Annotated in this window: 45 protein-coding genes (2 of these 45 only partly in view); 15 read left to right on the plus strand and 30 right to left on the minus strand. The window is 43.6% G+C overall.

Annotated elements, in window-relative coordinates; genetic code table 11:
* From INP83_RS01115 to INP83_RS01130, 4 genes are all read right to left on the minus strand, one after another.
* Nucleotides 1-431, minus strand: the beginning of a protein-coding gene (locus tag INP83_RS01115) for a tetratricopeptide repeat protein (RefSeq protein WP_219125982.1). Its footprint begins 1,285 nt before the window's first position; the window shows 431 of its 1,716 coding nt (coding positions 1-431); its start codon is at nucleotides 429-431; its stop codon lies off the left edge, out of view.
* 16 nt (nucleotides 432-447) lie between these two features.
* Nucleotides 448-1,932 (minus strand): lipopolysaccharide biosynthesis protein, encoded by a 1,485-nt coding sequence (locus INP83_RS01120; protein WP_219125983.1) that lies wholly within the window; start codon nucleotides 1,930-1,932, stop codon nucleotides 448-450.
* 23 nt (nucleotides 1,933-1,955) lie between these two features.
* Nucleotides 1,956-2,228 (minus strand): acylphosphatase, encoded by a 273-nt coding sequence (locus tag INP83_RS01125; RefSeq protein ID WP_219125984.1) that lies wholly within the window; start codon nucleotides 2,226-2,228, stop codon nucleotides 1,956-1,958.
* A gap of 152 nt (nucleotides 2,229-2,380) precedes the next feature.
* Nucleotides 2,381-3,550: an amidohydrolase family protein gene (locus tag INP83_RS01130; protein ID WP_146272258.1), complete on the minus strand. Its 1,170-nt coding sequence runs from the start codon at nucleotides 3,548-3,550 to the stop codon at nucleotides 2,381-2,383.
* A 141-nt stretch (nucleotides 3,551-3,691) separates the two neighbouring features.
* On the opposite strand from INP83_RS01130, the gene rlmN reads away from it, so the two are divergent.
* Together rlmN and INP83_RS01140 are read left to right on the plus strand one after the other, a co-directional pair.
* The gene (gene rlmN, locus INP83_RS01135) at nucleotides 3,692-4,768 is read left to right on the plus strand and encodes a 23S rRNA (adenine(2503)-C(2))-methyltransferase RlmN (RefSeq protein WP_219125985.1); all 1,077 of its coding nucleotides are present in this window, start codon (nucleotides 3,692-3,694) and stop codon (nucleotides 4,766-4,768) included.
* 159 nt (nucleotides 4,769-4,927) lie between these two features.
* Nucleotides 4,928-5,626 (plus strand): ComF family protein, encoded by a 699-nt coding sequence (locus tag INP83_RS01140; protein ID WP_219125986.1) that lies wholly within the window; start codon nucleotides 4,928-4,930, stop codon nucleotides 5,624-5,626.
* Between the two features lie 231 nt (nucleotides 5,627-5,857).
* On the opposite strand, the gene INP83_RS01145 is transcribed toward INP83_RS01140, so the two are convergent.
* The 3 genes from INP83_RS01145 to INP83_RS01155 all read right to left on the minus strand — a co-directional run bounded on the left by INP83_RS01145 (nucleotide 5,858) and on the right by INP83_RS01155 (nucleotide 11,262).
* Nucleotides 5,858-8,989 (minus strand): PAS domain S-box protein, encoded by a 3,132-nt coding sequence (locus INP83_RS01145; protein WP_219125987.1) that lies wholly within the window; start codon nucleotides 8,987-8,989, stop codon nucleotides 5,858-5,860.
* Nucleotides 8,990-8,997: 8 nt separating this feature from the next.
* Complete coding sequence (glyA, locus tag INP83_RS01150; RefSeq protein ID WP_219125988.1) at nucleotides 8,998-10,275, minus strand: serine hydroxymethyltransferase; 1,278 nt, start codon at nucleotides 10,273-10,275, stop codon at nucleotides 8,998-9,000.
* A gap of 231 nt (nucleotides 10,276-10,506) precedes the next feature.
* A complete protein-coding gene (locus INP83_RS01155; RefSeq protein ID WP_219125989.1) occupies nucleotides 10,507-11,262 on the minus strand; it encodes a ScpA family protein in 756 nt (251 codons plus the stop codon).
* 128 nt (nucleotides 11,263-11,390) lie between these two features.
* Between INP83_RS01155 and dxs the strand changes: the two genes are divergently transcribed.
* Nucleotides 11,391-13,322, plus strand: a complete 1,932-nt coding sequence (gene dxs / locus INP83_RS01160) for a 1-deoxy-D-xylulose-5-phosphate synthase (RefSeq protein ID WP_146273459.1) — start codon at nucleotides 11,391-11,393, stop codon at nucleotides 13,320-13,322.
* Nucleotides 13,323-13,732: 410 nt separating this feature from the next.
* Here dxs and INP83_RS01165 read toward each other — a convergent pair whose 3' ends face one another.
* Together INP83_RS01165 and INP83_RS01170 are read right to left on the minus strand one after the other, a co-directional pair.
* Nucleotides 13,733-15,298 carry a M20/M25/M40 family metallo-hydrolase gene (locus tag INP83_RS01165; RefSeq protein ID WP_219125990.1) on the minus strand — a complete coding sequence of 522 codons (1,566 nt, stop codon included), beginning with the start codon at nucleotides 15,296-15,298 and terminating at the stop codon, nucleotides 13,733-13,735.
* Nucleotides 15,299-15,456: 158 nt separating this feature from the next.
* Nucleotides 15,457-16,035 (minus strand): outer membrane beta-barrel protein, encoded by a 579-nt coding sequence (locus INP83_RS01170; RefSeq protein ID WP_146273457.1) that lies wholly within the window; start codon nucleotides 16,033-16,035, stop codon nucleotides 15,457-15,459.
* Nucleotides 16,036-16,289: 254 nt separating this feature from the next.
* On the opposite strand from INP83_RS01170, the gene INP83_RS01175 reads away from it, so the two are divergent.
* Nucleotides 16,290-16,652 carry a VOC family protein gene (locus tag INP83_RS01175; RefSeq protein WP_219125991.1) on the plus strand — a complete coding sequence of 121 codons (363 nt, stop codon included), beginning with the start codon at nucleotides 16,290-16,292 and terminating at the stop codon, nucleotides 16,650-16,652.
* Here the strand turns inward: INP83_RS01175 and INP83_RS01180 are convergent.
* On the minus strand, nucleotides 16,649-17,344 hold the full coding sequence (locus INP83_RS01180) for a response regulator transcription factor (RefSeq protein WP_219125992.1): 696 nt from the start codon (nucleotides 17,342-17,344) through the stop codon (nucleotides 16,649-16,651). The two genes, INP83_RS01175 and INP83_RS01180, sit on opposite strands and share 4 nt — an antisense overlap.
* 98 nt (nucleotides 17,345-17,442) lie before the next feature.
* Entirely contained in the window at nucleotides 17,443-19,248 is a 1,806-nt protein-coding gene (locus tag INP83_RS01185; RefSeq protein WP_146273454.1) for a sensor histidine kinase KdpD, read from the minus strand.
* A 132-nt stretch (nucleotides 19,249-19,380) separates the two neighbouring features.
* On the opposite strand from INP83_RS01185, the gene INP83_RS01190 reads away from it, so the two are divergent.
* Complete coding sequence (locus INP83_RS01190) at nucleotides 19,381-20,241, plus strand: T9SS type A sorting domain-containing protein (RefSeq protein ID WP_219125993.1); 861 nt, start codon at nucleotides 19,381-19,383, stop codon at nucleotides 20,239-20,241.
* Nucleotides 20,242-20,373: 132 nt separating this feature from the next.
* On the opposite strand, the gene INP83_RS01195 is transcribed toward INP83_RS01190, so the two are convergent.
* Nucleotides 20,374-20,736: a DUF3127 domain-containing protein gene (locus INP83_RS01195; RefSeq protein WP_146273452.1), complete on the minus strand. Its 363-nt coding sequence runs from the start codon at nucleotides 20,734-20,736 to the stop codon at nucleotides 20,374-20,376.
* Nucleotides 20,737-20,820: 84 nt separating this feature from the next.
* Between INP83_RS01195 and INP83_RS01200 the strand changes: the two genes are divergently transcribed.
* From INP83_RS01200 to INP83_RS01210, 3 genes are all read left to right on the plus strand, one after another.
* Complete coding sequence (locus INP83_RS01200) at nucleotides 20,821-21,993, plus strand: class I SAM-dependent RNA methyltransferase (RefSeq protein WP_219125994.1); 1,173 nt, start codon at nucleotides 20,821-20,823, stop codon at nucleotides 21,991-21,993.
* On the plus strand, nucleotides 21,994-22,485 hold the full coding sequence (locus tag INP83_RS01205; protein WP_219125995.1) for a hypothetical protein: 492 nt from the start codon (nucleotides 21,994-21,996) through the stop codon (nucleotides 22,483-22,485).
* A gap of 208 nt (nucleotides 22,486-22,693) precedes the next feature.
* On the plus strand, nucleotides 22,694-23,473 hold the full coding sequence (locus INP83_RS01210) for a zinc-dependent peptidase (RefSeq protein ID WP_219125996.1): 780 nt from the start codon (nucleotides 22,694-22,696) through the stop codon (nucleotides 23,471-23,473).
* Here INP83_RS01210 and INP83_RS01215 read toward each other — a convergent pair.
* A complete protein-coding gene (locus tag INP83_RS01215; RefSeq protein WP_219125997.1) occupies nucleotides 23,467-24,132 on the minus strand; it encodes a hypothetical protein in 666 nt (221 codons plus the stop codon). The two genes, INP83_RS01210 and INP83_RS01215, sit on opposite strands and share 7 nt — an antisense overlap.
* A 231-nt stretch (nucleotides 24,133-24,363) precedes the next feature.
* Complete coding sequence (locus INP83_RS01220) at nucleotides 24,364-26,304, minus strand: VWA domain-containing protein (protein WP_219125998.1); 1,941 nt, start codon at nucleotides 26,302-26,304, stop codon at nucleotides 24,364-24,366.
* An 87-nt stretch (nucleotides 26,305-26,391) separates the two neighbouring features.
* Here INP83_RS01220 and INP83_RS01225 point away from each other — a divergent pair, with 87 nt between their 5' ends.
* Both INP83_RS01225 and INP83_RS01230 read left to right on the plus strand, forming a co-directional pair.
* Nucleotides 26,392-26,964 (plus strand): RNA polymerase sigma factor, encoded by a 573-nt coding sequence (locus INP83_RS01225; RefSeq protein WP_219125999.1) that lies wholly within the window; start codon nucleotides 26,392-26,394, stop codon nucleotides 26,962-26,964.
* On the plus strand, nucleotides 26,954-28,270 hold the full coding sequence (locus INP83_RS01230) for a carboxypeptidase-like regulatory domain-containing protein (RefSeq protein ID WP_219126000.1): 1,317 nt from the start codon (nucleotides 26,954-26,956) through the stop codon (nucleotides 28,268-28,270). Before INP83_RS01225 ends, INP83_RS01230 begins: the two co-directional genes overlap by 11 nt.
* A gap of 165 nt (nucleotides 28,271-28,435) precedes the next feature.
* On the opposite strand, the gene INP83_RS01235 is transcribed toward INP83_RS01230, so the two are convergent.
* From INP83_RS01235 to INP83_RS01250, 4 genes are all read right to left on the minus strand, one after another.
* Nucleotides 28,436-30,190 carry an ABC transporter ATP-binding protein gene (locus INP83_RS01235; protein ID WP_219126001.1) on the minus strand — a complete coding sequence of 585 codons (1,755 nt, stop codon included), beginning with the start codon at nucleotides 30,188-30,190 and terminating at the stop codon, nucleotides 28,436-28,438.
* A 155-nt stretch (nucleotides 30,191-30,345) separates the two neighbouring features.
* Nucleotides 30,346-30,909 carry a ribosome recycling factor gene (gene frr / locus INP83_RS01240; protein ID WP_219126002.1) on the minus strand — a complete coding sequence of 188 codons (564 nt, stop codon included), beginning with the start codon at nucleotides 30,907-30,909 and terminating at the stop codon, nucleotides 30,346-30,348.
* 185 nt (nucleotides 30,910-31,094) lie between these two features.
* Nucleotides 31,095-31,514 (minus strand): RNA-binding protein, encoded by a 420-nt coding sequence (locus tag INP83_RS01245; RefSeq protein WP_219126003.1) that lies wholly within the window; start codon nucleotides 31,512-31,514, stop codon nucleotides 31,095-31,097.
* Nucleotides 31,515-31,661: 147 nt separating this feature from the next.
* Nucleotides 31,662-32,114: a 3-oxoacyl-ACP synthase gene (locus INP83_RS01250; RefSeq protein WP_219126004.1), complete on the minus strand. Its 453-nt coding sequence runs from the start codon at nucleotides 32,112-32,114 to the stop codon at nucleotides 31,662-31,664.
* A 292-nt stretch (nucleotides 32,115-32,406) separates the two neighbouring features.
* Here INP83_RS01250 and INP83_RS01255 point away from each other — a divergent pair, with 292 nt between their 5' ends.
* Nucleotides 32,407-32,592 carry a hypothetical protein gene (locus tag INP83_RS01255; protein WP_146273245.1) on the plus strand — a complete coding sequence of 62 codons (186 nt, stop codon included), beginning with the start codon at nucleotides 32,407-32,409 and terminating at the stop codon, nucleotides 32,590-32,592.
* A gap of 4 nt (nucleotides 32,593-32,596) precedes the next feature.
* On the opposite strand, the gene INP83_RS01260 is transcribed toward INP83_RS01255, so the two are convergent.
* Together INP83_RS01260 and INP83_RS01265 are read right to left on the minus strand one after the other, a co-directional pair.
* Nucleotides 32,597-33,721 carry a CapA family protein gene (locus INP83_RS01260; protein WP_219126005.1) on the minus strand — a complete coding sequence of 375 codons (1,125 nt, stop codon included), beginning with the start codon at nucleotides 33,719-33,721 and terminating at the stop codon, nucleotides 32,597-32,599.
* Nucleotides 33,722-33,787: 66 nt separating this feature from the next.
* Nucleotides 33,788-34,378 carry a C40 family peptidase gene (locus INP83_RS01265; RefSeq protein WP_146273247.1) on the minus strand — a complete coding sequence of 197 codons (591 nt, stop codon included), beginning with the start codon at nucleotides 34,376-34,378 and terminating at the stop codon, nucleotides 33,788-33,790.
* Between the two features lie 452 nt (nucleotides 34,379-34,830).
* Between INP83_RS01265 and pdhA the strand changes: the two genes are divergently transcribed.
* Both pdhA and INP83_RS01275 read left to right on the plus strand, forming a co-directional pair.
* Nucleotides 34,831-35,826, plus strand: coding sequence for a pyruvate dehydrogenase (acetyl-transferring) E1 component subunit alpha (gene pdhA, locus INP83_RS01270; protein WP_146273248.1), 996 nt, complete (start codon nucleotides 34,831-34,833; stop codon nucleotides 35,824-35,826).
* A 40-nt stretch (nucleotides 35,827-35,866) separates the two neighbouring features.
* Complete coding sequence (locus tag INP83_RS01275) at nucleotides 35,867-37,555, plus strand: pyruvate dehydrogenase complex dihydrolipoamide acetyltransferase (RefSeq protein ID WP_219126006.1); 1,689 nt, start codon at nucleotides 35,867-35,869, stop codon at nucleotides 37,553-37,555.
* A gap of 154 nt (nucleotides 37,556-37,709) precedes the next feature.
* Here the strand turns inward: INP83_RS01275 and INP83_RS01280 are convergent, their stop codons facing one another.
* Both INP83_RS01280 and INP83_RS01285 read right to left on the minus strand, forming a co-directional pair.
* Complete coding sequence (locus INP83_RS01280; protein ID WP_219126007.1) at nucleotides 37,710-39,356, minus strand: S8 family serine peptidase; 1,647 nt, start codon at nucleotides 39,354-39,356, stop codon at nucleotides 37,710-37,712.
* A 27-nt stretch (nucleotides 39,357-39,383) separates the two neighbouring features.
* On the minus strand, nucleotides 39,384-40,925 hold the full coding sequence (locus INP83_RS01285; protein ID WP_219126008.1) for an aldehyde dehydrogenase family protein: 1,542 nt from the start codon (nucleotides 40,923-40,925) through the stop codon (nucleotides 39,384-39,386).
* A gap of 239 nt (nucleotides 40,926-41,164) precedes the next feature.
* On the opposite strand from INP83_RS01285, the gene INP83_RS01290 reads away from it, so the two are divergent.
* Together INP83_RS01290 and INP83_RS01295 are read left to right on the plus strand one after the other, a co-directional pair.
* Nucleotides 41,165-42,568 (plus strand): lipopolysaccharide assembly protein LapB, encoded by a 1,404-nt coding sequence (locus INP83_RS01290; protein WP_146273252.1) that lies wholly within the window; start codon nucleotides 41,165-41,167, stop codon nucleotides 42,566-42,568.
* A 238-nt stretch (nucleotides 42,569-42,806) separates the two neighbouring features.
* Complete coding sequence (locus INP83_RS01295; RefSeq protein ID WP_219126009.1) at nucleotides 42,807-43,079, plus strand: hypothetical protein; 273 nt, start codon at nucleotides 42,807-42,809, stop codon at nucleotides 43,077-43,079.
* A 51-nt stretch (nucleotides 43,080-43,130) separates the two neighbouring features.
* Here INP83_RS01295 and INP83_RS01300 read toward each other — a convergent pair whose 3' ends face one another.
* From INP83_RS01300 to INP83_RS01335, 8 genes are all read right to left on the minus strand, one after another.
* A complete protein-coding gene (locus INP83_RS01300; RefSeq protein WP_255563223.1) occupies nucleotides 43,131-43,940 on the minus strand; it encodes a prolyl oligopeptidase family serine peptidase in 810 nt (269 codons plus the stop codon).
* 112 nt (nucleotides 43,941-44,052) lie between these two features.
* Nucleotides 44,053-45,402: a glucoamylase family protein gene (locus INP83_RS01305; RefSeq protein WP_219126010.1), complete on the minus strand. Its 1,350-nt coding sequence runs from the start codon at nucleotides 45,400-45,402 to the stop codon at nucleotides 44,053-44,055.
* 12 nt (nucleotides 45,403-45,414) lie between these two features.
* Nucleotides 45,415-46,764: a glucoamylase family protein gene (locus INP83_RS01310; protein WP_219126011.1), complete on the minus strand. Its 1,350-nt coding sequence runs from the start codon at nucleotides 46,762-46,764 to the stop codon at nucleotides 45,415-45,417.
* Between the two features lie 104 nt (nucleotides 46,765-46,868).
* The gene (locus INP83_RS01315) at nucleotides 46,869-48,329 is read right to left on the minus strand and encodes a RagB/SusD family nutrient uptake outer membrane protein (RefSeq protein WP_255563224.1); all 1,461 of its coding nucleotides are present in this window, start codon (nucleotides 48,327-48,329) and stop codon (nucleotides 46,869-46,871) included.
* A 29-nt stretch (nucleotides 48,330-48,358) separates the two neighbouring features.
* A complete protein-coding gene (locus tag INP83_RS01320; protein ID WP_146273258.1) occupies nucleotides 48,359-51,382 on the minus strand; it encodes a TonB-dependent receptor in 3,024 nt (1,007 codons plus the stop codon).
* 258 nt (nucleotides 51,383-51,640) lie between these two features.
* Entirely contained in the window at nucleotides 51,641-54,490 is a 2,850-nt protein-coding gene (locus INP83_RS01325) for a triple tyrosine motif-containing protein (protein WP_255563225.1), read from the minus strand.
* A 126-nt stretch (nucleotides 54,491-54,616) separates the two neighbouring features.
* Nucleotides 54,617-55,576, minus strand: a complete 960-nt coding sequence (locus INP83_RS01330) for a rhodanese-related sulfurtransferase (RefSeq protein WP_219126014.1) — start codon at nucleotides 55,574-55,576, stop codon at nucleotides 54,617-54,619.
* Nucleotides 55,577-55,746: 170 nt separating this feature from the next.
* A protein-coding gene (locus INP83_RS01335; RefSeq protein ID WP_219126015.1) for a DUF5686 family protein crosses the window boundary here: on the minus strand, nucleotides 55,747-57,671 show its 3' portion. Its footprint extends 553 nt past the window's final position; only the last 1,925 of its 2,478 coding nucleotides appear in the window; its start codon lies beyond the right edge, outside the window — the gene reads right to left on this strand; it ends in the stop codon at nucleotides 55,747-55,749.

Below are 57,671 nucleotides of genomic sequence, written 5' to 3' on the forward strand. Positions count from 1 at the left end.
TAGTAATATTCAGACCTGTCCGGATTGAGCCTTATGAGCTCAGTAAGCGCATTCTCTAACTTGGCCAGCTCATTATTTTTCTCATAAAGGCCTGCCAGTGCCAGCCAATACCATTCGTTATCTTTGTTTACTGTAACGGCGCGTTCTAATAAACTTTCTGCAGCGGCGTTGTTGTTTTGTAATTGCTCCAGGTTGGCCAGCTCAAACATGCTGGCATCGTTAGCCGGGTCTATCTGTAAAACGCGGTTAAAAAGGTCGTAAGCTTGTTTCTTATTGTCGATGGTTTTCTCGCGCAGCGCTGTGAAAAAAAGTTGTTTCACCATACCACTATCCGCCTGGCTCATAGGCCGGGACACCGCAGCCTTGTTATTTTGAGCAAGGCAGCTGCCGGCAAACGCCGTGGCCAATGTTAGTAATGCTGCAAACTTCATTTGTTACGTACGATTGTTACCGTTTCAATATAGCTTTTAATTGGTTGCGCTCGGCATATAAAGTGCCCAAGCCAAACAATAATAATAACCCGTTACCTATAAATATATTGCGGTGAAATACGCTGAACGAAAGATAAACCAGCACTATTGAAATAACGATATAAGCGACGTTCTTCTTTAAATTATATGGTATAGGATAATTCTTTTGCCCCCATATGTATGACATTATCATCATACTTGCGTAAGCAGCCAGCGAGATCCACGCTGATGCCATGTAACTATATATGGGTATAAAAATAACGTTCAGAACGATGGTTAACACTGCGCCGATACCGGAAATATAAAGCCCATAACGTGTTTGGTCTGACAGTTTGTACCATATAGAAAGGTTGGTATAAATGCCCAGGCTAACATAACCCAACAAAAGCGGCGGCACAACCCCTAAACCTACCCAATAGGCCGGGTTATTTACATAATGTTTGAGGATCTGAATATTTGCAACCACTCCAAGGAACATCACGCACATGGTTATCACAAAATAGTCCATTATTTTGGCGTAGGTGTAGCCTGCATTTTTATTCTTAGCATGGCTAAAAAAGAATGGCTCGGCCCCCATCCGAAAGGCCTGGTTGAACAAACTAAGGAAAACCGAGATGCGCGCGCAGGCCGAGTAAATACCAACTTCCTGTTCGCTGATGTTGGCAGGTAATAATTTGCCTAAAAGTATCTTGTCAAAATTTTCGTTCACGATGTAAGATAACCCAGCTATCATTACAGGCCAGCTGTAGGCAAACATGTTTTTAAACATCACCTTATCAAAGCTCAATTGCAATTTGAGCAGCTCTGGCAGCAGTAATAACAGCGTAACAATACTTGCTACCAGGTTTGATATAAAAACATATCCAACCCACCCTTTCACAAACCATGTTTTTATCCACTCGGCACCGGCAATATTGTGATTAACAATATATGGCAGCACCCAAATAAATATGAGATTAAGCCCCACCATTACAAAAATGTTAACAAGCTTGGCAACACCATATTTAAGTGGCCTGCCGTCGGCGCGGAGTTTTGCAAACGGAATAGCGCACCAGGCGTCTACTACCAGGATGCATAAGAAGTATTTGATATATCGTTCAAACTCGGCTTGCGAAGTTCTTTCACCAATTTTTATGAACCCTGCGATGGTATGTATAAACGGAACAGCAAATAGCAGAAAGAATATTGTAACTAAAAAAACAACCCAGAAGCTATTATTGTAAACCTGCCTTTTTTGATCGGGGTGCTTGTTAAGGTAACGGAAAAAAGTTGTTTCCATGCCAAAAGCCAGCAAGGCTTGCAGTACTGCCGCATAGCTGTAAAGGGTACTAAATACGCTATAAACCTTAGGGTCATAAGCGCGGGTATACAGTGGTGTAAGCAAAGAGCTTAGTAAACGCTGTACCACTGTGGTAGTACCGTATATAGCCGTTTGGCCGGCAAATTTTTTAGCGGTTGACAAATTCTGATTGCTGTGGTTTGAGATTACTTTTTAACTACCTCAAAATTACGATAGTTTTTTACTTCGCCCTCATTGGTTGTTACGGATGTCACTTTGGCATCCTCGGGGCCGTCGTTACACCAATCCATAAACATATCAAGGATTGCATCATCAGCTTCAGCAGCTATAAAAACATCGCCGTTGGCCTCGTTACGTACAAAGCCACGCACACCTAACTGGTCGGCAACTGCTTTGGTTGATTTTCGGAAAAACACGCCCTGCACTTTGCCCGTAACGGTAATATCCAAGTGTTTCATGTATTCGATTGGAGGATTTAAAATTTGAAGATTTGAAAATTACCCTGACCATAGAAATCCACAGTCATGATCTAAATCGATAATCGTCAAATTAATCAGTAATTATTTGAAAACAGAAATCCATTTTCAAATCGACGGATCTTCAAATTGAATTAAACCAACCGCTTCACTTTGGTATCGTCGGTTATCTTAAAACCGTCAAGACCTGTAAGCAGGTTAAGCCCGGGTGTTTTGCCGGCCTCAATAGTGCCCTTGGTATTATCGATCCCTAAAAACGCTGCACCATTGATAGTGGCCCATTGTAAAAGCAACTCCAGGCTCAGAGAAGGAAAATTTTGCTGTAGCGTGCGCATTTCGCTCAGGATGCAAAGCTTAGTATTTGATGCAAGGCTATCAGTACCCAAAGTAATGTTAAGGTCTTGATTGACAAATAGCTCCACCTTCGGCAGGCGTTTTTCTATATACAGGTTGGCGTTAGGACAAAAGCACCAGTTTATCCTGCGATCGAAACGTTTTATAAAGTAAATATCTTTAAGATTGGTACAGGTATTATGCACCATCAGAATATTCTGCTTATTGGTAAGCAGGGGTATTACGCTTTGCAACGAGTTGCGTGCCTGGGGCTTAAAGAAATCTATATTAATGTTCAGGTGCTTGTAAAGATCTATAAAGCCCCCTAATTTGTAGCGATAAAATTTATTCTCGTCCTCGCACTCCTGGTTATGAATACTTAAAAGATTCTCGTTCGCATCACTATACCTTTTAATCAGCTTAAACAGCTCTTTTGATACCGTATATGGCGCATGTGCTGTAACCGATGACGGGTGTGGTTTAAACTTTTCTGCCGTTTCAAGCGCGCTATTAAAAACCTGTTCGGCCCTTTCCGGTATAAAGCCCAGTATCTCAACAAAAGTATGGTAATACATTTTGCTGGCGGCCTTCATCTCTACCGTATCTGCAGTGTTTGAAATATCTCCAACTGCAACTATGCCATTATCATACATTTCCTGGTCGGCAGCTTTGGCGCCGTCAGCAATGGCTTGTGGGTCGGCAGCTCTGGTTGCTAATATTTCCTTTATAAAGGAGATAAGCCCATTGCCGGGAGCAATTTTATCTTTGAGGTGCGAAAGTTCAGTGTGGCAGTGTGTGTTAATGAAACCAGGTACGATAACCCCGCTAAGTGTTTCAAAAGGAACATTGGGGTCTGCAGTTTCTTCGTTGTTAACTGAGATGACTTTCCCATAATCATCCACAGTAACAACCCCATTCTTTATCGGATCGGCACTTACGGGGAAAACGTAATCGGCTTTAAAAGTTTTCATTAATATAACTTGGCATCAGCAATGTCTCTATAAAACCATTTTTTTAAGAATTACAATTAACTTTAAGTTATTGTTTTTAATCCTGAAAAAGAATGACTTTAAATTAAGAACAGATTTTTTAAAAATAAGTACTTTTGTAACGTGAGTGATAAAAAAGATAAAATAGACATCCGCAGCTTAACGCTTGAGGCTCTGCAACAACACTTTATAAACATGGATGAGAAGCCCTTTAGGGCCAAACAAGTTTATGAATGGTTGTGGAAGAAGTCGTGCTTATCGTTTGATCACATGAGCAACATTTCAAAAGAACTTCGCGCTAAACTGGATGAAAAATTTGTAATAAACAAGGTTGGAATAAACTCTTCGCAGATTAGTGCTGATAAAACTATAAAAAATTCCTTTATATTACATGATGCTCACTTAATTGAAGGTGTTTTAATTCCGACACCTGAACGGATGACAGCCTGCGTATCGTCACAAGTGGGCTGCAGCCTTACCTGCAAATTTTGTGCAACCGGCTATATGGAGCGCAAACGCAATCTTAACCCCGACGAAATTTACGACCAGGTTGTGCTTATCGATAAGCAGGCCCGCGAAAATTATGGCATCCCCCTTTCAAACATAGTATACATGGGTATGGGTGAGCCTTTGCTTAACTATGCTAATGTTTTAAAATCAATTGAGCGCATCACTGCTGAAGATGGTTTAAATATGGCAGCTAAGCGCATCACTGTTTCTACCGCAGGCATTGCCAAAATGATACGCAAGCTGGGTGATGACAAAGTAAAATTTAACCTGGCCCTCTCACTGCATGCCGCTAACGACGAAAAACGTAATACCATAATGCCTATTAATGAGCAAAACTCGTTAAAGGCACTGGCCGATGCACTTAAATATTATTTCGCCAAAACTAAAAACGCGGTAACCTACGAATACATTGTTTTTGATGGCTTTAATGATACCCTTAAAGACGCCGAAGAACTGGCGCGTTTTTGCAAGCACCTGCCGTGCAAGGTTAACATCATCGAATATAATCCTATCTCATTCGCCAACTTTATTAATGCAGGAGAAGACCGCATTGAAGCATTTGCAGAATATTTACGCAAACAAGGTATAACAACCAACATTCGCCGAAGTCGCGGCAAAGACATTGATGCAGCTTGCGGACAGTTGGCAATAAACGAGAAGGAAAAAGATAAGGAAGCGGTAACCCCCTAACCCCTGAAGGGAGAATAGAATATACTCGTGTGTCATTGCAAGCGAAAGCGTTGCAACCTCTTCGCATTTATTTGCCGGCGAGGAGATTGCCACATCACTATCGTTCCTTGCAGTTGACATGTTTTGTTAAAAAGCAATTTAATTTCCCTAACTTAAGACATGCAATTGCTTAATACCTACTTGTCCGATTTTGTTTCGCTGATATTCCCGCAGCTTTGTGCTGCTTGCAACGCAAGTTTGGTAAACGGCGAGGATGTGATTTGTACCGATTGCCGCTACAACCTGCCGTTAACTAATTTTCACCAACAGCCTGATAACATTGTAGCCCAACAATTTTGGGGCAAGCTAAACATAGAAGCGGCATACGCACTGTATTATTTTAACAAAGGCGGTAAGGTGCAGAACCTTGTTCATCAATTAAAGTATGAGGGGATGCACAGAATAGGTAACGTGTTAGGCGACATTGCCGGCAGGCAGCTTAAGCAAAATCCAATATTTGCTGATGTAGATTACGTAGTACCCGTGCCATTGCATAAAAAACGCTTAAAAGAACGGGGCTACAATCAAAGTGAGCACTTTGCAGAAGGCATCAGTACTGCTTTAGGCTGTAAATGCGAAACAGATAATCTTGTTAGGACGGTGCAAACCAAAACGCAAACCCATAAATCGCGCTTTGCCAGGTTCGAGAACATGAAGGATGTTTTTAGTATAGTTTCTTCTGACCGGCTTGTGGGCAAGCACATCTTACTGGTTGATGATATTGTAACTACCGGCTCTACCCTTGAGGCATGCGGTATCGAACTACTTAAAGTGCCCGGGCTTAAATTAAGTATAGCAACTATCGCTTACGCGGAGTAAGGGGTTAATTAGTTGGCGATTGGTTGATTGGAGATCAGTTAATAAACTCCATGTCATTGCGATCCGCCGGTTGGCGGAGAAGCAATCTTAGAGGACAAGCAAACTGAATGAGCCTACGAGATTGCCACGTCGCTGTCGCTCCTCGCAATGACATAGCTTTTTTCACTCCGCGCAATGAGGGCAAGCGCAGAGTAGCCTAATCTCTAACCACAAATCTCTTATCCTAAAAACTTACTGTTTCTGATACCTGCTTAGTTTCTCGTGCAGGCTTGCAGGGTCAAATGGCTTAAGGATGTAATCGTTCATGCCGGCGCTTTCTATCTCACCCATTTGGTTGCTAAGCATTGAAGCTGTAAGGGCAATTATCGGCAGATTTTGAAAATAAGGTTCGTCTTTTTTACGGATCAATCCGGTAGCTTCAAGGCCACCCATCACAGGCATGTGAATATCCATTAATACAACATCAAAATTTCTGCGTTGCTCCAGCTTATCAATTGCTTCCTGGCCATTCTCGGCGAAATCGGCAGTGGCGCCCCACTTTTTAAGCACCTTATTGATAAGCAAACGGTTGATCTGGTTATCATCAACCACTAAAACATTCACATTTAAATTTGTATTCACCTTATCTATCTTGTTATTCTTATGGTCAACAACCTTATCAAAGGTAATTGTAAACCAGAAGGTTGAACCCTCATCCACCGCGCTGTCAACATTAATGCGCGAATCGTGAAGCTCTATTAAACGCTTGCTTATTGCTAATCCCAGGCCTGTGCCACCATACTTGCGGGTGGTATCCATTTCGGCCTGCTTAAACGACTCAAATATAGTACTTTGCTTATCTTTTGCGATACCTATGCCGGTGTCAGCAACAGCAAACCTGATGCGTACGGTATTGCTGTTTTGTTCTATTACTTTCAGATCAATACTTACACCGCCACGGCTGGTAAATTTAACAGAATTACCTACCAAATTCAATAATATTTGAACAAGGCGGGCCCGGTCGCCAATGATCATGTCGGGTACGGTATTTTCAATATTGCTGGTTAGCGTTATGCCTTTTTCCTGGGCCTTGTAGCGCATAGACGCAATAATGCTTTGCAGCATCTCGCGCAAGTCTACACTTGCCCTTTCCAACTCTATATTGCCGGTTTCAATTTTGGTGAAATCAAGCACATCGTTAATTAAGGTCATCAGATTCTCTGCAGAAAATCTGAGCACTTCTAAATTTTCCTTCTGCGATTCGGAGGATTTGTCTTCTACCAACAAGTGCGACATGCCTATCACTGCATTTAGCGGGGTGCGAATTTCATGGCTCATTACACCCATAAAAATGTCCTTAGCCCGGCTCAGTTGCAATGCCTCTTCCTTAGCAGCGATCAGTTCTAACTCGGCTTTCTTTTTGGCGGTAATATCAATTATCGATTCGATGTAGCGTTCAACTTTCCCCTCCTCATCGGTCACAACGGAATTAATAACAGTTATCCAAAGTGGTTCGCCATCCTTACGGTAGATTAGCAGGTCAACATCAAAAGATTGCTTTTGGGCAGACAGCTCGCGCGCTTTTTCGATGATCGATACATCAGTCAATTCGCCCTTTAAAGAATCGCCCAGGTGTTTTCCTTGTACGTCGGCAAGGGTGTAGCCTGTTATTTTTTCAAATGCACTGTTTACCCATTCTACCTGGCCATCGGCATCGTTAATAACAACACCGCTATTAGTTTTGCTGGCCACCAGCGATAGCATTTTTAGCTGCTCATCTTTCTTTTTGCGTTCGGTGATATCCACCATTACACCTATCTGCCGCTCTACATTCCCCTCATCATTAAACAGCATGCTATTAGAGATATATACCCATGCGGTGGCGCCATCTTTGCGGTATATCTTTATTTCGATCTCGTACGAACGTTTGGCCTTAACTGCTTCAACTGCGCTTTGGAAAACTTCGAGGTTGGTCTCTTCACCTATCAACAGCGTGCCTACGGTATGGTCTTTAAGATCGGCAAGGCTGTAACCGATAATCCCTTCCATAGCCTCGTTCATCCAGATGATACGCCCCTCGGCATCGCGTATAAATATACCACTTGGCGATTTGCGGGCCGCAAAGGATAAAATCTGCACATTCTGCTCAGCCTGCTTGCGCTTGGTTATATCGGTTATAACCCGGATGTATTTTTCTACAGAGCCATCTTCTGCATAAACCGGCGAGTTGTTTACCAGTATCCATAGCGGACCGCCAAGCTTACTTTGCATGGATAACTCAACCTCGTAAGGTTGGCTTGTCGCCCGAGCTTCCAATAGCTGGCGTTCGCTTTCGGCATCAACAGGTTTACCCTGTACTACTTCGCCTAAAAACTTCCCTTTTAAATCATCAAAATTGTAACCGGTGATATTTTCAAAGGCTTCGTTTATCCAAACCACTTTGTCATCAGCATTGCTGATGACCACCCCATTTTTGATCTTACTGGCAACTAACGATTGCTGGCGGGTTTCTTCTACCAGTTTCTGCTGATAGGTGATATCCCTGCCACTACCATACCATTTACCGGCTTTGTAAACGGCTGTCCAGCTTATTTGCCGTATCTCGCCGCTTTGCGTGTTTGTTCGTGTTTCAAGCTCAAAAGATTTTTGTGAGCTGATGGCTTCCTCTATCAGATACCTATATTTTTCACGGTCTTCTCCTACCACAAAATCCCATAGCGACCTGCCCGTGGTTTGCTGCGGCGTGTAACCTAAAATCTCAGTAACGGCATCATTTATATATTCTATTGCAGAGGTGCTGCCAGCGATCAAATGGATGTCTGCCGAGCTATTGAACAGCGTTGAGTATTGCCGGTGCATATCAAGGCTTTGCTCAAGCTCTCTTTTTTGCTTTCGTAAGATCAGATGCGACATAACCTCACTTGCCAGCGTTAACATAGCATCGCGCTGTTCAGCGGTAAGGTGTTTGGGCTTTTGGTCAAAAACGCAGAGCGTACCAATGCGGTAACCATCCGGATCTATCAATGGGGCACTGGCATAAAAGCGAATGGCGAAAGCGCCTTTTACCTGTTCGGTTTCACAAAATAATTCGTTTTGGGTAGCATCCGGCACTTCAACCAGATCATCACTAAGGATAGTATGCCTGCAAAAGGCATCCTGCAGTGGAACGGAATCTATATCGTAGCCAACCTTTGATTTAAACCATTGCCTTTTATCATCTATGAAAGTGATAAAGGCCAATGGCGCCTGGCATATAAAGGATGCCAGGCGGGTAATGGCATCAAATTCTTTTTCGGGCAGCGTATCTAAAACATCGTAAGAATTTAGGGCGGCTAAACGCCGGTCTTCAATTTCTGTAGGATGCTGTAAATCCGTTTTGCTCATTATTTAGGTTAGTCCTCCCGGTACAACGGGAAATCTTCCATCAATTTATGAACCTTTTTACGGATTTTCTTTATAGATGTTTCATTTTCAGGGTCAACAATTACAGCATCTATCAGCTCAACAATTGTTTCCATGTGTTTTTCTTTTAATCCACGGGTTGTAATGGCAGCTGTACCCAAACGGATACCTGATGTTACAAACGGCGATTTATCATCAAATGGCACCATGTTTTTGTTAGCCGTGATATCTGCACTCACCAAAGCCTTTTCTGCAGCTTTACCTGTAATGTTTTTGTTGCGCAGGTCTATCAGCATCAGGTGGTTATCGGTACCGCCTGATATGATCTCGTAACCACGGGCAACTAAAGCCTTTGCCATTGCTGCACCGTTAAGTTTAACCTGCGTAATGTATTTCATGTAGCTATCAGACAAAGCCTCGCCAAAGGCAACTGCCTTAGCAGCGATAATGTGCTCTAACGGGCCACCCTGCGTACCAGGGAATACAGCCATATCCAGCAAAGACGACATCATTTTTACTTCGCCTTTTGGTGTTTTTAGGCCCCATGGGTTTTCAAAATCCTTACCCATCATTATTAAGCCACCACGAGGGCCGCGTAAGGTTTTGTGGGTTGTTGTAGTTACAATATGGCAATGCGGTAGCGGATCTGTAAGCAAACCGCGGGCAATTAAACCTGCCGGGTGCGAAATATCTGCCAGTACCAAAGCGCCAACTTTATCTGCAACGCTGCGGATAAAAGCATAATCCCAATCGCGTGAGTATGCTGATGCACCACAGATGATCAGTTTTGGTTTTTGCTCTAAAGCAACACGCTCTAATTGTTCGTAATCAATTAAGCCTGTTTCTTTTACCACACCATAAAAATGCGGTTCGTATAATTTACCTGAAAAGTTTACCGATGAACCGTGGGTTAGGTGACCACCGTGTGAAAGATCAAAACCTAATATTTTATCGCCGGCATTAAGCACCGCAAGCATTACCGCAGCGTTAGCCTGTGCACCAGAGTGTGGCTGCACGTTAACCCACTCTGCATTAAAAAGTTGCTTAGCACGCTCAATGGCAATCGTCTCTATCTCATCAACTACCTCGCAACCACCGTAATAGCGTTTGCCCGGCAAACCTTCGGCGTATTTGTTGGTAGCCACAGAACCTGCCGCTTCCATTACCTGGCGACTAACAAAGTTCTCTGATGCGATAAGCTCAATGCCTTCTTCCTGGCGCTGCTGCTCTTCTTCTAATAGCTTGAATATTAATTTGTCTCTTTTCATTATTGTGTTTTAAAAACGCGGCTAAGTTAGAGATTTGATGTGAGATTTGAGATATGAGATTTGAGATTGACTACTTGATTTGTAGAGTTTGCCGATAGTTTAAAAAACCTGTCATTCTGAGAGACAGCGAAGAATCTTTCAGAATAAAGAGAACGCTGAAAGATGCTTCGTACCTCAGCATGACAAATTTAATTCATGACAATCGTGCTGATGACTTTTGACTTTCTACTTTTAACCTTCTACTTCGCCCTTCGGTTCAATCCAAAAATTATTAAAGCCCAGGCCAATGGTAATCTCTATGGCTTCCTGCTGCAACATTTCAAGCACGGCTAAAAAATTGTAGATAAAATGCACCTTATTTTCGCTGTTACCCGCAATGTGTTTAAAGTCCATTTTTTTGTTGATGCTGAGCAGGTGTTTGATGGCTTCCTTTTGCTTTTCTATGGTGTAAGGATATTGCACAACGGTATGGTGCACTTCCTGGCTGCGGGAGTTATAGTTACGCATCAGGCGGTTATAAACCACCATCAGTTTATACAGGTTCAGTTCTGATAGTTCTTCGCCTGGCACGGTAACCTTTTCAACCTGCTCCAGATCGGCTTTGATGTTGCCGCGTTTCTCCTGTTTAAAACGCTCGTCTTCAAAAGGCCGCAGCTCATCGCATAAAACCTTAAACTTTTTGTATTCGATGAGTTTTCGGATCAACCCCTCTTTGGTGTCCATCTCGTTTTCTTCTTCACCGGTGTTGTGGCGAGGCAAAAGCATTTTGGCTTTTATGCGCATCAGGGTAGCGGCAACAAAGATAAACTCGCTCGCCAGCTCCATGTTCAATACCGTCATCTGGTGGATGTAATTCAGAAAATCGTCGGTAATGCGGGCAATGGGGATGTCATGAATGTCCAGTTCATCGCGTTCAATAAAAAACAGCAGCAGGTCAAAAGGGCCTTCAAACTGCGGCAATTTTATAGCAAACGCATCATCGGTCATTTGTCAAAAATACAGCTATTTAGCTATAAAAAAATATAAATCGCATTAAGCAAAACAATATTTACCTTTAATATATTCCAATTAAATTACCTTACTTTGTAAGTTATATTACAGTCACTAAAAATTAAATGCAGGTACCCGCCGGTGAACTTTTAAGTCAAATAAACTTTCCTACTGATCTTAAGCAACTAAAAGAAGACCAGCTTGAACAAGTTTGTAACGAACTGCGCCAATATATTATTGACGTTGTATCCGTTAATGGTGGCCACTTTGCTGCCAGCTTAGGAACTGTGGAACTCACAGTAGCACTACAATACGTTTTAAATACTCCGTACGATCAATTAGTTTGGGATGTAGGCCACCAGGCTTATGGCCATAAGATATTAACTGGCCGCAGAGATAACTTTCATACCAACCGCATTTACGGCGGCATAAGCGGTTTCCCTAAACGCAGCGAAAGCGCATTTGATACTTTTGGCGTAGGCCACTCTTCAACATCTATCTCTGCTGCTTTGGGTATGGCTGTTGCTTCACAATATAAAGGCGAAACAGACAGGCAGCACGTTGCCGTAATTGGCGATGGTGCCATGACTGCAGGTATGGCCTTTGAGGCACTAAACCATGCCGGCATCGAAAACTCGAACATCCTGGTGATCCTTAACGACAACAACATGTCGATAGACCCTAATGTGGGTGCATTAAAGGAATACCTTACTGATATTACCACATCAAAGCCTTACAACCGTTTCCGCGATGATATCGCTACGGTATTGGCTAAGATCTCATCAATGGGGCCTGATGCCTTCAAGATCGCAAAGAAGATCGAGAAGAGCATTAAAGGCACTTTACTTAAACGCAGCAACTTTTTTGAGGCGCTTAAATTCCGCTATTTTGGCCCGGTTGACGGCCATGATGTAACCCATCTGGTAAAATTACTGCGTGATCTGCGCGATATACCCGGCCCTAAGCTACTGCATTGCATTACCACAAAAGGTAAAGGCTATGCGCTGGCCGAAAAAGACCAGACCAAATGGCATGCTCCCGGCTTGTTTGACAAGATTACCGGCGAGATAAAAAAGACCAAATACGATAAGCCGCAACCGCCTAAATACCAGGATGTGTTTGGGCATACCATTATAGAACTGGCCGAGGCTAACCCTAAAATTATGGGTATTACGCCGGCCATGCCATCAGGCTGTTCATTAAACCTGATGATGAAAGCCATGCCTAACCGTGCGTTTGACGTAGGCATTGCCGAGCAGCACGCCGTTACTTTTAGTGCGGGTTTGGCTACACAGGGTTTAATTCCGTTCTGTAACATATACTCCAGCTTTATGCAAAGGGCTTACGACCAGGTGATACACGATGTGGCCATTCAAAAGCTTAACGTGGTAATGTGCCTTGACCGTGCCGGTTTTGCCGGTGCAGATGGTGCTACCCACCATGGTGCTTATGACCTGGCTTATATGCGTTGTATCCCTAACCTAACCATATCGGCACCGATGAACGAGGAGGAACTGCGTAACCTGATGTTCACTGCCCAGCAAGATGATGTGGGCCCTTTTGTGATACGCTACCCACGTGGTAATGGCGTTATGGTAGATTGGCAGCGCCCAATGAAAGCCATACCAGTAGGCAAAGGCCGCAAAATTTGCGATGGCGAAGAAGTAGCAATACTAAGCATCGGCGCCATCGGTAACGAAGCGGTAAAAGCCACTGAGCAGTTACACATGGACGGGTACTTCCCGGCGCACTATGACTTGCGATTTGTGAAACCGCTTGATGAGGCTTTACTGCACGAGGTATTCCAGAAATATCCTTACGTGATAACTGTTGAAGACGGCTGCCTTGAAGGTGGTATGGGATCTGCAGTGTTAGAATTTATGGCCGATAATAATTACAAATCGCAAATAGTACGTTTAGGTATACCTGATGAATTTATAGAACATGGTGAACAACCGGAGCTATGGGCCGAGTGCGGATACGACGCGGTAGCAATAGCCGCCCGCGTTAAAAAGCACGGTATCAAACGAGAAACACACCAGACAATAGCTTCATAAGACAAGAAGAGCGATGAATATTCATCGCTCTTCTTGTTTACTGCCTTTTATCTTCATTGTCATTTCGAACGAGTGACAGCGAGGAGAAATCTTCTGCGCTGTAAGTATCGACCGTAGAGGATTTCTTTAACTGGTCTAAGTTTTCAACTTAGACCCAGAATACGTTAAGCTTTCAGCTTAACACTCAAGGAGGATCCTTGAGTCATTTTAGGTCGAAGTTAAAAACTTCGACCAGTGAGGGGATAAACGTAAACAAGAAGAGCGATGATTCTCATCGCTCTTCTTGTTTACTGCCTTTTATCTTCATTGTCATTTCGAACGGGCGACAGCGAGGAGAAATCTTCTGCGCTGTAAGTATTGCCCGTAGAAGATTTCTCTCTATCGTCCGAAATGACAAAGGTAATATATCATTAATTCCTTGCCGGCTGCGCTGTTGGCAGCTCTTTGCGCGGGATCATATCTTTACGTTCTGATGTGTTGTAAACAAACGATGCTACGATGGTAGCGGCTTGCTTCAGGTCATCTTCGCTAAGGCGATCGTAGGTATCCTGGTTGCTGTGGTGGGTACGGGTACCATAATCCATGGCATCCTGGATGAACTGGAAGCCCGGCAAACCAACAGCATCAAACGAAAGGTGATCGGTACCGCCAGTGTTCCCGATGGTAACTGTACCGGCGCCAAGGTCTTTAAACGGATTTAACCAGGTTTGGAAGATAGGGCCGGCAGCGCTATCTCCCTGCAGGTAAATACCACGGATCTTACCGGTACCATTATCTAAATTGTAATAGGCATCAAGTTTAGCTTGCTCCGGTTTTAATTCCATCGTTTTAGGGTCACCAAAATGAGAGGCTACATAACCGCGTGAACCAAACAAGCCCTGCTCTTCTGAACTCCATAAGGCGATGCGCAATGTGCGTTTCGGTTTAAAGCCAATTGCCTTTAAGATGCGCATAGCTTCCATCATCACCGCGCTGCCCGCAGCATTATCGGTAGCACCGGTAGCACCATGCCATGAATCCAGGTGACCACCTATCATTACCACCTGGTCTTTCAGTTTTTTATCGGTACCGGGTATTTCGGCAATTACGTTGTAACCTTGCAGGTCATCAGTAATAAATTGAGTTTTGATATCCGCTTCCATCTCCACCTTTTGCCCGGCTTTCACCAAACGCAAAATGCGCAGAAAATCCTCACCACTGGTCTCCAGTTCTGGAGCAACTGCTTTAGCAGTATCAGCATACGATGCACCGTTGGTTGTAAAGGTAGTACCATCCGTACCACGGCCTTGCGCCAGTATCAAACCAACTTTTTCATCAACCATAAACTTGCTCATAGCCGCACGCATAGCGATCATTTTTCTGCGGGCTGCCATTTGCGGACTATTAGGATCAAATGCACGGCGCTCACCGCGGGCTTGTGGTTTCGCGGCAGCCATCTCAGCCAGCTGGGCATCAGTGTAGCGCTCCAAATCAGGTTTATCAGAGCGTTTTAAGGTATTCTTGGTATCAAATATCACGATCTTGCCGGCCAGCTTGCCTTTGTATTTATCAAGGTCGGCAACAGAGTCAGCCTTTACCAGAACAACTTCGCTCTTGATAGGGCCGTTTGTGCCGGGTGTCCATGCTTTAGGGATAGCAATGATAGCATGGTAGTAGGGAACTGTTATAGCTGCGTAGTTTTTTTGCACTGCCCAGCCTTTACCAAATTTACCCCACGGCTCTAACTTGGCATTACTTAATCCCCATGATTTTAATTGGTTAACGGCCCATGCCTGCGCGCGTTTTAAACCCGGTGAATTTGCCAAACGAGGGCCGGATACATCCGTAAGGTAAAAAGCGGTCTCCATTACCTTGGAGTGGTTAAGCCCCTCCTCGCGGATCTTGGTAACGGCGGCCTGGTCAACCGTTTCCTGTGCTAATGCCGTACCCGTTAGGCCGGTTAATGCCAAAGCAGTGTAAAGTAGTTTTAATTTCATAATGAGTCAGTTAAAGTTTAAGTAACAAACTTATCTATTTGGCTTCGTAAAATGTGCAAGCCAGGTTTAACAAAGTTGTTACAACTGTAGCCCTTAAACCGACGAGGGGGATAACCGCTAAAGCAGTTATCCCCTTCCATAATTGTTAATACAACTAATTATTTAATGTCGCTTTCAACTTTTCTTACGGTGCTTCTGCCTGGCAGATAGATCTGGAAACCGAATGATAAGTTAAGGTTGCTTTGGTAAGTTTGGTTACCGAAACCTACTAAGCCGTTATACTTAAGCAAAGTTTCTAAACCAATGCTTGGGGTGATGAAATATGCGAAACCAGGACCAACGCCTAAGTTTAAGCCATTTGTTTTACCACCGCCATCGCTAACGTTAGTACCACCTAAACCTACAGTGCCTTCTGCAAAGAAACGACCATGGCGCAATACCTCAGTATCTTTACCTGCGTAGTAACGGCCTAAAGCACCAACGCCGTAAGTAGTTGTGGTTGGGGTATTTTTAGCAGTTTGGATACCCAAATTTACGTAACCACCCAACGCAACGTTATCCTGAATGAACCAAGCTGCCTTTGGGGTAATTTCAAAACTGAAAACTTTTGGGTCATCTAAACCTAAATTGATGTTTGACAGGTTACCACCCATCAAAACGTTTCCTTTTTGAATCTGTGCTGAAGCAGACATGCCGAACGCAACAGCTAAAACTAATAGTAGAGTAATCTTTTTCATATGATTGTTGTTTAGGTGGTGCAGGCAATAGGCATGCCACAGGTTTGTTACAACTGTTAAAATCACAATAAAAGCTTTCTCTCTAAGAGATTATCTTGCGAGATAATTTTGTAACTTACAGTATAACAGTTACATATATATAACTGAAAGGAGTATAAATATTTTGAGAATATTTTAGATGACTCTACTGTTAAATCAATAAATTTAAGAAATTACGATGTTTAATACATTAATCTTTGCGATATAAACTTGATATGCTACTAAAAGCCGTACCCATATTAGCATCGCTTGATGAAGCAGAGAGCATAAAATTTTACACAGAAAAACTTGGCTTTACATTTCATTCCGCTTGGGACGGTTACCTGATATTCAGCAGGGACGGTATATCTATTCACCTATGGCCTTGTGACGATCCCAAGATACCGAAAGCAACAGGCTGCTACGTTAACGTCACAGAGGTTGATAAGCTATATCAGGAGTTAAAACCGAAGAACATCATCCATCCAAACGGCGACCTGCAAGATATGCCCTGGGGCATGCGTCAATTCAGCATTCTTGATAACAGCGGAAATATCATTCACTTTGGCGAAGATATACAGGGAGACGACGAAGATTAATTGATAAGCAGCTTATACCCACGGCCATGTACGTTGATGATCTCTACCGATGGATCATCTTTTAAATACTTGCGGATCTTACTTAAAAAAACATCCATACTGCGCCCATTGAAGTAATTATCATCATGCCATATATTTAGCAACGCTTCCTCGCGGGTAAGCACTTCGTTACGTTTAAGACACAGCAGGCGCAACAATTCCGCTTCTTTGGTTGAAAGCTTTTGGATAGCATCACCACGGGTTATCAATTGCGACGTATAATCAAAATTGTAGCTACCGAGTTTAAACTGGCTTGGCATATCATCCGCACCTTTCTTCTCAGCATTTTCCGCACGTTTAAGCAATGCATTTATGCGTAGCAGCAATTCTTCTATCCGGAAAGGTTTGGTGATGTAATCGTCTCCGCCAAGGTTAAATGCCTGTGTTTTATCCTCTATCATGGCTTTGGCGGTAGCAAATATTACAGGCACATGGGCGTTTACCTTGCGAATGTCTTTACCAAGGGTAAATCCATCCTTCTTGGGCATCATCACGTCAAGAATAACCAGGTCAAAAGGTTGTTTGGTAAAAGCCTTCAGGCCTTCTTCGCCATCTTTACACAGGATAACATCAAACTTACCTTTTAGCTGCAGGTAGTCTTGTAATAACAGACCAAGATTCGGATCGTCCTCAACAAGTAATATTTTCTTCATGGTTATTTTTAGTCGGTAAGACAGTAAGACTGAAAGTCCGTAAGATGGATATTGCTAATCACTTCCCAGACTTATCGGACTTGCGGACTCCGCGCTTGTTACACTGCAGCAAATTTTAATTCAAACTCTGAGCCTTTTTCTTTCTCAGATCGTACACTGATCGCCCCTTCTAATCTCTTAACGATGGTGTTAACGTAGCTTAAGCCAAGGCCAAAGCCCTTAACATCGTGCAGGTTGCCGGTTGGTATGCGGTAAAACTGTTCAAATATTTTTGATTGCTGGTCGCGGCTCATGCCTATGCCTTTATCAGCCACTTTAATTACCAGTTCGTTGTTCTTGTTATAAGTGCTTATGGTTATCTCCGGCACATCTTTACTGTACTTAACGGCATTATCTATCAAATTATAAAGCACGTTGCTCAGGTGCAATTCATCAGCCATAATAACCGGGTTCTCCGCATCAAGGTTAAGTTTGGTAATGGCCTCATGCTTTTGCAGTTTGAGGGCCATGCTATCCAATACCACCGAGATCATATCGTTAACATCAACCGGCTTCTTATCCAGTTTAAAGTCGTTCTTCTCTATCCGGGCAATATTTAATACCCTCTCGATATGGCTGCCAAGGCGCAAATTTTCTTCGTAAATAACATTAGCCAGCCTCGATACCCGCGACTTATCCTGCGCAATTTCATCATCCTTAAGCGCCTCGCTGGCAATCATAATGGTTGATACAGGCGTCTTAAACTCGTGCGTCATGTTGTTGATGAAATCTATCTTCATCTCCGACACCTTTTTCTGCTTGATGATAGAGAATATCGTATAACCAAAACAGAATATCAGCACCATTAAAAGCCCGGCGGTAGTGCCCATGGTGGCTTTCATGTTACCTAATATCAATGAATCTTTTTGCGGAAAATAAACCCGCAGCTTGCCCGGGTCGGTAAGCAATTCGTTATTAAATATCGTTTTCTGGTAGGTGTTGGCAGGGATGAATTGTGGTTTTTCGCCACTCATATCCATAGCCTTAGAAAAGATCAAAGAATCCTTATTAGCCATGGCCACTTCATAGCTAAACGGCAGAAATATGCCCCGGTTATGCAATTCAAAACGCAATAGGGAGTCTATCCAAAAAACATTAAGGCGTTTGTACAACGGCTCGTCAGATTTGCGGTATTCTTCTGCTATGTTCTCGATAACGTTTGCGGTTTTACCTTTATTGGGCATGTTAGCCAACGAATCTGCCTCAAGCATTTTCCTTATCTGCGCTAACTGCCGTTCTTTTTGCAAACGTTGCTGTTCGCGCACCCATAAGGGGTTTAACTGTGGTGCAGCGATCAATTGCTTGCCAAATTGAGGATCTATGTAAGTAGCATACAGGGTATCATACTTATGCAGTTTCCGTTTCGCTGGTTTTGGGCCCTTTACAATCTCGGGGATAAAGCGGCCGTGCACGTCGCCAAACTCGTCAGTATATTCTTCTATCCGTATGCGCAGGTTTACAGATCCCTGCTGCATTAGCGCATTTATCTCATCATCCTGCTTTTTGTGCAGTATCATGCGGCGCAGGCTATCGCGCAGCATAGCCAGCTTACGTTGTCGTTTGCTTTGTTTTAAGCTTGTTACCGAATCCCTGGCAGATATTTTTTGCCCGTTGATGCTGATATCATTCTTTTTGTCGCTGATAGTAACTGCAAAAGTATGTTGCGTTTTGGCATTGATAAAGTTGATGGCATCCTGTTTTGATACCTTGTTCACAACGCTGTTCAGTGCCTCGTTAACCGACTGGTTAAACAACTCTGACTGCATTTGGTAAGACTGCCGCAGGAAATATAATTGCATAGCCACTACGCCCAATAGCGCAAACCCCATCAGCCCTATAATCAATGCTATGCTTTTCTTTTTCATGCAACAACAAAAATATCTGATTTTATGCCGCGTAAAATCCTTTTAACAAATTTTAACAAATGATTGCACTTTATTTAATAAGCTCATTTGCAACAGTTTTATAAATTTGCTACTCAAACCTGTAAGCACAACATGAAAAAGATAGTTAAGCCCGGCTTCGAGTTCATTTTCTCATTAAGCCTGATAGCCATATTAGGATTACCTCCGCTGGTGCTGGCACAAAACCAAAAAAGCATCGATATCAAGATTGCAAATGGAGATACCACCATCAATGGTAAAAACATAAAACAACTTTCATCAGCCGAGCGTAAGGACGCGCTTGCAGCAATGGCTGATGCACCCATACCTCCACCGCCGCCACCGGCGCCAGGCAATCAATCTACATTCCTTTTGAAAGAAAATAAGAATGGCAAGGATATTACCATCCAAAGGGATGTTACCGTTGAAACCAATGAACCGGTTGCAGCGAATGGTGAGAAAACTGAAAAACGGGTTCGCCTGAAAAGACTTAAAACAGATAGTGCGTTCACTTATCGTTTTGATAATGATCTGCCACCAATGGATGTTAAGATCAACACTTTCAGATCAAACGGCGCCGGGCACAAGCCCGTTACAATGAACGGCCGTAACAGCCAGTCGTTTGTTTATAGCTGCACCGATGGGGACGGTATTACTACTAATGTAAATTATAGTGTTAGTGATGCCCCTGCAGATAAGTTGAAAGCCTTAACATATACTGATAAAGCTAACTTAGAGATCTCAGAGCTTAATCTTAATTATGAGTTCAGCAGCGCAAATACCATTCTCTCGGTTAACTTACCTGCCGGGTTAAAAGAACTAAAGCTTACCTCAAGTAACGGCAACGTAGTTTGGGCCGATAAAACGTCAGCCACGAGCTTTAGTAAGAAGTTCGCATTGCCGGTAAATGGCGTTTATTATCTGCAAGTGAAGCAGGGGAACAGGATAGTGTTAAAGAAGATTGTAAAAGAATAGTTTGCAGGAAATCATAATTGCCGTTGACTAAAGTCGACAGCAATGAATAATAAAAAAGCCTTTCTGAAAATCCAGAAAGGCTTTTTTATTTCTTATCAAGCATGCAAACTGCAAACTAAAAACTGCAAACTCTTAGAATGGCAGATCGTCATCATCCGGTGCCGAGCTAATATCAGCCGGGGCAGCATACTCTGGCGAAGATGCGCTACCCGCACCGCCAAGCACATTAACTTTCCATAACTGTAAAGAATTAAAGTATGATTTTTTACCCGTCTTATCAGTCCAGGGGCGGCCTTTAAGGTTAAAAAACACTTCTATATCATCACCAACCTTAACATTGTCTAAAAGATTGCAACGGTCTTGTATTGCTTCAAACTTTAAATACTCAGGATATTGTGGGTTCTCGATATACTCGAGGATCAGTTCTCTCTTCTTTAACGACTCGGTAACCTGTTGGGTTGCCGATACTTCATGTACCTTGCCTTTAACTTCCATAATTTCAGAAAATGATTAAAATGTAAAGTTAATAACCTCAAATTAAATAGCGGCGTATTTAATTCATAAATTTGGCAAAATATTATGCAAGTTTTCCACACAAAAAGCAAGATCATTATTACCTGCAACAAGCGCCTTTCGCCTTACCTGCAACAGGAAGTTGAGGCCCTTGGATATACGCCTGTACGCGTTTTTTCAACAGGCGTAGAGTTAGAAGGCACTATTAATGATACCATCCCCTTAAATCTTAATTTGCGCTGCGCAAGCCAGGTGCTGTACCTTTTAAAAAGCTTTAACGCAGCCGACCCGCAAGAGCTTTATAACGAGCTGGTGAAAATTGAGTGGGAAGAACTGATAGATTTTACCGGCTACTTTTCGGTAACATCAAACGTAAACAACAAACACATCACCACACCTTTATTTGCTAACGTTAAGGTTAAGGATGCCATTGTTGACCGTATAAAAGACAAGAAAGGCATACGCCCAAACAGCGGTGCCGATGTAAATAAAGCCGTTGTACACCTGTACTGGCAGGATGATAAGGCAGATGTTTTCCTGGATACATCAGGCGAAACACTGGCCAAACACAGCTATCGTAAAATACCGGGCAAGGCACCAATGTTAGAGGCTTTAGCGGCATCTACTATTATATCTACCAATTGGGACCGCAACAGCCATTTTGTTAACCCGATGTGTGGTTCTGGCACGCTGGCTATTGAGGCCGCCCTGCTGGCTACCGATAAACATCCCGGGCTATTCCGTATGAATTATGGATTTATGCACATTATGGGTTATGATGAGCAGGTATTTTTTACGGAGCGCCGTAAATTAAAAGATAAAGCGAAAAAGGAGATAAACTTTAAGATCATCGCTACAGATATTTCTCAGGATGCTGTTGACATAGCCCGCCGCAATGCAAATACTGCGGGTGTAGAACATTTAATTGATTTTGATGTTTGTGATTTCGAACTTACGGAGGTACCAGAAGGTGGTGGCGTTGTGATGTTTAACCCAGAATACGGCGAACGCTTAGGAACGCATACCAAACTGGAGATAACTTACAAACGTATAGGTGATTTTTTGAAAAAGAAATGCCTTAACTATCGCGGTTATGTTTTTACAGGCAACCCGGATCTGGCTAAAAAAATAGGTTTAAAAGCCAGCCGTAAAATAGAATTTTATAATGGTAAATTAGATTGCCGTTTATTTGAATATGAACTTTACGAAGGCACCAAACGCCAGCCAAAAGAAGATTAAATGAAGAAATTACTTGTTATACTGTTTGTACTATCATCAGTGTATGCGCACGCGCAAAAAGAACTTGCCTTTCCCTTTCAGGGTGGCGCACCCATCATGACCCGCTTTTTTAAAGATAGCCTTGTTGTTGGGCAGGACATTATTGCAAAAAAGGCGAGTGGCACGGCAGTACTTAAATTTACCGCTGATGTAAATGGTGTAGTACAAAAAATAGTGATCTATTATGCGGATGACTATCTGATAACTTTACCAGCTATTGATGCGCTTAAGAAATCGACTAAAAAATGGATCATCCCGGATAAAGAGAAATTCCATGATTTTATTATTCCTTTTTCCATAAGCTATAACGCACCTGCAACCGGTGTGGCAGAAGTACAGAAGGCTGCCTACGAGTTTTACAAACGCCGCAAGCCTATCGTAGCAAGAGATCAGATCCCTTTGAATGATGCTACCCTGCTGCCTACGGTTAGTGTTAGCTATAATCTGAAATAGGAATCAAAAGATAAAGAGCTATTCGCATAGCTGACTCACCCGGTCTGCGCTACGCTGGACCACCCTCTCTGCTGCAAGCAGCAAAGAGGGTAAAAGAAAACTCGTCGACCCTCTTTTCGCGCAGCGAAGAGAGGGTCGACGAGCGCAAGCGATGTCGGGGGGAGTCAACAAACCAGTAACAATAATTAGCCTACTTACTTAAAATCTCATGATTTACGTCTTTATAATTCTTATCGTATTTGCGGGTTGGTTATATTTTCAGCGTAAGGGAAAACGCGGCGCGCTTACGCAAACCATTCTGAACGATAAGCAGAAAGTGCTGCTTGCCGAGCATATCGAGTATTATAATAACTTGTCTGAAGATGATAAGGCATATTTCATTGATAAGATAGAGCAATTTTTAGATACCGTAAACATTGAAGGCGTAGGCCTTGAAGTAACCGACACCGACCGCATAATGGTGGCAGCAAGCGCAGTGATACCAATTTTTAGGTTTAAAGACTGGACGTACCGTAACGTAACCAACGTTCTGCTCTACCCCGACACCTTTGATAAGGACTACCAGTTTGAGGGTGGCGATGACCGCAACATTATGGGCATGGTGGGCAGCGGCTACATGAACGGGCAGATGATCCTATCGCGCGCGGCATTGCAAAAAGGTTTCTCAAAAAATAACGGCAAGCAAAATACCGGCATCCACGAGTTTGTGCATCTGTTGGACAAAGCCGACGGTGCTACAGACGGCATTCCCGAGGGTTTCCTTCCGCATGAATATATAAAGCCCTGGGTGCAAATGATGCACAAAGAGATCGGCAGAATTGAAGAAGGACACTCAGATATCGATCGCTACGGTGCTACTAACGAAGCTGAATTTTTTGCAGTGGTTTCTGAATACTTTTTTGAAAAACCCGATCAATTACAAGCCAAACACCCTGAGCTTTATGATCTTCTGAGCAAAACTTTCGGGCAGGATCCGGCTAATCATTGATTGGTATTGTACACCTCAAATTCATTGTATTCGGTTATGATCTGCTTAAGTTTTCCGCTGCTAAATATCAGCCGCACATAATTACGTCCGCTCAGGCCTGGTTTCACATCTTTGAAGATATAGAACGACCATTCATTGTAATTGCCCATATCAGGGTCAAAGCCTTTTGTTAATGATTTATAAGCCAGCGTTATGGTGTAATCTGCATATTCAGGCAATTTGTAAATAGCCAAAAGCTTGTTGTAGATATTGTCCACCGGCTCGTTCTGCACTACTGCAATTTCATCGGCAGCTGTTTCCGGCCATTTATTTAAAGTTTTAGGTATTGCGCCAGTTATATTTATGACGTTAGATTCATTGTAAACTATTGACGCACCGTCTGCGTCTTTCTGCACATTTAACATGCTATAAAACTTTAACCTTTGCTGCACTTCCTCTGGCTTACTAAAGGTTAGCTTTTGTCCGATAACATCAACATCCTCAAAATTATTCTGTTTTGCCGATGCCTGCAGCTGTGTGTAAACATCGGCTGCCGAACTCCCTACCCTGATTCCCCACTTGCTGCCAGATGTTGTGGCTTCTGTACGGGGCAAGGTGTTATCCTTTTTACAGGATAAAAGAAATAAAGCCAGGATAAGTAAAAATAAGAACTGTTTCATAAGGTGCGGTTATGGTTTAACTAATGTAATTACGCAATAGTAGGCATAAACGCAACAGCATTAGGCAAAGAATACTATCACTACCGACTGGGATTAAAACGCAACCGGGATGCTGACGGCACCCCGGGGCGATAGATGAAGAGGTTTAGGTAATTTTTTGCATTCACGGTGTTCACAAACGTTCATGGCGTGAACGTGAACACTAATTATTTGACAGGTCAGCGGGCTTAATTAGTCTTCATCGTACACCTTTGCAATAGCGTTCGACGTGCTTAGAGCCTTTGCGCTTTCTGCCAGGCGTATAAACTCGGCGCGGTAGCCTTCATTGTCGCTGCCTTTGCCTTCGCGGGCGGTAGCGATGGCGTGGTCAAAGCTGGCTTTTTGTTTGAATTTAGAATTGCGCAACAGCATACCCACCTCGGCCACTGCCGATGCAAATTTAAAATCGCTTGAGGTTTGCTTAAAGTCAACCGGCTTATCATAAACCACAGCCTGGCTAAGTTTGCTCGTTGATGAAGTCGGCTCTTTATATCTGAATTTGATGGTCATCATCTCTGCAGACGGGTTTAAGTCAATCTTAGTCTGCTGTACTTTCTGATACTTCAGCGGATCAACACTTGCTGCAAAACCATCTTTAACACCCACCGGTATTATTTCATAGAATGCGGTAACCGTATGGCCGCTGCCCATATCGCCTGCATCTTTCTTATCGTCGTTAAAATCTTCTTTATCCAGCACACGATTCTCATATCCCAACAACCGATAAGCCTGTACCTTGCCGGGGTTAAACTCTATCTGCAGCTTTACATCTTTGGCAACTGTAAATAGGGTGCCGCCAAATTCGCTCACCAAAGTCTTTTGTGCTTCGGTAGCGTTATCTATGTACGCGTAATTACCATTGCCTTTATCAGCAAGTGTTTCCATTTTGCTGTCTTTATAGTTCCCCATACCGAAGCCAAGAACAGATAATGAGATGCCGCTTTCGCGCTCTTTCTCTATCAGTTTCTCCATATCCTCATCACTGGATGCGCCAACGTTAAAATCGCCATCGGTAGCCAGGATGACACGGTTATTCCCCTTTTTCATCAGGTTTTCGGCAGCTATTTTGTAGGCGAGTTTGATGCCCGCACCGCCTGCAGTTGAGCCGCCTGCCTGTAAATTGTCTATGGCATTTTTAATGGTCTCTTTTTTATCTCCACTGGTTGATGGCAACACTACTCCTGCTGCACCGGCATATACTACCATAGCTACTTTGTCCTGCGGGCGAAGCTGATCGACCAGCATTTTAAGTGACGATTGCACCAATGGCAACTTATTAGCATCATTCATAGAACCAGATACATCTATCAAAAACACCAGGTTTGATGGCGGCAGGTTGTTGGCAGGAATTGTTTTTGCCTTTAAGCCGATGCGCAGCAGGTGGTGTTTAGGGTTCCACGGAGCTGATGACAGTTCGGTATGGATGGCTACCGGCTCATTATCTTTAGGGCCGGCAAGGTCGTACTTGAAATAATTGATCATCTCCTCAACACGTACGGCATCTTCAGGCGGCATTTGCCCGCCGTTAATAAACCTGCGAATGTTACTGTATGATGCTGCATCCACATCGACGGAAAAAGTTGAAAGCGGTTCGTTTACCGAGTTTGTAAATTTGTTTTCGGTCAAGCCTTTGTAGCTTTCATTATCGGCTACAGGCGCGGGCACATTGTAATTATAATAGCCGTTGTTCCCTACCACCTGAGCCCTTGAGATGGATAGGCCTGCAACTCGGCCGCTTAATTTTTTGTCAGTCATTACAACGGCCATGCTTGCTGTAAAAGACTTTTTTTTTTGAGGCTGATAAGCTTTTACAACCACTTCGCTCAATTGAGTAGCTGTTGCCTTAAGTTTCACGTCAATAACGTTGCTTTTGCCAATGGCAACTTGTTTGGTTTGAAAGCCGATAAAGGCAAAGCTGATGGTTTTAGCATTGGCCGGTACGTTCAGCTTGTACTTGCCGTTTCCATCGGTTTGAGTTCCAATTTTTGATCCCAGCACAGAAACTGTAACGCCTGGCAGCGTTTGGCCATCACCGGCATCAGTTACAGTACCGGTAATAGTGCGTGTATCGGCATCGCGCTTAAAAGCGGCCAGCGAAACAAATAGGGTTAGGACGATCATTAACTTTTTCATAATTCCATCGGTTTTTTGTTGTAGGATGCAGCGTACAAGAGATTTCCATAAGCCATTTAAAAAAATTATTTTGCAGCATCTGTCTTAATGAAGTTTTTTAACCGGCCCAACAAACCAGAAGATACCGACGACGAGCAGCTGCTAAAAAGCTACCGCGACAGCCGCGACCTAACATTGCTGGGCAAGCTGTATGAGCGTTATATGCCGCTGGTTTATGGTGTCGCCCTTAAATACCTAAAAAACGAAGATGCATCCCAAGATGCAGTGATGGCCATTTTTGAGGAGTTGGCACAAAAGGTGCATCAACATGATATAAAGCAGTTTAGGGGCTGGTTGTATGTGCTTAGCCGTAACCATTGTTTGATGCAATTACGCGCCGGCAAAAAAATGGAGACCGTAGGGCTTGATGACTTTATGGAATTTACCCCGGTTTTGCATCCTGATACTGAAGACAAGGAACAAGCCATGCAGGCGCTTGAACGCTGCCTGGAAAAACTTACGCCTGCACAGCAGCAAAGCGTTAAGTTGTTTTATCTTGAGGAGAAATGCTACAAGGAAGTTGCCGACGAAACCGGCTACAGCATGAACGAAGTAAAAAGTTATATACAGAACGGCAAACGCAATTTGAAGATCTGTTTAGAGAAAAATAGTGAAGGATAAAAGGGCCGACATATCGCAGATACAGGACTACCTTAAAGGTAAGCTGGAAAGCAAAGCCATGCACCAACTGGAGCGTGAGGCACAGGACGACCCTTTCCTGGCCGATGCATTGGATGGCTACGCCTCATCTGCTGATCAGGAGCAGAACCTCGAAACCCTGAGAGAACGACTGCAGCAACGTACACAGACCAAGGTGCGCAGAATTTTACCATGGAGCACTATGGCTGTTGCCGCATCGGTAATTGGCTTTTTTGTGGTTGCGGGTTTATTATTTATGCGTGATAACCCCGATAAACCAACAACACTTACTGCTGTCAATCAGCCTGCCAAGCTCTCAGCTCCTGTAGAGCCATCTACCCCGACAGCAAAACAAACCAACAAAAGGTTCACATCAGCGCCAATTGTTACAGAGAAACACAGTTACACTAATCAGAGGTTACCTACCCCAAGAAGTTTGAGAGAGGTAGCCATACAACCCGGTCTAAAGATCGAACAAGCCGATTCGTCAGCAGGAATTGTTCAGCAAGGATATTATAACTACACTGCTCAAACCCCGGTCAAGATGGATTCTGCTAACTATGGATATAGTGCCGGTAAGCGCCAGGATACCGTATTGGGCGGTGCCAATATCGCCATAAACAAAAAACCATCGGCTGTTACCATGCTGAGGAGTAAAGCAGAAGGCGTTACGTATAAAGAAAGAGACCGGCAATCGGCAAGTGCAACTGCAGCGCTGATGGCAGCTAACTTACCTACAAATATCAGCGGCAAAATTACAGATGATGCAGGCGCGCCGATACCCGGTGCTACCGTGCAGATTGCAGGCAAAAGCATTGGCACTACTACTGATGCCAATGGCCGTTTTACCTTGCACGATGTTTCCCCACAAGACCAAGTGGTTTACAATTTTATCGGCTTTGATAAAAAAGTGCTTCCTGCAAAACCCGGCGATAGTGTTAAAGTGGCGTTACATGAATCAGCAGCAGCCTTGAGCGAAGTAGTGGTTGTTGCAAATGCCAAGCGTAGCGGCTCGAAAGCAGAACCTAAAACCGGATGGAAAGCTTATCAAGAATATCTAAAACGAGAAGCGATTGTAGGCGAAAGCCAAAAAGCAGGTAATGTACAACTAAGTATCACTTTTGAACCGAACGGGCAGATTAGCAACTTTAAAGTTTTGAAAAGCCTTAGCCCCGCAGCTGACAAGAAAGCCATTGACCTGGTACAAAATGGCCCTAACTGGTTTGGTAATCTTAATGGTAAACCCGAGGTGGTTAAATTGACTGTGAAATTTTCACGGGACGAATAATAAGGACTTAAAAACTTCAAAAAACATCATTTGGAACGAGGTATGAAGACAAATCTTCTGGGATGTAAGTAACGCCTCAGAAGATTTATCTTCGATAAGCTACACTTTGTTCCGGCTCTCTTCGTCGCAGCTCGTTCGAAATATTACAGTGTATTAATCCGTCATCTACGCATCTACCGTATGCTTCTCACCTATTTGCTGGCGCCACATAGCGTAGTACAGGCCTTTTTGGTCTAACAGATCGTGGTGTTTGCCTGCTTCTACAATGTTACCTTTCTCCAATACGTAAATGCAATCGGCATGCATAATGGTTGATAAGCGGTGGGCGATAAGGATAGTGATATGATCGTTCAACACTGATACATCACGAATGGTATGGGTGATCTCTTCCTCTGTAATGGAATCCAATGATGAAGTAGCCTCGTCAAACACCAGGATATCCGGTCTGCGCAGCAGGGCGCGGGCAATGGATAAACGCTGCTTTTCGCCACCTGAAACTTTTACGCCCCCCTCACCAATCACGGTATCTAAGCCTTTATCAGCACGGGCCATGAGTGTTTGGCAGGCTGCACGTTGCAACACGATCAAACACTCCTCATCCGTAGCATCGGGGCGAACGAATAGCAGGTTTTCGCGTATTGTGCCGGAAAACAATTGCGTATCCTGGGTAACAAAGCCTATTTTTTCGCGAAGCTGATCAAGGTCTATTTCCTTGCTCGGTATATTGTTGTAAAGCACGTCGCCATTGCCAGGTTGGTACAAGCCAACCAACAGTTTTACCAACGTAGTTTTACCGGATCCGGATGGACCAACAAAAGCAATAGTTTCACCTGTATTTACATTAAAGCTTATATTATTCAATGCGTTTCGGTTAGCGGTTAGATGCTTAAAACTCACATCGGCAAAGGTTAGCTTATGCACTCTTTCTAACAACACAGGTTTCTCAGGCTTTTTATCGATCGGCGTACTCAATATTTTTTTGAAGTTACCTAACGAAACTTCAGCCTCACGCCAGCTTAAAATAACATTCCCCAATTCCTGTAAAGGGTTAAACAGGAAGAATGAATAAAAGAGGAAGGTAAAATACTGCCCTGCGGAAATATTCCCTCTAAAAATAAGCATAAGCAAAACTACCACCATAGCGCTGCGCACCAGGTTCACAGTTGTACCCTGCACAAAGCTCATGCTGCGCACATACTTTACCTTTTTTAGTTCAAGGTCTAATATTTTGTAGGTGGTGGTATTTAAACGGGCTATCTCCTGTTTGGCCAAACCTAAACTTTTAATCAGCTCAATGTTTCTTAATGATTCTGTTGTTGAACCAGCCAACGCCGTGGTTTCGGCTACGATATTCTTTTGGATACGTTTAATACGGCGGCTCATGGCCATACTTACAAAAGAGATGATAGGTATAGCGGCAAAATAAACCAGCAGCACCTGGTAACTGATAGATACCGAATACACCATCACAAACACCATCCCGATGATAGAAACAAACAGGATGCTGATGAATTGGGTGATAAATTTCTCACAGTCTAAACGTACCTTTTGCAAAATCCCAAGTGTTTCGCCGCTGCGCTGGTCTTCAAACACCTGGTAAGGCAATTCTAAAGAGTGCCTTAAACCATCGGCATACATTTCTGCACCCACCTTTTGGGTAATGATATTAGTAAAATAATCCTGGAAGTTTTTGGCTATGCGGGATACCATAGCAACGCCTATAGCTAAGCCCACATACATTAATACCCGATGTAAGTATTCGCTCTCCTGCAATTTGCCATGTTTTTCGATAACGTTATCTACGATGTGGCCTGTTATATATGGATCAAGCAGCGAAAAACCGATGTTCATGGCTGCTAAAAACAACGCCAGGACAACTATCCAGCGATGCTTTTTTAAGTAACTGATAAGTATATTCATTTTCTCGGATGCAAAAATAAACAAAGCATAGGGCGTCTGCACATCAGCACCTTTAATATGACAATGCGGTTATTTGCCGGCGAAGCCAAATAGCTTCAACAAAAAAGGGACGAGCTATAAAAGCCCGCCCCTTTTTAATTTAATAACTGCGTGAATTAAACAGTCATGATATCTTTTTCTTTCGCTTCTGTTAGCTGGTCAACCTTTATGATGTAAGCGTCTGTCAGTTTCTGAACTTCAGCTTCACCTACTTTTATCTCGTCTTCAGATACACCGTCAGCTTTAGATTTTTTGATCTTCTCATTGGCATCTTTACGGATGTTGCGGATAGCGATCTTACCGTTCTCGGCTTCGCCCTTAGCTTTTTTAACCAGGTCGCGGCGGCGTTCTTCAGTAAGTGGTGGTACGTTGATGCGGATAATAACACCATCATTTTGTGGGTTAACACCCAGGTTAGCATCTTTAATAGCTTTCTCGATAGCCGGCAAAAGTGATTTTTCCCATGGCTGCACAACAATGGTACGTGCATCAGGCGTGTTCACACTACCAACCTGGCTAAGCGGGGTTGGGGTACCGTAGTACTCAACCATAACATCATCCAGCATGGCAGGGCTTGCTTTACCTGCGCGTATCTTGTTCATTTCGCTATCAGCATGGGCAATAGCTTTTTCCATTAAAGCTTTTGCATCATTTATTTGTTTCTTAACGAGTTCGCTCATCGTATTAAATTTTTCACAAAAATAAAAAAAACTATCAAAGCGACTAACCATATGGCGCCTGCACTCATAAAAAGCGCAAACCACAAGCCATGCCGCAACAATAGCGCATAAAAAATCACGCTATCGGTAAATAGCGTGTAAATAAAATAAGGCATCGGTTTACACCAGATGCCTTATTTGAAATATTATGACCAACGATCCTCGCTTCTGCCGTTATCTTTTGAATAGCCACCGCCACGGTTGCCACCGCCGCCATAACCGCCGCCACGGTTACCACCGCCGCCGTAACCGCCGCCACGGTTGCCGCCGCCGCCATAACCGCCACCGCGATTACCGCCGCCGAAACCACCGCCACCAGCAGGCTTTTTGTTCTCTGCTTGTGAAACCGCGATAGAACGACCAGCAACTTGTGATCCGTTTAAGCCAGCGATCGCTTTTTGAGCAGCTTCATCGTCCGACATTTCAACAAATCCAAAGCCTTTGCTTCTTCCTGATTCTCTGTCAATAATAATTTTTGCGGTGGTTACTTCACCATAAGCTTCAAAAAGCTCTTGTAAATCTGCTTCCTGTAAAGTGTACGGAAGGCTTCCAACGAATATGTTCATCAAAAATTTAATTTAGCACACCGGTTCGTAGCCCGGCATTAAGTTTTGTTTTCTCCAAATATAGAATAGAAAGTAATCACTTGTACAAATAATTATTAAACTAAATGTTTTTATTTTTTGAAAATAAGTGCTTTACGGGCATATTTTCTATTCCACAGAGAGGATATTGTAGTCTTTACCATTGAGACTGAACTTTTCGCCCACAGTTTTACCCTTGATGTGCAGGCCAATGGGAGACGCGGCGGAGACCGCAAAGTAGCTCTTTCCATCAACTGAGATAGTGCCTGCGCTTACTGCTAAATAAAAGTTGCCGTTATCTGTAGCAACCACACTTCCTGCTTCAGCGGTTGTTAAATTGCCGTTGGTTGATATCCTGTTTAGGGCCACCATCAGTTTGTTAGCTTCTGCCAGTTGGGCGGCATTGCGGTTAGTTTCCTGCTGAGCCATCTCGCGCCCTGTTTCATATTTATCGCCTGCGCTGCTCTTAGTATCATCGGTTTGTGCTTGCTGTGCCTGCTCAATCGCTTCGGTTGCTGCCTGTATGCGTTGCTGCACGTAGGCAACGCAGGCTTTGTATAACTGCTCTTTTAGTATGCTCATAAAAAATATCGGAATGCTAAAGATGGTGTATTTACCGAAGAAAGAAAAGGCCTGAAAACAAAAGCCCCCGGCACTCGCTGCCAGGGGACTTTCAACCTAAACCTTATCACAATGTAAATGCGAGGCACTTACATCATCTCTAACGTACACGTTTTAGAAAATAGTACATCGAGATTGGGGAAAGTTACATATTTATGATAATAAAAAAAGCAATGCCTACATAAATCCCTATAAAACAATGTGTACTGAAATTTAGTTAATGTGTGGTAACATTAAATTAATTGAAACAACAATGAACCTAAAACGTACCTTCGGAACTGTATTAACCGTACTGGGAATCATCGGATTGATCTATACAGGCGTGCAAATAATACAACATACTGGTGCCGCAACTACTCTTATTGTTATCGGTGTAATATCTATCATCTTTTTTTCAACGGGTATCAGCCTTATTCGCAATACTAAAGACGAAGCATAATATTTTACTGCACACGGGTAATGGCCCCGGTATCGGATATGCTGATGCCGGGCTGCAAAATATCAGTCTCGCTTAGTGCTTTGATCCTTCGCGATGCGCGGAATAATGTATCAGGCTTTACACCGGCAAAGTGGTCTTGCCGGTATGATTTTATCTGCCCTGTCACAAACTCTCCCATTTTATTTAGCTTCACTTTTAACAATGGTGCAAGTCCGCATATGCCGCTTACGCTAACTCCTTTGTAAGTTGCGAAGTTACCAAGGCTGTAAGCAATTAATCTGCCTTTGTACAACTCCATTGCACGGGCTACATGCGGGCCGTGGCCTATTACCAGGTCTGCACCTGCATCAACTGCAGCATGGCTAAATTGAACAAGATCACCGCGGTTCTCCCCTTTAAATAATTCTACAGAATCTTTAACGTGTTCATAGCCTACACCCTCACCGCCACCGTGAAAGGATACGATCACCACATCATTGTTAGCCTTAAGCTTACTGATGATCTTTTGTGCGTGCTTTATATTCAGTAATGATACCGTTTGCGCATTCGGCGAAAAGGCACAGAAGCCATACTTAACACCATTAACAGTAAACTCCTTTAAAGGATGGCTTCTAAACCCCGCGAAAGCTATTCTTAAACTATCTAAAACCTTTGCAGTGCTTTTGCGGCCAGCCAGGTCAAAATCATTAGAGTGGTTATTGCCAACGCTGATAAGGTTAAAACCGGCAGCTTTTAACACACTCCCGTATCGCTCCGGCATCCTGAATAAATAAGGTGCGTGTTTAAACTTGAGTTTATAATTAACCGGGGCGCCGGTATCAAGCAGTACCCCTTCCAAATTGGCAAACGCAATATCGGCGTCCTTAAGATCTTTGATCACGTATTTAAAAGTGCATTTTGCATCATCTGGCGGCAAGCCGATACTGTCTGCCGGGTAAGAAGTACCTAACATAATATCACCAACTGCGGCAATGGTGATGAGGCTATCTTTTGCAGATGAAATGGTATCTGATTTTAATTCTTTAGGTGAATCATCAACAACAAGCGCAGGGCGCTTTTTGGCAGGGTGGTGGTCACAAGCGGAAAAGAGTGCAATTAAGGCCAAATAAATTACTAACCGGTAGTTCATAGATGGGCATAAAAAAATCCTTTCATGGTTATGAAAGGATTCGGAATTCAATTTAGGTCTATTTAATTAGTTAGTCGGCTTTTCATCGAATTTATCGTCAGCTGATGCCGAAGAAGTAAACTCGTTCTTAAATGATTCTAATATGCGGCCACCTTTGTAAAAGTAGCGGCTGTAGTAAGCTTCATCAAGGTTGCTGATAGCTACACCTTTTGATGATGCGTGTGCAAACCTGCCGTTGCCAAGGTAAATACCTACGTGCGAAATGCTACGGCTGTGTATTTTAAAGAATACCAGATCACCTTCTTTAAGATCATCTTTACCAACCGGGCTCACCATGCTGAAAATATCGCGAGAGCTGCGGCGGATAGACATATTAAATACGTCGCTGTATAATTGCTTTGTAAAGGCCGAACAATCGATACCCCTGCGAGAGCTACCACCGAAACGATACGGAGTTCCGATCCAATCGTACACAAAATGGAAAAGCTTCATGTTTGAGGTCGCAGAAACCGCAACACCCATAATTTGAGAAAGGTAATCCTTTGCTAAACTCTCCTGCTCTGCAGCATCAGCTGCCGGAGTTGGAACGCTTTTTGTTTGAGCCTGAGCAGCTAATGTGCTCAAAAATAGTGCAATAGCAATCGTAATTTTCTTCATTTAATCACTTTGGTTTGTCGAATTAGGGCGACAAATGTTTCTTAAACTGGACAGTATGTCTATTGTTGGGTACAAAACTATCCATTTAATCCAATTATCCAAATTATATTTGAAAATCGTTTAAGTAAATATTTTTAAACACCCGTTAACAAAACTCATTGTACGGTAAAATTATTGCATGGGTTTCATCTTAAATCAGGTGCACAAATAATATGCACGCATAATTTTTTCTCTGAAAAGAATATTATGTGTTTAACCATTATTACAGCGTACCTTTAGTGGCTAATTCCGTGTTATCGAAAGTATATTTTGAGAATTTTGGCAACAACAAATTTGCCCAACGCGTCACAACCACACAAAGTGTCAATTTTAAACAACAAATTTGTTGCAGTTTCGGTTATTTGCAGGATATAATTAGATTTGCACTTTCTCATAGCAACCTTAATTGATAAATGAGTTCAATCGAAATAACTAAAGACACCTACCTGATGTGGTACGAGTCTATGCTACTGATGCGTAAATTTGAAGAGAAGACCGGTCAATTATACGGTCAGCAAAAGATACGCGGATTCTGTCACCTTTATATTGGCCAGGAAGCTGTTTTAGCCGGCGCCATGTCTGTTATCCGTCATGAGGATAGCATGATCACTGCTTACCGCGATCACGCACACGCTTTAGCAAAAGGTACATCGCCAAATGCTATTATGGCAGAGATGTACGGTAAAGCAACAGGCTGCTCAAAAGGTAAAGGCGGTTCAATGCACATGTTCGACAAAGAAAACCATTTCTATGGCGGCCATGGTATTGTGGGCGGCCAGGTACCGCTGGGTGCAGGTATTGCATTTGCCGAAAAATTTAAAGGCACCGATAACGTAAATATTGCCTACATGGGTGATGGTGCCGTTCGCCAGGGTGCTTTAACAGAAACATTTAATATGGCTGCGCTATGGAAATTGCCTGTTATCTTTATTTGCGAGAACAATGGTTATGCAATGGGTACATCTGTAGAGCGTACTACTGCACAAACTGATATTTATAAATTAGGCCTTCCGTACGGTATCCCTTCATCACCTGTTGATGGCATGGACCCGGTAGCTGTACACAACGCTATGGATGAGGCTGTGCAACGCGCACGCCGCGGCGAAGGCCCTACCTTCCTTGAAATGCGTACCTACCGCTTCAAAGGCCACTCAATGAGCGACCCGCAAAAGTACCGCACCAAAGAAGAGCTTGAAAGCTACAAAGCCAAAGACCCTATCGAGATCACCAAACTTGCTATCGAGAAAAACGGTTATGCTGATGAGAAGTGGTTTGAAGAGATAGACGCGAAAATTAAGGCCCAGGTAGAAGAGGCCGTAAAATTTGCAGAGGAATCGCCATGGCCAGAGGCATCAGAATTATATACTGATGTTTACGTTCAGCAGGATTATCCTTACATCCGCGACTAACAAATTTATTTGATCACATTAACAAAATTCATCACAATATATGGCTGAAGTAGTTAAAATGCCTAAAATGAGCGATACCATGACCGAAGGTGTGGTAGCTAAATGGCATAAAAAGGTTGGCGACAAAGTAAAATCCGGCGATGTTTTGGCTGAGATCGAGACTGATAAAGCTACCATGGATTTTGAATCGTACCAGGATGGTGTGCTTTTGTATATAGGTATACAAGAAGGCAGCGCTGCCCCGGTTGATGCCGTTATTGCCGTTTTAGGTAAAGAGGGTGAAGATTATAAAGCGCTTTTAGAGGGCGAAGGCAATACTGCGGCTGCCAAGGAAGAAAAACCTGCTGAAGACAAAAAGCCTGCTGCAGCTGAGGAATCCAAGCCCGCTGCAACTGCAGAGAAATCTGCGTCAGCAAAACCAAAAGTAGATACATCAAGCATCCCGGCTACGGTAATACGTATGCCTTTGCTTAGCGATACCATGACCGAGGGTACCATTGAAAAATGGAACTTTAAGGTTGGTGATAAAGTAAAAGCTGACGATTCATTAGCTGATGTTGCTACCGATAAGGCAACAATGGAAGTAGTAGGTTATGAAGAAGGAACCCTGCTTTACATTGGTGTTAAAGAAGGCGAAGCTGCTAAAGTAAACGATATTATAGCCATTGTTGGTAAAGAAGGTACTGATATACAGCCTTTACTGGATAATGCTGATGGCGCCGATGGCCAGGCATCAGCTCCTGCCACGCAGGAAGAAAAACCGGCTGCCGAAGCTGCTTCTGCCCCCGCTGCTTCAAACGAAGCACAAGGCTCAACTGCTGATGACAGCCGCGTTAAAGCATCTCCGTTAGCACGTAAGATCGCTAAAGAAAAAGGCATCAACCTTAATGATGTTAAAGGCTCTGCCGATGGCGGCCGTATCATCAAAAAAGACGTTGAAGGCTTTACTCCTTCTGCAAAACCTGCAGAAAGCGCTCCGGCCGCACAAGGTGCATCTGCCCCTGCTGCAGATAAAGCGCCGATCACTTTGCCAACATTTACCGGCGAAGAGAAATTCAGCGAAAGACCGGTTACGCAAATGCGTAAGGCTATCAGCCGCCGCTTATCGGAAAGTTTATTTACCGCGCCGCATTTCTACGTTACCATGTCAATAGATATGGACCAGGCAATTGCTGCGCGTACTAAAATGAACGACATTGCCCCGGTTAAAATATCATTTAATGACTTTGTGGTTAAAGCTGTTGCTGTTGCCCTTCGCCAGCATCCTGCAATTAACTCATCGTTCCAGGGCGATACCATCCGTACCAACCAGCACGTACACGTAGGTGTAGCCGTAGCGGTTGATGAGGGTTTATTGGTACCGGTTATCAAATTTGCCGATGGTAAATCATTAAGCCACATCTCTGCCGAAGTAAAAGAGTTTGCCGGTAAAGCAAAATCTAAAAAATTACAGCCTGCAGAAATGGAAGGCTCAACCTTCACCATATCAAACTTAGGTATGTTTGGTGTTGACGAGTTTACTGCCATCATTAACACACCAAATGCCTGTATCCTCGCGGTTAGCGGTATCCAACAAGTACCTGTTGTTAAGAACGGTGCTGTAGTGCCTGGTAACATTATGAAGGTTACACTAAGCGCCGACCACCGTGTGGTTGATGGTGCAACAGCTGCAGCATTCCTGCAAACGCTTAAATCATTATTAGAAGAGCCTGTAAGGCTGTTGATATAAGTCTGAAGACTGAAGGTTAAAAGAAAAAGCGGTGAGATATATCTCATCGCTTTTTTTATACCCATTATTTAGTTAAGCAAAAACTCTTAACAAACAAGGCCCGACTGACTGCAGTCGGGCCTTGTTTATTTATTTTATCTTGTGTTCGATGCTCTTACTTACCTGCTTCAGGTGTCATTTTAGATGCCAGTACCAAAGCTTTGTAAGCATTAACAATGCCACCTGTTTTTGAAAGCGTGGTAAAATCAACCTTGTCTGTTTTGCTGCCCGGTTTCAGAACCATCATACCAGTAAGTGGCGTAGCCGAACCCAGTATAGCTTGTTTCACTTGTTTAGCACTCAGGTTTGGATAGTATTCCAATATCAAAGCTGCAACACCTGCGGTTATAGGCGAAGCGAAGCTTGTACCATCAGCAGTATTAAATTCTGCATCCATGTTTACAGAAGTAACCTTTACACCCGGCGCAAATACGTCTACATTCTTTTTTCCGTAGTTGCTGAAAGAGCCGGCAAGCTCTGCGTCTTTCCTGGCTGCAGAAGCGCCAACACTGATCACGTTATTCAAATCAGTCACGGAACCATCCTCAAAAGTATCATTCGGAAACTGCGGTTTTACGTCTACATCCTGGTTATCATTACCAGCAGCTTGTACCAACAATACGTTCTTATCTGCTGCGTATTTAAACGCGGCATCAACCCAGGCTTTGTGTGGAGATAACTTTTTGCCGAAGCTCATGTTAATTACCCTGGCACCGTTATCAACCGCATAACGTATCGCATTGGCAATGTCTTTATCATACTCGTCGCCATTAGGAACTGCTTTAATGGCCATAATGCGTACATTACTGGCTACACCATCAATTCCATACTTATTATTGCGCACAGCGCCTATCAGGCCTGCTACGCCCGTACCGTGTTCAGCATCAGCAAACTTTAAGATATTGTTACCGTAAGGCTTTCCGTCCTGCACGTTAGGATCATCACCTACAATGCGCTTACGGGCATCAAGGTCAGGGTTAACGTCATTGTTAAGTTTTTGCAGATACTCACTTAGGTCGTTAATGATCTTCGCATTCGTTTCATCACCACCCTCCTGCTCAAATACAGATGTCCAAACGTTTTTGCTTTGGGTAACGGTATCATTGGCAGTAGTGATCTTAGCCAGATCAGACTTTTTAAAAGTCCCGTCTGATTTCAGGTTCAGCGCACGTTTCACGTATCCGCTGCTTGCCATCAAAGCATTTAATATAGGCTGTAACTGTTTCAACTCTTCCGATGATTTGTTCACAGTTTCGGTACGGGTAAGTTTTACCTTTTCCCAATAAGCAAACTCCTTTTCGCTGCCTGCAGGTGCACTGGTAAGGTTCTCGTATTTGCCTTTCAGTCTGTTGTATTCGCGAACTTCCTCTGTAGTTTCGGTAAAATCACACTTGCCGCCGGGGCCGCCTAAAAAGTCCCAGCCGTGTATATCATCTACATAGCCGTTATTATCGTCATCGATACCATTACCCGGAATCTCCTTGGTGTTTATCCAAAGTACGGGCTTAAGATCTGCCTGTGCGGTGTCAATACCGCTATCGATAGTTGCAACTACAACCGGCTTACTTTTTTTGCCCTTTACAAACTGGTAGGCCTGGTTAAGGCTGATACCGAAATAACCGTCTGTATTAAGGTCCATAAGGTGCCAGCTTTTTGGCAACTCTGCCGCTGGTTTTGGTGCAACTTGTGCGTTTGCGTTAAGGTTTATTAATAGAGCAGCGCCTACTAATGCGCCGGTGAGATTCTTGCAGATCTGGTGCATATTTAAATTTAAGTGTTTCAATTAAAATTACAGGTCGAATTTAATGCCCTGCGCTAAAGGCAACGTTTTAGAATAGTTTATAGTATTGGTTTGCCTGCGCATGTATACTTTCCATGCATCAGAACCGCTCTCACGGCCACCACCGGTTTCCTTTTCACCGCCAAATGCGCCACCGATCTCCGCACCTGATGTGCCTATGTTAACGTTAGCAATGCCACAATCAGATCCCGCAGCGGATAAGAACTTTTCTGCATCCCGCAGGCTGTTGGTCATAATAGCAGATGACAGCCCTTGCGGCACACCGTTCTGCAGCGCTATGGCATCATCTATATCCTTGTACTTTATCAAATATAAAATGGGTGCAAATGTTTCGTGCTGCACAATTTTGTAGTGGTTTTCAACCTCCGCAATACAAGGTTTTACATAACATCCCGATCGGTAAGCTTCACCTTCTAACCTGCCACCCTCAACAATAAAGTGGCCGCCTTCTGCTTTACATTTTTCTATCGAATCCAGGTAAGCTGCAACCGCATCGGTATCTATTAGCGGCCCCATGTGGTTAGCCTCGTCAAGCGGGTTCCCTATTTTTATCTGGCCATACGCATTTACCAGTTTTTGTTTAAAGGCATCGTAAACACTCTCGTGGATAATTAACCGGCGCGTTGTGGTACAACGCTGCCCGGCAGTGCCCACGGCACCAAATACAGCGCCAATAAGTGCCATATCCAGGTCGGCATTTTCAGTAATGATGATCGCGTTGTTGCCGCCAAGCTCTAACAGGCTTTTGCCCAGGCGTGCACCAACTGCTGCAGAAACCGCTTTACCCATACGGGTTGAGCCTGTTGCAGATACCAACGGTACACGTGTATCATTACTCATTAGCTCACCAATTTTACGGTCGCCAATTACAAGGCAGCTAACGCCCTCATCAACAGCGTTACGGCTAAATACTTCCTGCACAATGCGCTGGCAGGCAATTGCTGTGAGAGGTGTTTTTTCTGACGGCTTCCAAACGCATACGTCACCACATACCCAGGCCAGCATAGCATTCCAGCTCCATACCGCCACCGGGAAGTTAAAGGCGGAAATAATGCCTACCACACCCAATGGGTGATATTGCTCGTACATGCGGTGGTTGGGGCGCTCGCTATGCATAGTCAATCCATACAATTGGCGGCTTAAGCCAACAGCAAAATCGCAGATGTCAATCATCTCCTGTACTTCGCCGTAACCTTCCTGCAGGCTTTTGCCCATTTCGTATGATACCAGGGTGCCCAGTTGTTTCTTATTTGCGCGCAACTGCTCGCCTATCTGCCTAACAATTTCGCCACGTTTGGGCGAAGGGATCTGTCGCCATGTTTTAAACGCTTTAATAGCGGTATCAACCACCTGGTTATATTCTTCTTCGGTAGCAAATGTAACAGAAGCTATCTTTTGACCATCAACAGGCGAATGGATATCCTGTACAGTACCACCACCGGTATTCCCCCAGCTATTTCCTGTACTAAACGATGGGTTTATGTCGTTTATATGTAAATGATTGAGAACATCTTTTATAGGTAGGCTCATAATAGGTACTTTTGTCAAAGTTAGAAAATCTTTTAGGGCAATCACAACACTCATCCACTGCCGGCACAAACGCTTATTATTTATCAATCAGGCATTTGTATTAACAGCTGTTAATAATGTGCGTATGTTGAAAACTTAATTGCCCTTGAGAGGCTTAATATTGTAATTTAAACATGAGTTTAAACCGGATGAGGCCGACGCCTGTACCGGCAAAATAGTGTTCTCTTAAATAAACTTGAATGGAAGAAGAATTTGAATTTGGCTTTTCCGAAGACCCGAAGTTTTCGGTTGAGCGGTACGAAGAGATGATTCGAAATCATGATCAGTACTTTTTTGATGCCCAGGCATTTGAGAACATTATCGACTACTACATAGAAAAAAACGACCCTGCTAAAGCGCTGCAGGTATCAGAGTATGCGCGCAACCAGCACCCGTTTGCATCTGTATTTTTGGTAAAGCAAGCCCAACTGTTAGTAGTGATGAACCGGCCTGATGAAGCTTTTGCTGCACTGGATAAAGCTGCCATGTTAGAAGCCAGTGATGCCGATATTTATATCATACGAGGTAATTTATACGAGAGTATGGAGCGCAACACCGAAGCGCTTGAGAACTACGAAAAGGCCCTTGACCTTGCTGAAGAAACCGACGAGATATTACTGCACATAGCCTACGTTTACCAAAACATGGGCGACTATGATACGGCCATAACCTACCTAAAGCTTTGCCTTAAGCAGAATATGGAGAACCAGGATGCGCTTTATGAGCTGGCTTTCTGTTACGATGTGATGGACAACCAGGAAGAAAGCGTACAGTTTTATCAGCAATACATCGATAATGAACCATATAGCTATGCAGCCTGGTATAACCTCGGTAATGCCTTTACCAAGCTTAGCCTGTTTGAGAAAGCTATAGATGCTTACGACTATGCCATCCTCATCAAGGATAGCTTTGCATCAGCGTACTTTAATAAAGGTAACGCCTTGGTTAACCTGGAGAAATATGCTGAGGCAATTGAGGTTTACCGCCAAACCTTTGAATACGAGCAGCCTAACGCCGATACTTATTGCGCCATAGGCGAATGCTACGAGAAGCTGGAACAAATGGACGAAGCGCGTTCCTTCTACAAGAAATCAGTTAAAATGGATGCTAAACTTGCCGACGCATGGTTTGGTATTGGTGTTACGCTTGATTTTGAAGAGCGCTATTTTGAGGCGTTGCACTTTTATAAAAAAGCGCTCGACCTGGACATTGCGAATGCTGATTACTGGTTTGCCATAGCCGATGCGGAATACAAACTTGGCCATTTAACAGAGGCAGAACATGCGTACGAAAAAGTGGTTGAACTTAACCCGCTTGATGTTGATGCGTGGTTGGATTACTCGTCAATATTATACGAGCAGCAGCGCCTTGTTGATGCAATTGAAGTTATTGCAGAGGCAATAAAGAACAACCCCGATGCGGCAGAGCTTTATTACCGTATGGTTGCTTACCTGTTTGCTAAAGGGGAATACAACGAGGCCCTTAACCAACTGGAGATGGCTTTGGCTGCAGACCCGGAGAAACGATACATCCTATTCGATTATCTGCCGCAGCTGCAGGAAAATAAAGTGATCATCGATATTATTAACCGCTACACAAGATAGTGAGCCGTGGATACTTAAATTATTGAGCCGGGCATATGCCCGGTTTTTTTGTTTATGAATAGTAGCGATTAACCCCTCCCTGCCAACACATTGGCTGCGCACCCATCCCCGAGGAGGAAAATAGACGGCAAATATAAACCTGTGATTCCTCGGGAGGGGTTATCCCCGATGCTTGAGTTAGAGTAGGATATTTTCAAACATCCGCCAAAGCGGTGCGTTATTCTTTAAAACCGTGCTTATGAAAACGCCAGATAGCCCAACACCGGGCAACAAATCTCCAAAAGAGAATACAGATAATGATCCTAAAGTAAATGCAGCCGAAAGGGAAGTGATCACCAATAATGAGGAATCGGAACAGGTAACTAACAACGATGGCACAGTAGCAGATACAGAAGCTGCTGAAGCCGACCTGAGTGAAAGCGAACCTGACACTGCTTCAAATGCCGACACCTACGTTACTAATAACGACGGCAAATCTGATACTACAGCCGATAAAGACGAGATCTTTTAAGTTGACTGACATGAGATAACAAAGGCGACCGCTTAGAGGTCGCCTTTGTTATTATTTAACGTTTGAAAATAACCAAGGTATCAGATCGGGTTCACTAAATGCCTTGTCCCAGCAGTTATGACCGAGCGTTGGGTAAATAGTAAACTTTGGCTCGGCACCGGCTGTTCTTAACGCCGCTACTACAGCCTCTGAATGATCTATCGGTACAACAGTATCTTTAGCCCCGTGGAATATCCATAATGGTACGCGGTTAGCATATTTCTCAACGTTGTTGGTATTATCGCCACCACACATGGCAAAAGCTGCGGCAAACACTTTTGGTTTACGCCTCAATATCTCAAGCGTTCCCATGCCGCCCATAGACAGGCCGCCAACATACACCTGTTTTTTGTTTACGTAAGGTTTGTCCAGAAACTGGTTAACCAATCCTAATAGTGCATGCATAGCCGGCGTGGGGTCACCGCCTTCTTTAAAATGAAAGGTGCGTTTGCCGGTATCATCTTTTTGGATATCTACGTTGCTCCAATAACCATCTTTGGGGCATTGCGGCAAAACTACAATGGCCGGATATTTATCGCGTAAGGTATCATTTAATAACATTCCCGTACCATAAGCGAGCTGGGCGGTATTATCATTCCCTCGTTCGCCCGCCCCGTGCAATACAAATAGTAATGGGTATTTCTTTTTAGCATCAAAATGCCGGGGAAAGAGTATTCGGTAAGGAAGGGTATCTGTTTTGCTGGCGTAAGTGCCTTTGTCAAAAGCCGAGAGGTCCTGCTTTATTTGTGCTTGCGCATAAAAAGGCAATGCCAGGTACGTGATACCCAGCATTGCTATCAATTTAATTTTTTTGATACTCATTTAGATAGAATTTGTACAGGTAGTTAAGTTATACTTAACGTAAATTAAAGCCTTTCTATCTAAATATTCCTAAAATATTTAAAAGCGCGCTTAAAATTTTACCATGAGCAGTTTACTTTTTAGCAATGGCAGGGCTCTCAAAACCCAATTTGCCTAAACCGCGTTGCACATCCGGGCTGCTCATAAACAGCTTCCACAACAAGCCACTGCGGTAATTCTCTATCATCGCGATGATCGGCCCCTGATCTATTGCCAGGTATGATTTTGCATACCAGTTATGTGATTCGCTGAAAGCATCGGTGAAGCCATACTCACCCCATATCTTATCACCCAAATCGTAATAAAAATGCCGCAGCGCCTGCATAGAATACTCCGGCGTGTAAGGGAACGCAGATAATGCTGCCGTAGGTGTGATAACGCCAAGGTCGTTATCCGGCGCGTGTGCATTGTAACCTTCGTAATTATCACTCGCTGTTAATCCCCAGCAGTTTTCGCCGTAGCCTTTGTATTTTTTGGGATTATCGATACAGTAAGCACGGTTTATTAAAGTATGGTTGCGGTTTTGCTCCCAGTAATCTGCATACTGGTCTTTAAGGCCTTTCGGATTAAGCCCCAAAAATGAATATTGTGAAAAGAACAGCGGACCACCATAAGGGAAACCAAGCGGCAACTTATAACCGTAGTAAGTTTTTCCATTCTTAAAGAAATCGCTTTGTGCCCAACCTCGGCTATAAATCTCGGGCTTTACAGCATGGTTTTCTGATGATGCCCCCAGTATGTAAGTAATTAAACATTCATTAAAGCCACGGATAGGGAAGTTCATGGCCCAGCCATAATTAGGGCTCCAGTGCCAGTAAATATTGTCGCGGCCTTCTCGGGTGAACCAGTCCCACTCCAGTTCGCCCCACATCCAGCTGATAACGTCGCGTATGCGGCGCTCTTTTGGAGTATCAGCAGTAAAGTATTGTTTGGCACATATCAAGCCCTGGAATAAGTACGCGGTCTCTACAATGTCGGCACCGTCATCCCTGCGCCCAAACGGTATGGTTTCCCCTGTTGCGCCATTCATCCAGTGCGGAAAAGCACCGTGATAAGCTTTAGCCTTGAACAAAAAGTTAACGATCTTAACCATACGGTCAACGGCCTGTTCATGTGGGATGAACTTGCGATGGTCTGCAGCTATCAGCGCCATAACGCCGAAGCCGGTGCCGCCAGTTGTAACCACCTCATCGCCATAGTCAAATGACTTGTTACTACGCTCGCGGGCCATACCGCTCACCGGGTGTCCAAAATCCCAAAAGTAACGGAAGGTTTGGCGCTGCACTACATCCAGCAAAGCGCTGTCGTTTAAATTTTTAATTACGCCAACCGGCTTGATAGCCTGTTCTGTAGAACCCTTTTTTTGAGCCGATGCACTCAGCGCAGCGATCAAAAGTATTGGTAAAATTAATTTGTATTTCATTGTAAAGTTTAATTATAATGCAGGCCCGGTGAAGCCCAAATTTCTCATCCCGGTTTTTATTTCGGGGCAGCTCATAAATAATTTCCAAAGCAGCTGGCTTCGATAATTCTCGACCATCACAATGATCGGCCCCTGGTCAATCGCGAGGTAAGAATTAGATACCCAGCCTGTAGTAAGGTTAAAGGCATCATAAAAGCCGTAGGCACCCCATAGTTTATCACCCAGCTTATAATAAAAGAACCGTAAAGCCCGCATAGATTCATCCGGCGTGTAAGGCAGTGAAGATATGGCTGCAGTTGGGGCAATAACGCCAACATCATTTGTGGGCGAGCTTGCCGTATAGCCATTATTAATATCGCTGGCTGTAAGCCCCCAGCAATCGCAACTGTAGCCTTTATACCCCTTAGGGTTGGCTATGCAATACTTATTATTGATAAGGGCGTGCGCTTTGTTTTGTTCCTGGTAATTAGCATAGGCATCGCTTAAGCCGCTGGGGTTGATACCCATAAATGAATAATGGCTGAAAAATAACGGCCCGCCAAGAGCAGGCCCCAGCGGAAGCTTAACATCATAAAAAGTAGAACCATTGCGCATTGCGCCATTTTGGGCCCAGCCCTGATCATAAACGATCTTTGGTATGCTATGCGTTGGAGAAGATGCAGCCAGCACATAAGCGATCAGTCCTTCGTTCCAGCCCTGTATCTTTAAGTTGATAGCCCAATTTTTATTAGGACTCCAATGCCAGTACAACGCGTTTTGTCCGTTTTGCCTGAACCAGTCCCACTCAACAGCACCCCATAAAGTGTTAATATCAGTCCTAAGATTAGTTTCATCGGCCGTGTTACCGTTAAAGTATTGCCTTGCAGTTAACAGGCCTTCCATTAAAAATGATGTTTCTACCAGGTCGGCACCATTGTCCTGTTCGCTAAATGGCTGCACCGCCCATGTTGCACCGTTAAGCCAATGCGGGAACGCCCCATGGAAAGTAACCGCTTTGTTTTTGAGAAAAGCGACTATCTTCTGCATCCTAAGCAAACCATCGGCACGACTGATAAAGCCCCTGTCAACAGCCACAACCAATGCCATTACGCCAAAGCCCGAGCCACCCGTGGTAACTACATCCCCGGATGTATTGCGTTCGCGCGCAAGACCGCTTATGGGGTGAGCAAAATCATAAAAGTATTTAAAGGTTTGTTTCTGTACCAGCTTGAGCAATTGCTCGTCGCTTATCCTCGGGAATTTATCAGTTGAGTCAATACCGGAAGTTTTGACTGGCGCGGGTGCCTGAGATTTGTTGCTTTTGCAGGATAAAAGCAAAAGCAACAAAACAAGCGCTAAACCTTTAAAAAAGCTTTTTATCATTTTGGAGATTTTGATAGCCGGTCAGAAAAAAGGCTGCCAGGTTAACCGGCAGCCTATACTCAATCAAATGTTGGGCAGTGCCCTGTAAAAATTATCCGGCGCTATTAATAACCCGGGTTTTGTGTAAGCGTACCACCGCTGATATCGATCTCTGTTTGCGGGATTGGCCATACCTCGTTCTTACCGGCAGTCCATCCGCGTACACCAAATACCTGTGCACCACGGCCCTGGCGGATAACGTCAAAGTAACGCTCAAACTCCATAGCAAACTCAGATCTTCTCTCTTTATAAATAGCAGCACGAAGCGCAGTTTGATCTAATGTAGTAACCGGAGGCAGAATAGCATTGTTGCCGGCGCGTGCGCGTGCGCGAACCTGCTCAAGCTGTACTAAAGCAGCCGATGGGTTACCTAACTCGTTATTGGCTTCGGCATTCATCAGCAATACATCAGCGTAGCGCAAAACGATCTTATTTTGTTGTGCACCCTCGTTAAAGCCGGATACGTAAAGGCTAAAAGGAACGTACGATTTTTGGTTGTACATTGGGTTATCACCTTGTGCCGGTATCACATCACCCTCTGGCGTGGTCTCTCCGCGGAAGATAATGGTTGCATCACGGCGTGGGTCGCCCGCTTCGTATGAACTTGCCAAGTCAGCACTTGGAACATTAAAGCCCCAACCGCCACCTACTGAACCACGTACGCCTTGTACCTGCGAATATTGCGAGTTAGAGGCAGCCGGGTTATTAGGAATAAGCAAATTCTGCACCTCAAAAATAGACTCCTGGTTATTTTTGTGTGTGGTACGGAACATTTGTTCGTAATTAGGGAACAGCGAATAGCCCATACCCATTACCTGAGTGGTGTAGGTAACTACGTCAGCCCATTTTTTCTGGTACAATGCAGCTTTAGCATGCAGGGTTAACGCAGCGCCTTTAGTAGCATGGCCAATATCAACTGATGAGTAACTTTGTGGGAGAACAGCAGCTGCATCGGTCAGATCTTTTTCTATTTGTGCCCACACCTGGTCTTTTGGTGTGCGCGGAAGGTTGTATTCAGATGCGTCTTTTGGCAGCGTTACACGCAATGGAACATCTCCAAATGCACGCACTAATCTGAAATAAGCATACGCCCTGATAAATTTAGCTTCGGCCAGATAACGGTTCTTCAGGTTCTCATCCATGGTGATACCCGGCACGTTTGTTAATATCTGGTTAGCAAAATTTATAGTTTGATACTGACCGGTCCAAAATCCCCCCAACTGGCCTTCATCAGCCGTAACGGTGAAATTGCGGTAATTGTTAAAGAAGGTTGCATCACTCGCACTGCTACCCTTCTCCACATCGTCAGAACCCATGCTTTCTATCGCGATAGGCGCAAAAGCGATGTTATTCCACTCGTGCAGGTTAGCATACATGGCATTCACAGCCTTGGTAGCATCGTCCTGGGTTTTAAAGAATTGGGTTGCTGCCTGGTTTTGGGCAGGATCAATATTCAGGAAGCTTTTTTTACACCCCTGGAATGTTATAGATGTAGCGATAAGCCCTAATATTAAGGCGTTACGCATAGTTGTTATATTCTTGTTCATCATTTTACTTAAAATGTAACGTTAACACCAAAGTTGTATATAGCATATAACGGATATACGTTAGCATCAATGCCACGACTGCCTACGCCGCCGCCGATCTCTGGAGAGAAGCCTTTGTAACCAAATATGTTAACTGCGTTTTGCGCATTTAGATAAAGGCGCACTTTTGACACACCGAATTTGGTAAGCGCAGCACTTGGGAAGGTATACCCTAATTGAGCATTACGCAATCTCACATATGAGCCGCTTTCTACGTAGAAAGAATTTGGCTTGGCGTTGTCTGTTTTACCAACATTTACCGACGGGTAGGTATTTGAAGTACCTTCACCATGCCAGCGGTTGTTGTAGAAATCGGCAGTGAAGTTTTCGTTACCGAAGCGGTATGCAACATTAGCATTATACACACTTACAGCAGCTACACCCTGGAAGTCTAATGCAAGATCGAACCGTTTGTAGTTAAAAGAGGTATTTAAGCCGAAGTTGTATTTAGGCAACGGGCTACCTAATGCTACCCTGTCGCTACCATCAATTTTACCGTCGCCGTTTGTATCTTGATAAATAAAGTCGCCAGGAGCCGCGTTTGGCTGTTTACCTTTCGCTACGTCTGCAGCTGTCTGGAATACACCGATAACTTTATAACCGTAAAACTGACCAATTGGCTGGCCTTGTACCGTGCGCGTTGCAAGCGATCCGTTGGCTATGCCATCGCCCCCCTGATAAATAGGGTTATTACCGGTGATAACGTTCAATACTTTATTGTTGTTGATACCTAAGTTAGCGCTGATGCTGTATGAGAAGCTCTCAGAGCCCTTATCTCTCCAGGTCGCCAGGAACTCAAAGCCGCGGTTACGGATGTTAGCCTGGTTACCGATGATAGAACTGTTAACCGTACCTAACGAACCGGCTACCGGTATGGCAAATATTGCATCCTGTGTTTCGCGGTTGTAGTAATCAGCTTCTATGCTCAGCCTGTTGTCAAGGAAACCTGCTTCAACTCCAAAATCAGATGAAACTGTTTTTTCCCAAACGATGGAAGGCGGTACTACAGTATTGATACTTGCGCCCGGATACGGCACCTGTGGGTTACCAAATATTGCCGTTAAGTATGGGTCTGTTGCGATCACCTGTACTGATGGATTGATAGGCACAACAGAGTTACCCACTTTACCCCAGCTACCGCGAAGTTTTAAGTTACTGAATACCTTTTGATCTTTCATGAAATCCTCATTGGTAACCACCCAGCCGGCACCAACCGATGGGAAATAACCGTAAGTGTTGTTACCGAAGAACTGCGAAGCACCATCGCGACGAACCGATGCATTTAAAAGGTATTTATCTTTATAAGAGTAGTTAACGCGAGCAAATTGTGACAGCGCACGCGTATATATCTGGCTGCCCGGAGTTGCCAGGTAAGTGGCTGTAGAATCGGCAGGGAAAGAGTTATACAAGTTACCGCTTGCAGTATAAGGTACATTATCCCTTTGTGCATTTAGCTGGCGTGTTTTGTTTTGCAAAGCGCTGTAACCCAATAAAGCAGTAAGCCTATGGTCTTTAACCTGTACATCGTATGTTAAAGTGTTTTCCCAGATCCAGTTACGCACCTCGGTATGATCTACGTTAAGGTTAGTTTTCTGGCTGAACTGTTTAAATGTGGCCTGGTAAATAGGTGTATAGTTTCTCACCTCGCGCTGGCTTATATCGCCGCCAAAGCTGGTTTTAAACTTAAAGTGTTTCAGGAAGCTTACTTCGCCGTAGGCGCTGTAAGTAAAGCGTTGGTTTTTAGTACGCTGGTTGAAAAAGTCAATAGTAGCCTGCGGGTTAAAGTTGTTGCCATCGCCAAGCCCAAGCGGGTTAGGGTCACCATAGCTGCCATCAGGATTTTTAACAGGAATTATTGGAGCTGCCGCATAAAGCTGATGGAATATATCGCCGTTTGCATCCTTTGAATTATCGGATACGCCGCTTGCAGTATAACCTAACTTTAACGCTTTGCCAATTTTAAAATCATTAGACAAGTGCAGCGTAAAGCGCTCATAGTTGTTGCTTTTTACGATACCATCCTGATTAAGATAACCGAAAGAATAATTGTAAGTATAAGCATCAGTTCCGCCACTTATTGAGGCCTGGTGGTTTTGCATAAAGGCTTTGCGGAGTATTTCATTGTACCAGTTAGTTCCGTTACCATAGCTGGCAGGATTTGCTAAGATAGGCTGGCCACCGTTCAATGCAGATAACTCATTAACTGCAGTAGCATATTGTGTACCATTAGCCATTTTTACCTGGTTGGTAACAGACTGTATACCAACAAAACCATTGTAGTTGATCACCGGCTTGCCTTTAGCGCCACGTTTTGTGCTGATCAAAACAACACCGTTTGCTGCACGTATACCGTAGATAGCGGTACTTGATGCGTCTTTTAACACGCTAAAGCTCTCTATGTCCTGCGGATTAAGGAAGTCGATATTATCATACCACACACCATCTACTACAAATAATGGTTTTGTGTTACCATAGATGGTACCTAAACCGCGTATTGTAATATCCGGCGTTGAACCCGGCGCACCGGCATTGGTGATCTGTACACCTGCAACTTTACCCTGCAAACCGCTAATAGCGTTTTGAGAAGCTTGTTTGGCTACATCAGCACCTTTAACAGTAGCTATAGACCCGGTTACGTCAACTTTACGTTGCGTACCGTAACCAACTACTACCACGCCCTGCAATTCATTAGTAGCGCTTTGTAAGGTAATATTAATATTGTTGCGGCCATTGACAGGCACATCAACTGACGTATAACCTAAATATGATACGGTGAGGGTAGCGTTGGAAGCCACACTTAAAGCAAATGCACCATTGGCATCTGTTTGAGCACCCGTTGTAGTACCTTTTACAGCAACCGTAACCCCAATAAGAGATTCTCCTGTTTTGGCATCTGTAACCTTACCTCTTACAGTAACGTTTTGCGCAAAAAGGGCGGTTGAGAAAAAAGTAAACAATACGAGTAACCCCGAGATTGTAAAAATTCTCTTCATGGTGAAAAATAAAATTTTAAGAATTGGTTAATTGGTTTTATACAGGGTCGAAATTGGGTAGATTAATAATGGTAAGCAAATAATCTAACTTCACATTAATACATCAAAACTCTTTCACTTGCTCATGCCTAACATCAATAAAATATAAAACACTGTAAAACAAAAATTTAAGCACACCACAACAGTCTATCTCGTACTACACAGACTGTATACCTGACAATAAGCTTTAAGAAGTGTTTGTGTGGTAATGATGTAGTATTAAAGCTCTATGAGAAACTCTGTTAAGTTCTTGTCGTGCTCCAAGTTGAGCTTTTTTCTTAAACGGTACCTGCGAATCTCAACTCCCCTGAGAGAAATATTTAATAATGATGCCATTTCTTTACTGCTCATATTCATCCTTAAATAAGCACAAAGTTTAAGATCATTGGGAACAAGATCAGGATGATCTTGCTTCAGCTTCTTAAAGAAGTTCTCATGGGCTTCGTTAAAGCTGTTCTCAAATATATTCCAATCGCGATTGTCATTGATGCCCTCGTCAATTACTTTGTTGATCTTTTTAAGCTGATCTTCGGGCAAACGCTTTCCTTCCTTGTCTTTAAGGTTTTTCAATTCTTCGCTTATCTTTTGCAGCAATTCATTCTTGTACACAATATTCATTGCAGAATTAGCCAGCTCACGGCTTTTGCTTTCAAGATCGGCCTGTAGCTGCTCATTTTTAATGGTTACAATTTGCTGTTCATTAATAATTGCTTCACGTCGTAAAAATTCTTCGTGTTCCCGCCGTAATTTCTCCTGTATCTCTGCCTGGTGGCGCTGAAGTTTCTGGCTGTAGTAGCGCCTTACCAGGTAGTACAGCAATACGGCCAGCAGCACATATATAAAGCAGGCCAGTTTACTGGAGTACCAGGGTGCGGCTATGTCAAATGTGTAGGAAGTTATGCCGGTAACGTTTTCATCGTTTATTTTTGCCCTTACTTTGAAGTGGTAAGTGCCCTGACTCAGATTAGTAAACTCTTTAGCGCTCGATGCGCTCCATTCGCTCCACTGCTTTGAATACCCCTCCAAAAAATACTGGTAAGTTACCCTGGCCTGCCTGTAGTATGGCAGCGCGTAAGAAATGCGGATATTATTTTTACCGTATGGGATACTTTCATTTTGCTCAGTACCCATCTCTGTCATCGCTTCGGTTTTATCAGTGATGTTCTCTACCTGGCGTACCAACACTGCCGGTAAACGTTCCCTATTGCGACCAACCGCGTCACGGTCATTCAGTATCACAAAGCCATCGTCAACACTAATCAGATAGATCAGGTTATTGATCAGGCTGATGTTCTCATAATTCTGCACCATCTGCCCGTTAAGCATGCTAAACCTGTTTGAGTCTATAAGTAGTTGCCCGGGTACCGACAGATCTGCCAGTGCCACCCTACCATGATTTATAAACCAGTATTTTTTCCCGATAGCGGCGATAACTTTATTTGATGATGCAAAGGTGTTAAGCTTCCTGTTGAGCTGTTGATACTTGTAAAATCTGTCCGTGATATCATCATAAACGTAAAAGCCGGAGTCTGATGAAAAAACTATCCTGTTATCCAGGTTAAAAACACCCACGTTATAGCTGTTTGGTAAGCCGGAGCGTTTATCATAAAATTTTTGAGAAACAACCCGTTTTTTGTCGGCAGATAAAATAACCTTATAAACACCCTTGTAGGCATGACTAACCCAAAGCTGGCCCTTGCTATCCTGCTCCACAAGACGCGACGGCTCGGTAAAGCCCTCAATTTTATGGTTGAGCACCCAATTGCCGGCAGCATCTTTTTTGAAAAGGATCAAACCATTATAACAGCCTTGTATCAGTTGGTCGTTACCAAATTTTTTGATCGTCCAGCCGCCGCTTAGTGATGATATTTTGTTGATGGTACTGCCGTTTACCTGGAATGTACCATCGTTATGGCTGCAAAGTAAGCGGCCATCGTGTAAAGACAGCTCCCATACCTGCCCCTGCGAACCAGGAATTAGCTGAAAATTGAACGAGTGCAGCAACTGATTGCTGCCACCGGGCAACCAATCGCTGTAGAAAAGCCCCTGGTTGGTACCCAAATAAATTTTTTTATTGAAGATGATACTTGAATACACAGTACCAAACCGCCCGGTTTTATCGAAGTAAAAGTACATGGGCGAGTTAAGCTCAATGCGATCAATGCCGTTATCAAGCCCTGCCCAAAGGTTCTGCTCACTATCGCTGTAAAGGCTCAGCACTGTATTATTCTGCAGCCCGCTTGATTTGTTGATCTGCTGCAGCATGTTGCCAGCGGCATCTACTATCACCACTCCGTTTAAGATGGTACCAAAGGCAAAATACTTGCCCATTACCACAATGCCGTTGTTAAGCTGATAGTTCTTAAGAAAGTCGTTTGCCTGATTTTGCCACGGAGTTATAGTTTGCCCATCGTAGATAAACAGACCGTCTTTTGCGGTGCCTATCAAAAGCCTGCCATCTTTACCAAATGGCAATATGGTAAGCACCCGGCTGGCCAGCAGGTTGCTGCCTTTCACAAAACTTAACTTGTTATCTATAAGCTCAAACAAACCTGCGCCTATCTCCTCCGCAAAAAACCTATTTCCTGCTTTCAGCAGAAATAAGAAAGGTTTTTCGGGTTTTATAATCTTGACCTTATTGTTGGCGTAAATGTAAATACCGCCGAAGGCCTCAAAAAGTACCCTGTTTTTATCAACGTATATCTTCCATATCTCCTCCTTTACAGGCTGGGCATTTTTTGGGATGAGGGCAGTTAGGCTATGATATTTAAGAAAGCCTTTACCATCAGCCTGCCAGTAACCGAATTCGCCGAAGCCGCCGGCATATATCCTACCCTTACCATCGGCTGCAACTGCACGTACAATAAGTCCGTTTGGCATAGGGTACCGCTTCCAGTAACGCCCATCAAAAGATAGCAACCCCTCGTTACCAAAGTACATTACACCATGCTCATTGCGGGTTATAGACCAATTCTGGTTGCCCGATTGATATTGAAACTTGCTGTAGTTTTGCACATAAGGCACACCAATGCTTTTAATATCGGCCGCAAAGGCTGATATGTTTAGCATTACCGAAAGGCAAAAAAGCAAAAGGCGTTTGTGCATGAATTTGTGCGTTAAAAAGACACAAAGATAAACCTTAACAGCAATTAAGAAAAAAGGCCGCCTTTGTGGGCAGCCTTTCCTGTTTTATGATCAGTCAGCAAGCTGAACTTTGTTTTTCTTTGCCACATTAACAGGCTGCGGAACCTTAACGTAATAACCAGTACCGTCATATACCCGTTTACGCGGATGCGCTTTACAAGCATCACTGCAGCAGCCTTCCAGAGCCTCGCCGCATTCATCACATTGGGTAAAATGCTCATTACACTCGGGGTTGGCGCAATTGATCATCTTCGGCGTTGTTTTGCCGCAATTTCTGCAAGTTGATATCACTACCGGGTTTACACTGTTCACTTCTACCGACAGGCGATTATCAAACACATAACATTTGCCTTCAAAATCCTTTCCGCCTGCTTCTTTTCCGTATTTAATAATGCCGCCATGCAACTGGTAAACATTTTCAAAACCCTCGTGCAAAAGCAAAGCCGAAGCCTTTTCGCACTTGATGCCACCGGTACAATAGGTCAATATCTTTTTATCCTTGTACTGCGCCAGTTCATTGATCATAGCCGGGAAATCGCGGAAATTCTCAATATCAAGCGTTACGGCATTTTTGAATTTTCCAAGCGAGTGTTCGTAGTTAGACCTTACATCTAACACAACCACATCGTCCCTATCCTTCATTTCCATAAATTCCTTAGGCTCCAGGTGCACACCGGTACGTTTCTTGGGGTCGATCATCTGTGGATCGCGCAGGCCTGAATGGACGATCTCCGATTTATAACGAACGTGCATTTTTACAAATGAAGGTTCGTCAACTTCATCCACCTTAAAATCTGTTTTAGCAAAACGCTCGTCAGCCAACACGGCTTCCATATAAGCTTTACACGCTTCGGGCGCGCCGGAAACAGTGCCGTTTAACCCTTCATCAGCAACTATTATGCGACCGGTAAGGCCTAATCCATTACAAAATTTCAGGTGGTCGGCGGCAAATTGCTCGCCATTTTCTATTGTTGAGTAACAATAGTACAGTAGTGTGTTATACTTTGCCATAAGATCATTGATACTGCTGCAAACAGTGTTAAATGAGGTGCAAAGATAAATATTTTGGAGATTAGTTGATCAGTTAATTAGAGATCAGATATCGGTTGATCCAAAATAAAAAATGCATGTAATCGAAAGCAAACTAATAAACAATCACAAATCAACTAATTAACCACCCCCTATCTTATCCCATAAAATATCCTGAAACCCTGGATATACTTTTTGTCGCCGGTGAAGGATACGCCATAGTCTACACGGAAGAATAACCGCTGTATACCAACATAAAACTCAGAATAGTTCATGTTATTCTTTTCTGTTAGGAAATTGGCCCCTATAATCTCTTCGAGCTTAAGCTTACGCATAAAAGGTATGCGGCTAAAGAACGCACCTGCAAAATTATGTTGGTAGTGAGCCTCCAGAAACGCATCGTTTGAACTGAATTGATAGAACGGCAGGAAATGGAAACTTGCCAGATCGGTAGGGTCAAACGTTAAACCCTGGTTGCCCGAAAAATGGTTATAATCCATAAAGTAAAGGTTGCGGCGGTTAAGGAAATCGCCTGCTGATATCCTGAACGATGAATAACCGGTTAATCCGATCGGAATATGATCCTGACTGATGTTAATAGACACGAAATCGTAATTTACATCAGAACCAAAAACGCCGTTTATACCCTTGCGATAATTAAGCACGACCTTTGGATATCTTGACGGTACAAACGTACGGCCATCAGGCCTGGTAATATAACGTTGACCAAAGGTAAACTCAAGCGATGTTTTAAAAGTAAATGCCTGGTGCTCCGGAAATAAAAAGGATCTGTCATCGGCAGGTGTACCCGGTGGAGCCAACGGGTTGTTTGATGTATATTCTTTATTCTTTGGATTAAATATGTGCTGGTACGACGTATTGTATAATTGCCTGCGATTAGAATACTCAACGCTCGAACTCCACAAAATACCATTAGCAAGTTCGCGCTCATAACCTACGTTACCGTATTGATTACGATAATACTTTACATAGTTGTTCTCAAACAGCAAAGAGCTTAGGGTATTGAACCATAATGATCTGGTACCTACGTTACTTAAATCCATTACATCTGCACCAAAGTTGGTAAAAACACGGCCACGATGCCATTGATCAAACAGGTACTCGCTATGGATCATTGGGCTTGCCAGCTTACTTGAAAAACCGTACTTAAACTCCGGAGAAATACTAAAAGACCGTAAGTCGTCAAACTTCTTGGTGTATTTAACCTGTGCATCAATTCCCCAACCTTCAACCGTGTTGTAATAAATACTTTGGTAAAGGGGCGCTATGTAAAATGATTCTTTGGTACGGCGATTTTTAGCCTCATAACCAAATATCGTATAGCTTGGTAAGCTAAACTTATTGTTTTCCAACTGTACCGAATCAAGGTATGGATCGGAATGCTGCAAGGCAAAAAGACTATCCTTTTTCCGGTAATCGCGCATTTCCTGCGGCGTTAACGGCACAGGCCTTATGGCGTTCCAATAGCTCGATGGTTTTGTGTTGGCTGCAGTATCAACTTTTAATACTTCTCCATTGAAAAAACCATCTGGAAAAGTCTGATCTATCTTGTAGTTATTATAAATACCTACATAGTATCCTGCAAATTTGAATCCTAATACAGATCCTTTGTAATCATACTGTATAGATGCCGGCAACCAAACGCTGTCTTTAACAGGGATGTATTGCTGGCTGATAGATAGCGTATCTATTAAGTTAATATTATCGTTCTCTTCGGTAAGGTAAAGGTCGGCGCTGTAAACCCGCCAATCGCCATCTACTATGTAAAGGAAACCTCTAAAGGTTGATGAACGCTTTGACTTTGGCAGTATTGCAATTTTATGAATGGTACGGTTATTTGAAACCGTTGTACCTGCAAGCCTAAACCTGTAATACTTAAAAGCATTATCAGCCACCGGTGATACAAAACCACGGCTACGCAGGCCCTCTATGTAAAATATATTCTGGTAGATATTAAGCTGTAAGTCTGACGCCTTATTATAATTAAAGGCAGGGCTGCCACCTGTACTTTTAGCAGCAATGGTGATCTCCTTAAACTTATTCGGTCGTTGTAAAT

This window comes from Mucilaginibacter sp. 21P (genome assembly GCF_019331605.1).
GTDB lineage: Bacteria > Bacteroidota > Bacteroidia > Sphingobacteriales > Sphingobacteriaceae > Mucilaginibacter > Mucilaginibacter achroorhodeus.

Bases quoted from the DNA above. Each gene is read 5' to 3' on its own strand.
- INP83_RS01295 (WP_219126009.1), top strand. From the start codon at position 42,807: ATGAAAACGCCAGATAGCCCAACACCGGGCAACAAATCTCCAAAAGAG.
- INP83_RS01125 (WP_219125984.1), bottom strand. From the start codon at position 2,228: ATGAAACACTTGGATATTACCGTTACGGGCAAAGTGCAGGGCGTGTTT.
- dxs (WP_146273459.1), top strand. From the start codon at position 11,391: ATGCAGGTACCCGCCGGTGAACTTTTAAGTCAAATAAACTTTCCTACT.
- INP83_RS01285 (WP_219126008.1), bottom strand. From the start codon at position 40,925: ATGAGCCTACCTATAAAAGATGTTCTCAATCATTTACATATAAACGAC.
- INP83_RS01190 (WP_219125993.1), top strand. From the start codon at position 19,381: ATGAAAAAGATAGTTAAGCCCGGCTTCGAGTTCATTTTCTCATTAAGC.
- INP83_RS01170 (WP_146273457.1), bottom strand. From the start codon at position 16,035: ATGAAAAAGATTACTCTACTATTAGTTTTAGCTGTTGCGTTCGGCATG.
- INP83_RS01210 (WP_219125996.1), top strand. From the start codon at position 22,694: ATGATTTACGTCTTTATAATTCTTATCGTATTTGCGGGTTGGTTATAT.
- INP83_RS01245 (WP_219126003.1), bottom strand. From the start codon at position 31,514: ATGAACATATTCGTTGGAAGCCTTCCGTACACTTTACAGGAAGCAGAT.
- INP83_RS01320 (WP_146273258.1), bottom strand. From the start codon at position 51,382: ATGAAGAGAATTTTTACAATCTCGGGGTTACTCGTATTGTTTACTTTT.
- INP83_RS01185 (WP_146273454.1), bottom strand. From the start codon at position 19,248: ATGAAAAAGAAAAGCATAGCATTGATTATAGGGCTGATGGGGTTTGCG.
- INP83_RS01205 (WP_219125995.1), top strand. From the start codon at position 21,994: ATGAAGAAATTACTTGTTATACTGTTTGTACTATCATCAGTGTATGCG.
- INP83_RS01255 (WP_146273245.1), top strand. From the start codon at position 32,407: ATGAACCTAAAACGTACCTTCGGAACTGTATTAACCGTACTGGGAATC.
- INP83_RS01220 (WP_219125998.1), bottom strand. From the start codon at position 26,304: ATGAAAAAGTTAATGATCGTCCTAACCCTATTTGTTTCGCTGGCCGCT.
- INP83_RS01225 (WP_219125999.1), top strand. From the start codon at position 26,392: ATGAAGTTTTTTAACCGGCCCAACAAACCAGAAGATACCGACGACGAG.
- INP83_RS01275 (WP_219126006.1), top strand. From the start codon at position 35,867: ATGGCTGAAGTAGTTAAAATGCCTAAAATGAGCGATACCATGACCGAA.
- INP83_RS01130 (WP_146272258.1), bottom strand. From the start codon at position 3,550: ATGAAAACTTTTAAAGCCGATTACGTTTTCCCCGTAAGTGCCGATCCG.
- INP83_RS01290 (WP_146273252.1), top strand. From the start codon at position 41,165: ATGGAAGAAGAATTTGAATTTGGCTTTTCCGAAGACCCGAAGTTTTCG.
- INP83_RS01265 (WP_146273247.1), bottom strand. From the start codon at position 34,378: ATGAAGAAAATTACGATTGCTATTGCACTATTTTTGAGCACATTAGCT.
- INP83_RS01250 (WP_219126004.1), bottom strand. From the start codon at position 32,114: ATGAGCATACTAAAAGAGCAGTTATACAAAGCCTGCGTTGCCTACGTG.
- INP83_RS01165 (WP_219125990.1), bottom strand. From the start codon at position 15,298: ATGAAATTAAAACTACTTTACACTGCTTTGGCATTAACCGGCCTAACG.
- INP83_RS01300 (WP_255563223.1), bottom strand. From the start codon at position 43,940: ATGAGTATCAAAAAAATTAAATTGATAGCAATGCTGGGTATCACGTAC.
- frr (WP_219126002.1), bottom strand. From the start codon at position 30,909: ATGAGCGAACTCGTTAAGAAACAAATAAATGATGCAAAAGCTTTAATG.
- INP83_RS01175 (WP_219125991.1), top strand. From the start codon at position 16,290: ATGCTACTAAAAGCCGTACCCATATTAGCATCGCTTGATGAAGCAGAG.
- INP83_RS01200 (WP_219125994.1), top strand. From the start codon at position 20,821: ATGCAAGTTTTCCACACAAAAAGCAAGATCATTATTACCTGCAACAAG.
- INP83_RS01325 (WP_255563225.1), bottom strand. From the start codon at position 54,490: ATGCTAAACATATCAGCCTTTGCGGCCGATATTAAAAGCATTGGTGTG.
- INP83_RS01215 (WP_219125997.1), bottom strand. From the start codon at position 24,132: ATGAAACAGTTCTTATTTTTACTTATCCTGGCTTTATTTCTTTTATCC.
- glyA (WP_219125988.1), bottom strand. From the start codon at position 10,275: ATGAAAAGAGACAAATTAATATTCAAGCTATTAGAAGAAGAGCAGCAG.
- INP83_RS01195 (WP_146273452.1), bottom strand. From the start codon at position 20,736: ATGGAAGTTAAAGGCAAGGTACATGAAGTATCGGCAACCCAACAGGTT.
- INP83_RS01305 (WP_219126010.1), bottom strand. From the start codon at position 45,402: ATGAAATACAAATTAATTTTACCAATACTTTTGATCGCTGCGCTGAGT.
- INP83_RS01180 (WP_219125992.1), bottom strand. From the start codon at position 17,344: ATGAAGAAAATATTACTTGTTGAGGACGATCCGAATCTTGGTCTGTTA.
- pdhA (WP_146273248.1), top strand. From the start codon at position 34,831: ATGAGTTCAATCGAAATAACTAAAGACACCTACCTGATGTGGTACGAG.
- INP83_RS01280 (WP_219126007.1), bottom strand. From the start codon at position 39,356: ATGCACCAGATCTGCAAGAATCTCACCGGCGCATTAGTAGGCGCTGCT.
- INP83_RS01155 (WP_219125989.1), bottom strand. From the start codon at position 11,262: ATGACCGATGATGCGTTTGCTATAAAATTGCCGCAGTTTGAAGGCCCT.
- INP83_RS01260 (WP_219126005.1), bottom strand. From the start codon at position 33,721: ATGAACTACCGGTTAGTAATTTATTTGGCCTTAATTGCACTCTTTTCC.
- INP83_RS01145 (WP_219125987.1), bottom strand. From the start codon at position 8,989: ATGAGCAAAACGGATTTACAGCATCCTACAGAAATTGAAGACCGGCGT.
- INP83_RS01330 (WP_219126014.1), bottom strand. From the start codon at position 55,576: ATGGCAAAGTATAACACACTACTGTACTATTGTTACTCAACAATAGAA.
- INP83_RS01235 (WP_219126001.1), bottom strand. From the start codon at position 30,190: ATGAATATACTTATCAGTTACTTAAAAAAGCATCGCTGGATAGTTGTC.
- INP83_RS01140 (WP_219125986.1), top strand. From the start codon at position 4,928: ATGCAATTGCTTAATACCTACTTGTCCGATTTTGTTTCGCTGATATTC.
- INP83_RS01310 (WP_219126011.1), bottom strand. From the start codon at position 46,764: ATGATAAAAAGCTTTTTTAAAGGTTTAGCGCTTGTTTTGTTGCTTTTG.
- INP83_RS01315 (WP_255563224.1), bottom strand. From the start codon at position 48,329: ATGCGTAACGCCTTAATATTAGGGCTTATCGCTACATCTATAACATTC.